The 56,634-nt window shown below is 41.7% G+C and carries 60 protein-coding genes and 1 other RNA gene (2 of these 61 only partly in view); 25 read left to right on the forward strand and 36 right to left on the reverse strand.

Features of this window, described 5'->3' with window-relative positions; all coding sequences use genetic code 11:
• The 3 genes from AC1F2U_RS04550 to AC1F2U_RS04560 all read left to right on the forward strand — a co-directional run.
• On the forward strand, positions 1-535 hold the 3' portion of the coding sequence (locus AC1F2U_RS04550) for a YihY/virulence factor BrkB family protein (protein WP_480260031.1). It extends 377 nt beyond the left edge of the window; 535 of the gene's 912 nt are visible here — the last part of the coding sequence; its start codon lies beyond the left edge, outside the window; the stop codon is at positions 533-535.
• 87 nt (positions 536-622) lie between these two features.
• Positions 623-1,129: a DUF4112 domain-containing protein gene (locus AC1F2U_RS04555; RefSeq protein ID WP_334720362.1), complete on the forward strand. Its 507-nt coding sequence runs from the start codon at positions 623-625 to the stop codon at positions 1,127-1,129.
• 19 nt (positions 1,130-1,148) lie between these two features.
• Positions 1,149-2,081 (forward strand): alpha/beta fold hydrolase, encoded by a 933-nt coding sequence (locus AC1F2U_RS04560; RefSeq protein ID WP_480260032.1) that lies wholly within the window; start codon positions 1,149-1,151, stop codon positions 2,079-2,081.
• Between the two features lie 115 nt (positions 2,082-2,196).
• Here the strand turns inward: AC1F2U_RS04560 and AC1F2U_RS04565 are convergent, their stop codons facing one another.
• From AC1F2U_RS04565 to AC1F2U_RS04585, 5 genes are all read right to left on the reverse strand, one after another.
• Entirely contained in the window at positions 2,197-5,508 is a 3,312-nt protein-coding gene (locus AC1F2U_RS04565) for a TIR domain-containing protein (RefSeq protein WP_480260033.1), read from the reverse strand.
• Between the two features lie 732 nt (positions 5,509-6,240).
• Positions 6,241-6,363, reverse strand: coding sequence for a hypothetical protein (locus tag AC1F2U_RS04570; protein WP_480260034.1), 123 nt, complete (start codon positions 6,361-6,363; stop codon positions 6,241-6,243).
• 151 nt (positions 6,364-6,514) lie between these two features.
• A complete protein-coding gene (locus tag AC1F2U_RS04575) occupies positions 6,515-7,015 on the reverse strand; it encodes a hypothetical protein (RefSeq protein ID WP_480260035.1) in 501 nt (166 codons plus the stop codon).
• A gap of 356 nt (positions 7,016-7,371) precedes the next feature.
• A complete protein-coding gene (locus AC1F2U_RS04580) occupies positions 7,372-8,472 on the reverse strand; it encodes a D-alanine--D-alanine ligase family protein (RefSeq protein ID WP_480260036.1) in 1,101 nt (366 codons plus the stop codon).
• Between the two features lie 145 nt (positions 8,473-8,617).
• Positions 8,618-9,109, reverse strand: a complete 492-nt coding sequence (locus AC1F2U_RS04585; RefSeq protein WP_480260037.1) for a hypothetical protein — start codon at positions 9,107-9,109, stop codon at positions 8,618-8,620.
• A 179-nt stretch (positions 9,110-9,288) separates the two neighbouring features.
• On the opposite strand from AC1F2U_RS04585, the gene AC1F2U_RS04590 reads away from it, so the two are divergent.
• On the forward strand, positions 9,289-10,980 hold the full coding sequence (locus AC1F2U_RS04590) for an NAD-binding protein (protein ID WP_480260038.1): 1,692 nt from the start codon (positions 9,289-9,291) through the stop codon (positions 10,978-10,980).
• Between the two features lie 216 nt (positions 10,981-11,196).
• On the opposite strand, the gene def is transcribed toward AC1F2U_RS04590, so the two are convergent.
• Together def and AC1F2U_RS04600 are read right to left on the reverse strand one after the other, a co-directional pair.
• Complete coding sequence (gene def, locus AC1F2U_RS04595; protein ID WP_480260039.1) at positions 11,197-11,727, reverse strand: peptide deformylase; 531 nt, start codon at positions 11,725-11,727, stop codon at positions 11,197-11,199.
• A 103-nt stretch (positions 11,728-11,830) separates the two neighbouring features.
• Complete coding sequence (locus AC1F2U_RS04600) at positions 11,831-13,072, reverse strand: HhoA/HhoB/HtrA family serine endopeptidase (RefSeq protein WP_480260040.1); 1,242 nt, start codon at positions 13,070-13,072, stop codon at positions 11,831-11,833.
• 165 nt (positions 13,073-13,237) lie between these two features.
• Between AC1F2U_RS04600 and dnaA the strand changes: the two genes are divergently transcribed.
• Complete coding sequence (gene dnaA, locus AC1F2U_RS04605; RefSeq protein WP_480260041.1) at positions 13,238-14,620, forward strand: chromosomal replication initiator protein DnaA; 1,383 nt, start codon at positions 13,238-13,240, stop codon at positions 14,618-14,620.
• A 329-nt stretch (positions 14,621-14,949) separates the two neighbouring features.
• Here the strand turns inward: dnaA and AC1F2U_RS04610 are convergent, their stop codons facing one another.
• Complete coding sequence (locus AC1F2U_RS04610; RefSeq protein ID WP_480260042.1) at positions 14,950-15,390, reverse strand: hypothetical protein; 441 nt, start codon at positions 15,388-15,390, stop codon at positions 14,950-14,952.
• Positions 15,391-15,611: 221 nt separating this feature from the next.
• Between AC1F2U_RS04610 and AC1F2U_RS04615 the strand changes: the two genes are divergently transcribed.
• From AC1F2U_RS04615 to dnaN, 4 genes are all read left to right on the forward strand, one after another.
• On the forward strand, positions 15,612-15,830 hold the full coding sequence (locus AC1F2U_RS04615) for a hypothetical protein (protein ID WP_480260043.1): 219 nt from the start codon (positions 15,612-15,614) through the stop codon (positions 15,828-15,830).
• 142 nt (positions 15,831-15,972) lie between these two features.
• On the forward strand, positions 15,973-16,248 hold the full coding sequence (locus tag AC1F2U_RS04620) for a hypothetical protein (RefSeq protein ID WP_480260044.1): 276 nt from the start codon (positions 15,973-15,975) through the stop codon (positions 16,246-16,248).
• Positions 16,249-16,415: 167 nt separating this feature from the next.
• On the forward strand, positions 16,416-16,838 hold the full coding sequence (locus AC1F2U_RS04625; protein WP_480260045.1) for a type II toxin-antitoxin system VapC family toxin: 423 nt from the start codon (positions 16,416-16,418) through the stop codon (positions 16,836-16,838).
• Positions 16,839-16,936: 98 nt separating this feature from the next.
• Positions 16,937-18,100, forward strand: a complete 1,164-nt coding sequence (gene dnaN / locus AC1F2U_RS04630; RefSeq protein WP_480260046.1) for a DNA polymerase III subunit beta — start codon at positions 16,937-16,939, stop codon at positions 18,098-18,100.
• A 70-nt stretch (positions 18,101-18,170) separates the two neighbouring features.
• Here the strand turns inward: dnaN and AC1F2U_RS04635 are convergent, their stop codons facing one another.
• The 5 genes from AC1F2U_RS04635 to AC1F2U_RS04655 all read right to left on the reverse strand — a co-directional run bounded on the left by AC1F2U_RS04635 (position 18,171) and on the right by AC1F2U_RS04655 (position 25,188).
• Entirely contained in the window at positions 18,171-18,494 is a 324-nt protein-coding gene (locus tag AC1F2U_RS04635) for a hypothetical protein (protein ID WP_334898867.1), read from the reverse strand.
• Between the two features lie 204 nt (positions 18,495-18,698).
• A complete protein-coding gene (locus tag AC1F2U_RS04640) occupies positions 18,699-22,001 on the reverse strand; it encodes a GAF domain-containing protein (protein ID WP_480260047.1) in 3,303 nt (1,100 codons plus the stop codon).
• Positions 22,002-22,256: 255 nt separating this feature from the next.
• Complete coding sequence (locus AC1F2U_RS04645) at positions 22,257-23,444, reverse strand: TRC40/GET3/ArsA family transport-energizing ATPase (protein ID WP_480260048.1); 1,188 nt, start codon at positions 23,442-23,444, stop codon at positions 22,257-22,259.
• A gap of 104 nt (positions 23,445-23,548) precedes the next feature.
• Positions 23,549-23,830, reverse strand: coding sequence for a hypothetical protein (locus AC1F2U_RS04650; protein WP_094350381.1), 282 nt, complete (start codon positions 23,828-23,830; stop codon positions 23,549-23,551).
• A gap of 356 nt (positions 23,831-24,186) precedes the next feature.
• On the reverse strand, positions 24,187-25,188 hold the full coding sequence (locus tag AC1F2U_RS04655; RefSeq protein ID WP_480260049.1) for a hypothetical protein: 1,002 nt from the start codon (positions 25,186-25,188) through the stop codon (positions 24,187-24,189).
• Between the two features lie 110 nt (positions 25,189-25,298).
• Between AC1F2U_RS04655 and AC1F2U_RS04660 the strand changes: the two genes are divergently transcribed.
• Positions 25,299-26,048, forward strand: a complete 750-nt coding sequence (locus AC1F2U_RS04660; RefSeq protein WP_480260050.1) for a hypothetical protein — start codon at positions 25,299-25,301, stop codon at positions 26,046-26,048.
• 135 nt (positions 26,049-26,183) lie between these two features.
• On the opposite strand, the gene AC1F2U_RS04665 is transcribed toward AC1F2U_RS04660, so the two are convergent.
• The 3 genes from AC1F2U_RS04665 to AC1F2U_RS04675 all read right to left on the reverse strand — a co-directional run bounded on the left by AC1F2U_RS04665 (position 26,184) and on the right by AC1F2U_RS04675 (position 28,431).
• Positions 26,184-26,903 (reverse strand): HhH-GPD family protein, encoded by a 720-nt coding sequence (locus tag AC1F2U_RS04665; RefSeq protein WP_480260051.1) that lies wholly within the window; start codon positions 26,901-26,903, stop codon positions 26,184-26,186.
• A 121-nt stretch (positions 26,904-27,024) separates the two neighbouring features.
• Positions 27,025-27,687: a DUF416 family protein gene (locus AC1F2U_RS04670; RefSeq protein WP_480260052.1), complete on the reverse strand. Its 663-nt coding sequence runs from the start codon at positions 27,685-27,687 to the stop codon at positions 27,025-27,027.
• A gap of 111 nt (positions 27,688-27,798) precedes the next feature.
• A complete protein-coding gene (locus tag AC1F2U_RS04675) occupies positions 27,799-28,431 on the reverse strand; it encodes a DUF416 family protein (RefSeq protein WP_480260053.1) in 633 nt (210 codons plus the stop codon).
• 231 nt (positions 28,432-28,662) lie between these two features.
• Here AC1F2U_RS04675 and AC1F2U_RS04680 point away from each other — a divergent pair, with 231 nt between their 5' ends.
• The 3 genes from AC1F2U_RS04680 (at position 28,663) to AC1F2U_RS04690 (ending at position 30,487) form a co-directional block, all read left to right on the forward strand.
• Positions 28,663-29,337, forward strand: a complete 675-nt coding sequence (locus tag AC1F2U_RS04680) for a HupE/UreJ family protein (protein ID WP_480260054.1) — start codon at positions 28,663-28,665, stop codon at positions 29,335-29,337.
• Between the two features lie 156 nt (positions 29,338-29,493).
• Positions 29,494-30,057 carry a hypothetical protein gene (locus AC1F2U_RS04685; RefSeq protein ID WP_480260055.1) on the forward strand — a complete coding sequence of 188 codons (564 nt, stop codon included), beginning with the start codon at positions 29,494-29,496 and terminating at the stop codon, positions 30,055-30,057.
• A gap of 52 nt (positions 30,058-30,109) precedes the next feature.
• The gene (locus AC1F2U_RS04690) at positions 30,110-30,487 is read left to right on the forward strand and encodes a C6orf136 family protein (RefSeq protein ID WP_334840698.1); all 378 of its coding nucleotides are present in this window, start codon (positions 30,110-30,112) and stop codon (positions 30,485-30,487) included.
• A 349-nt stretch (positions 30,488-30,836) separates the two neighbouring features.
• Here AC1F2U_RS04690 and AC1F2U_RS04695 read toward each other — a convergent pair whose 3' ends face one another.
• The 3 genes from AC1F2U_RS04695 to ssrA form a co-directional block, all read right to left on the reverse strand.
• Positions 30,837-31,268 (reverse strand): IS630 family transposase, encoded by a 432-nt coding sequence (locus tag AC1F2U_RS04695; protein WP_480260179.1) that lies wholly within the window; start codon positions 31,266-31,268, stop codon positions 30,837-30,839.
• The gene (locus AC1F2U_RS04700; RefSeq protein ID WP_480260056.1) at positions 31,208-31,336 is read right to left on the reverse strand and encodes a transposase DNA-binding-containing protein; all 129 of its coding nucleotides are present in this window, start codon (positions 31,334-31,336) and stop codon (positions 31,208-31,210) included. The genes AC1F2U_RS04695 and AC1F2U_RS04700 overlap by 61 nt, the downstream gene beginning before the upstream one ends.
• A gap of 321 nt (positions 31,337-31,657) precedes the next feature.
• Positions 31,658-32,048: a transfer-messenger RNA gene (gene ssrA / locus AC1F2U_RS04705) on the reverse strand.
• 347 nt (positions 32,049-32,395) lie between these two features.
• On the opposite strand from ssrA, the gene AC1F2U_RS04710 reads away from it, so the two are divergent.
• Both AC1F2U_RS04710 and AC1F2U_RS04715 read left to right on the forward strand, forming a co-directional pair.
• Positions 32,396-33,004, forward strand: coding sequence for a hypothetical protein (locus AC1F2U_RS04710; RefSeq protein ID WP_480260057.1), 609 nt, complete (start codon positions 32,396-32,398; stop codon positions 33,002-33,004).
• A 52-nt stretch (positions 33,005-33,056) separates the two neighbouring features.
• Positions 33,057-33,842 carry a hypothetical protein gene (locus AC1F2U_RS04715; RefSeq protein ID WP_480260058.1) on the forward strand — a complete coding sequence of 262 codons (786 nt, stop codon included), beginning with the start codon at positions 33,057-33,059 and terminating at the stop codon, positions 33,840-33,842.
• 139 nt (positions 33,843-33,981) lie between these two features.
• Here AC1F2U_RS04715 and AC1F2U_RS04720 read toward each other — a convergent pair whose 3' ends face one another.
• The 9 genes from AC1F2U_RS04720 to petL form a co-directional block, all read right to left on the reverse strand.
• Complete coding sequence (locus tag AC1F2U_RS04720; protein ID WP_480260059.1) at positions 33,982-34,929, reverse strand: F0F1 ATP synthase subunit gamma; 948 nt, start codon at positions 34,927-34,929, stop codon at positions 33,982-33,984.
• Positions 34,930-35,025: 96 nt separating this feature from the next.
• Positions 35,026-36,540: a F0F1 ATP synthase subunit alpha gene (gene atpA, locus AC1F2U_RS04725; protein ID WP_480260060.1), complete on the reverse strand. Its 1,515-nt coding sequence runs from the start codon at positions 36,538-36,540 to the stop codon at positions 35,026-35,028.
• Positions 36,541-36,724: 184 nt separating this feature from the next.
• Positions 36,725-37,279 carry an ATP synthase F1 subunit delta gene (gene atpH, locus AC1F2U_RS04730; RefSeq protein WP_480260061.1) on the reverse strand — a complete coding sequence of 185 codons (555 nt, stop codon included), beginning with the start codon at positions 37,277-37,279 and terminating at the stop codon, positions 36,725-36,727.
• Positions 37,276-37,848, reverse strand: a complete 573-nt coding sequence (locus AC1F2U_RS04735; RefSeq protein WP_480260062.1) for a F0F1 ATP synthase subunit B — start codon at positions 37,846-37,848, stop codon at positions 37,276-37,278. The genes atpH and AC1F2U_RS04735 overlap by 4 nt, the downstream gene beginning before the upstream one ends.
• Positions 37,849-38,015: 167 nt before the next feature.
• Complete coding sequence (locus tag AC1F2U_RS04740; RefSeq protein WP_480260063.1) at positions 38,016-38,447, reverse strand: F0F1 ATP synthase subunit B'; 432 nt, start codon at positions 38,445-38,447, stop codon at positions 38,016-38,018.
• A 181-nt stretch (positions 38,448-38,628) separates the two neighbouring features.
• Entirely contained in the window at positions 38,629-38,874 is a 246-nt protein-coding gene (atpE, locus tag AC1F2U_RS04745) for an ATP synthase F0 subunit C (RefSeq protein WP_012411162.1), read from the reverse strand.
• 153 nt (positions 38,875-39,027) lie between these two features.
• Positions 39,028-39,789, reverse strand: a complete 762-nt coding sequence (gene atpB / locus AC1F2U_RS04750) for a F0F1 ATP synthase subunit A (protein ID WP_229493374.1) — start codon at positions 39,787-39,789, stop codon at positions 39,028-39,030.
• Positions 39,790-39,849: 60 nt separating this feature from the next.
• Positions 39,850-40,290, reverse strand: coding sequence for an ATP synthase subunit I (locus AC1F2U_RS04755; protein ID WP_480260064.1), 441 nt, complete (start codon positions 40,288-40,290; stop codon positions 39,850-39,852).
• Between the two features lie 267 nt (positions 40,291-40,557).
• Entirely contained in the window at positions 40,558-40,653 is a 96-nt protein-coding gene (gene petL, locus AC1F2U_RS04760) for a cytochrome b6-f complex subunit PetL (protein WP_084227316.1), read from the reverse strand.
• Between the two features lie 182 nt (positions 40,654-40,835).
• Between petL and aroB the strand changes: the two genes are divergently transcribed.
• The 3 genes from aroB to AC1F2U_RS04775 all read left to right on the forward strand — a co-directional run bounded on the left by aroB (position 40,836) and on the right by AC1F2U_RS04775 (position 43,121).
• Complete coding sequence (gene aroB / locus AC1F2U_RS04765; RefSeq protein ID WP_480260065.1) at positions 40,836-41,927, forward strand: 3-dehydroquinate synthase; 1,092 nt, start codon at positions 40,836-40,838, stop codon at positions 41,925-41,927.
• A 73-nt stretch (positions 41,928-42,000) separates the two neighbouring features.
• Positions 42,001-42,579 carry a Uma2 family endonuclease gene (locus AC1F2U_RS04770; RefSeq protein WP_480260066.1) on the forward strand — a complete coding sequence of 193 codons (579 nt, stop codon included), beginning with the start codon at positions 42,001-42,003 and terminating at the stop codon, positions 42,577-42,579.
• Between the two features lie 221 nt (positions 42,580-42,800).
• On the forward strand, positions 42,801-43,121 hold the full coding sequence (locus AC1F2U_RS04775) for a hypothetical protein (protein WP_480260067.1): 321 nt from the start codon (positions 42,801-42,803) through the stop codon (positions 43,119-43,121).
• A gap of 157 nt (positions 43,122-43,278) precedes the next feature.
• Here AC1F2U_RS04775 and AC1F2U_RS04780 read toward each other — a convergent pair whose 3' ends face one another.
• On the reverse strand, positions 43,279-43,494 hold the full coding sequence (locus tag AC1F2U_RS04780; RefSeq protein ID WP_099101757.1) for a hypothetical protein: 216 nt from the start codon (positions 43,492-43,494) through the stop codon (positions 43,279-43,281).
• Between the two features lie 478 nt (positions 43,495-43,972).
• On the opposite strand from AC1F2U_RS04780, the gene AC1F2U_RS04785 reads away from it, so the two are divergent.
• Positions 43,973-44,284, forward strand: coding sequence for a hypothetical protein (locus AC1F2U_RS04785; RefSeq protein ID WP_480260180.1), 312 nt, complete (start codon positions 43,973-43,975; stop codon positions 44,282-44,284).
• Positions 44,285-44,521: 237 nt separating this feature from the next.
• Positions 44,522-44,860: a thioredoxin gene (trxA, locus tag AC1F2U_RS04790; protein WP_480260068.1), complete on the forward strand. Its 339-nt coding sequence runs from the start codon at positions 44,522-44,524 to the stop codon at positions 44,858-44,860.
• Between the two features lie 60 nt (positions 44,861-44,920).
• Here the strand turns inward: trxA and AC1F2U_RS04795 are convergent, their stop codons facing one another.
• The 4 genes from AC1F2U_RS04795 to AC1F2U_RS04810 form a co-directional block, all read right to left on the reverse strand.
• Complete coding sequence (locus AC1F2U_RS04795; protein ID WP_480260069.1) at positions 44,921-45,454, reverse strand: dihydrofolate reductase family protein; 534 nt, start codon at positions 45,452-45,454, stop codon at positions 44,921-44,923.
• A gap of 187 nt (positions 45,455-45,641) precedes the next feature.
• Complete coding sequence (locus tag AC1F2U_RS04800) at positions 45,642-45,896, reverse strand: TIGR03643 family protein (RefSeq protein WP_322715105.1); 255 nt, start codon at positions 45,894-45,896, stop codon at positions 45,642-45,644.
• Between the two features lie 46 nt (positions 45,897-45,942).
• Positions 45,943-47,742: an ABC transporter ATP-binding protein gene (locus tag AC1F2U_RS04805; protein WP_334839340.1), complete on the reverse strand. Its 1,800-nt coding sequence runs from the start codon at positions 47,740-47,742 to the stop codon at positions 45,943-45,945.
• A 79-nt stretch (positions 47,743-47,821) separates the two neighbouring features.
• Positions 47,822-49,600, reverse strand: coding sequence for an ABC transporter ATP-binding protein (locus AC1F2U_RS04810; RefSeq protein ID WP_334898548.1), 1,779 nt, complete (start codon positions 49,598-49,600; stop codon positions 47,822-47,824).
• A gap of 214 nt (positions 49,601-49,814) precedes the next feature.
• Between AC1F2U_RS04810 and AC1F2U_RS04815 the strand changes: the two genes are divergently transcribed.
• Positions 49,815-50,876: an L-histidine N(alpha)-methyltransferase gene (locus AC1F2U_RS04815; RefSeq protein ID WP_480260070.1), complete on the forward strand. Its 1,062-nt coding sequence runs from the start codon at positions 49,815-49,817 to the stop codon at positions 50,874-50,876.
• A 283-nt stretch (positions 50,877-51,159) separates the two neighbouring features.
• On the opposite strand, the gene AC1F2U_RS04820 is transcribed toward AC1F2U_RS04815, so the two are convergent.
• The gene (locus tag AC1F2U_RS04820) at positions 51,160-51,372 is read right to left on the reverse strand and encodes a type II toxin-antitoxin system HicB family antitoxin (protein ID WP_099103575.1); all 213 of its coding nucleotides are present in this window, start codon (positions 51,370-51,372) and stop codon (positions 51,160-51,162) included.
• Complete coding sequence (locus tag AC1F2U_RS04825; RefSeq protein ID WP_099103576.1) at positions 51,356-51,622, reverse strand: toxin HicA; 267 nt, start codon at positions 51,620-51,622, stop codon at positions 51,356-51,358. The genes AC1F2U_RS04820 and AC1F2U_RS04825 overlap by 17 nt, the downstream gene beginning before the upstream one ends.
• A gap of 102 nt (positions 51,623-51,724) precedes the next feature.
• Here AC1F2U_RS04825 and AC1F2U_RS04830 point away from each other — a divergent pair, with 102 nt between their 5' ends.
• From AC1F2U_RS04830 to AC1F2U_RS04840, 3 genes are all read left to right on the forward strand, one after another.
• Entirely contained in the window at positions 51,725-51,916 is a 192-nt protein-coding gene (locus AC1F2U_RS04830) for a hypothetical protein (protein WP_480260071.1), read from the forward strand.
• Positions 51,917-52,146: 230 nt separating this feature from the next.
• Positions 52,147-52,917 carry a pentapeptide repeat-containing protein gene (locus AC1F2U_RS04835; RefSeq protein ID WP_334879864.1) on the forward strand — a complete coding sequence of 257 codons (771 nt, stop codon included), beginning with the start codon at positions 52,147-52,149 and terminating at the stop codon, positions 52,915-52,917.
• Positions 52,918-53,069: 152 nt separating this feature from the next.
• Entirely contained in the window at positions 53,070-53,693 is a 624-nt protein-coding gene (locus AC1F2U_RS04840) for a TenA family protein (protein ID WP_480260072.1), read from the forward strand.
• Positions 53,694-53,854: 161 nt separating this feature from the next.
• Here the strand turns inward: AC1F2U_RS04840 and AC1F2U_RS04845 are convergent, their stop codons facing one another.
• Positions 53,855-55,459 (reverse strand): iron uptake porin, encoded by a 1,605-nt coding sequence (locus AC1F2U_RS04845; RefSeq protein WP_480260073.1) that lies wholly within the window; start codon positions 55,457-55,459, stop codon positions 53,855-53,857.
• Positions 55,460-55,864: 405 nt separating this feature from the next.
• Here AC1F2U_RS04845 and AC1F2U_RS04850 point away from each other — a divergent pair, with 405 nt between their 5' ends.
• A protein-coding gene (locus AC1F2U_RS04850; protein ID WP_480260181.1) for a metal ABC transporter substrate-binding protein crosses the window boundary here: on the forward strand, positions 55,865-56,634 show its 5' portion. It continues 172 nt past the right edge of the window; only the first 770 of its 942 coding nucleotides appear in the window; the start codon lies at positions 55,865-55,867; its stop codon lies beyond the right edge, outside the window.

Raw genomic sequence — 56,634 nt, forward strand, 5'->3', positions numbered from 1 at the left:
TCAAATCCATCAAATTCCCTCAGAAAACATCCGCCCCTTTTGGAAAGCCAAGCTTGTCTCTCTGGGATTAACAGTTGGTACTATGTTGCTTTTGATACTTGCTTCTTTCTCAGTGTTTACCAGCGATTGGCTATTGGGAATAGTAGCGCGCGAAAATAGTTCTTTAATCTTTTTGTTGCATCTTTGGCTGCTGTTACGCTGGCCTTTAACTTTAAGTATTGTCGCTGTCGCCTTTGGCTTTGTCTATCGCTATGGCCCAAGCGAGTGGAACTCAGGCACGCCAATGATGCCTGGAGCAATTTTAGCAGCTGTTTTTTGGGCAATGTTGTCTGCCCTATTTCGGCTGTATGTGGCGAATTTTGGCAATTATAATAAAGTATATGGTGCTGTAGGGGCTGTAATAGTTTTAATGCTCTGGCTGTCAATGAGCGCTGCTGTTCTGTTAATCGGCGATCAGTTGAACGTGACTGTCGGCGAAGATATGCGCTTAAAAGCCCAGTTAAAAGCCCAGCTGCAATCGCAAGTCAAATATTAATTCGTAAATCCTTGAGAAAATGATTGCAAAAGCTCAGTAGGGGAGTAAAATATCTAACGATTCAATACAAAGTTAGCGATCGCCTCCATGCCTGATTCTCCTCCTCGATTTTCAATGATTGAACCTGATGCCAAAGCACCCACCCTGAAACGTCTGCGTCAGTTAAGTCGGCTGCTGGATAATGTTATTACCATTCCTGGTACAAAGATTGGTTTTGGTTTAGATCCAATTTTAGGACTCATACCGATTGGTGGTGATTTTTTGGGAATAATGTTTTCTAGCTACATCATTCTAGAAGCAGCGCGGCTAGGCGTATCTAGAGCCACTCTAGGTAAAATGGTTTTGAACGTAATCATTGATGGTTTGGTAGGCGCTGTCCCAGTTTTGGGAGACTTTTTTGATTTTGCCTGGAGAGCTAATACTAATAATATCAAGCTCTTGGAAGAATACTTAAAGTTTCCCAGCGAGCAAAAGAGTGCAGACAGATGGTTTATCTTTGCCGTTTTGGTTGGATTGTTGTTAATCTCCATTGTCTTAGTAGCATTGCCCGTGATTCTAATTAGAATCCTGTGGAGCGCCTTTACAGGCGGTTAAATTGTTTATTGATAAAAGAATGAAAGATTGGTGGCAAGCTACTTTTCCTAAAGGTCGGCAAAGTCTAGTTATTACTGATGCTAAAGGGTATCCTATACAAATTGCTTATGGCGAAAAAGGTAGAGGTAAACCGCTAATTTTGTTACATGGAATGGGGAGTTGGAGCTACAATTGGCGCCACAGCGTAGCAGCATTATCTAAACATTACCGAGTAATTTGTTTTGATGCTAAAGGTTTTGGTTTTTCGGAAAAACCATTGTCTCGTAAAGAACACAACGGTCATCAAGTTATTGAGTTTCAAAGAATTATTCAGGCATTATGTGATGAACCCGCAGTGATTGTGGCCGAATCTCTAGGAGGATTAGTTGCCCTTGCTCTTGCTCAGGAAAATCCGCATTTAATTGGACGGCTTATAGTAGTAAACGTACCTGTTTTTGCCGAACAGCTACCCCATTGGTCTATGTGGTTGCTTGCCAAAACGCCCTTAGAAGTAATGCAAACAATTGACTCCTTACGTCTGACATATTTGTTTGCACCTCTATTTAGAGAAGTTATGGCAATAGAAAGACGTGGGGTATTATTCGATCCCTCAATTTTGACGCAGGAAGATATCTATTGGATAACTTACCCGTTTACTGAATTGCCTGGTACGATCGCAAAAGTTGCCGAAGAGTTACAAATAGCGGCGCGGGAAATTGAGAATTGGCAAGCAAATAAGCCAAATATGCTCACCAAAATTCAAAATAAACTGAGTGCGATTAAGTGCCCTACATTAGTTTTGTGGGGTGAGCAAGATAGTTGGTTTCCTGCTAGTCATGGTAAAAAACTACATCAACATATCCCCAATTCTAAATTACAGATTTTATCTAACTGCTGTCATGATGCCTCAACTGGGGCTTCTGAGGTGTTGAATAAAACGATTCTTGAGTTTTTACAAGAGACTAACTTCTAAAGAAGAATTCAGAATTCAGTAATATTTTAGTAGGGGTTTTAAATCCGGTGATTCAGACGCTTTCTACGTTCGCGCAGCGTGTTGCAGATACGAATACTTAAGTTAAAACAACAGCCTAAGCCAACAAACGATTACGTTGATTCACCAGATTCAAAGCCGTAAATGGTTCACCGTCAAATTCAATTTGCCTTTTTCGTTTGCCATGCTTTGCTAGATAGTCAGATATATTCATCCAACGGATTTGTTGGTCTGAAGTACGGATAACAAGCATCACCGGATAATTTTGGCTGTCAGGATGCCAGTATTCAGCGTGACGTGGTTTAATATTGAAAATCTCTTTACCGTCTCTTTTGCGCTTAGATAGATATGAGTCTCCAGACTTAAGCTGCAAATAAACTCGCTTGCCGCTGGCTTCTCCTTGGTCGTTTTTGAACTCGATCTCACCATCAATGCCCCAGTCAGAGTTTGAGATTTGGCGAAAGATTTGTCCTGCTTCCCCAGCGATCGCATAGGCATGTCCCACCAAAATCAGTTCTTTGCTTTCGTTATCAATCCCGGCTTGGGATTGAGCTTCTAGTTTACGGACTCGCTCTTGGAACTCCGGTGAGGCAAATTTTTGCTCAATTAAGTCCCACAGGGGAACTCGCTGCTCACAATTGACGCAGAGAATGTCTTCTTTGCCTGCTTCTAAGCGCTTCTGAACTATTTTAAGATTTTCGACAGGGGTGGCACAGTGGGGGCAAACATAGTGGCGATCGCGATGCACGTCCGTACCTTTTTGGAATAGGTGCTCATGGACGTATCGAATAAATGTGACTTTAGTATCGATGGGAATTTTAGGGTTACAGTAGACCATTAACTCTGCCGAGCCTTCCCGCTTCTTTGTCAACTTAAAGCCAATTTGCTGGCCTGCGGGAGTTTTGAAATCGGCGGCAAATTTCCAGAGACGGTCATTGTCAAAGGCTGACGTATGATGCAGGCGCACCACCAGGGTTGCATAAATCTCTTCGATCCCCCCCTTAAACCGATAGCTCACGATCGGGGCGGGATGATCTTCCAGGTCAGGACGTTCGCGTTTGAAGAATGACGGCAATACGAGTTGCCTTCCCTGTTCGGTTTCTTCTCTCAAGCAGATGCCATAATTCACCAAGGTTTGATGCATTGCCCGCAGTACAATGGCTTCGTCGTCAGGGGGTAGCCGCTTCATGTCTTGAAAATCCAAATTGGCATCGAGGATGTCTTGCTCCAGGATGCAGCCAATTTCTTCGGGGTGTTCGCGAACCTTACGCACCAAGGCTGAGGCATAAGCGTTGATGCGTTCGGGCTGAAGTAGCACAAAATCGCCAAACTCAAGCTTCCAAACTAATCCTGGCCCAGCCAGCAGACTGACAACGGCCCGTAGTTCTTGAATCGTGAAGGATTGATTCGGCAGACGGAGTTCAAACTGCTGCTTGAGTTCCGCCATGCGGAGCAGAACCTTATCTTCGTCCCTCAGCTTGATGATTTCCTCTTTTAGGGTTTTAAACGTTTGGGTAGTCGCTGTCCAGGGGATAGAATCCCAATCGATGTTTTCGATAATGGCCTGGAGCAGGTCGTTGCAACCAGCACCCGTTTGAGCACTGGTTTCCAGGTAAGTGGCAAAGCCTCGCTCTTTTTGAAATTCCTCAATGCCATTTTTGCTGACCATCAAGCCACCTCGGTCACAGCGCCCCGCAACCAGCAGCTTTTTGAAAGCGCGACGAGACGCTTTTTCTAAGTCGCTGTCCCACTGCCCTAGCCCTTCAAAGGGATTTTCTTGCTGGGGATTAAACACCAGTACCGCAAGCTGGGTTTCATCCATAAATAGCTGATGGATAAGGCGATAGTCGGGCTGTCCCGCAAAGTCCCATAGCCAAATCTCGCGGGCGGTATTTGAGGTGTTGGTGTTTTGGGATAGCTTGAACTGAGAAGCCCAGTGAGCATCAGTGGAGATTGTCGGTTCAAAGGTTTTACGAGTGAGGCGCAGAGCTAGCCCAGATTTGCCGACACCGGTATCTCCCGCCAAAATGACTTTGGCATTGGTGTAGCGCGTTCCGAGAGTAGCTTGGCTCGAACTATCAGGCTCAGGTAGTTGCCAAATCCTCAGCGTTCCTGCCGAACTCGATATAACGGTCTTGCCATCGGGAGCAATCGCAACTGCGTACACCGCATCCGTGTGGTCTGCCAACGTGGCTCGGTATTGTCCAGTAGCTAAATCCCAAACCTTGAGGGTAGCATCGTCAGACCCCGATACAACGGTCTTGCTATCGGGAGTAATAGCAACTACCTGCACACGATCCGTGTGGCCTTCAAACGTGGCTCGGCACTGTCCAGTAGCTAAATCCCAAACTTTGAGGGTATCATCCCCAGACCCCGATACAACCGTCTTGCCATCGGGAGTAATCGCAACTCCGATCACAATATCCGTGTGGCCTGCAAACGTGGCTCGGCACTGTCCAGTAGCTAAATCCCAAACTTTGAGGGTATCATCCCCAGACCCCGATACTACGGTCTTGCCATCGGGAGTAATAGCAACTACCTGCACAGTATCCGTGTGGCCTTCAAACGTGGCTCGGCATTGTCCAGTAGCTAAATCCCAAATTTTGAGGGTATCATCCGCAGACCCCGATACAACGGTTTTGCCATCGGGAGTAATCACAACTCCGAACACCGTATCCGTGTGGCCTGCAAACGTGGCTCGGCATTGTCCAGTAGCTAAATCCCAAACCTTGAGGGTATCATCCCCAGACCCCGATACAACGGTCTTGCCATCGGGAGTAATAGCAACTACCCACACGTCCAGTGTGTGGCCTGCAAACATGGCTCGGTATTGTCCAGTGGCTAAATCCCAAACCTTGAGGGTCTTATCCTCAGAACCCGATACAAAGGTCTTGCCATCGGGAGTAATAGCTATGAAATATATCTCACCGTCATGTCCTTCAATAACTATTGGCTCCTGGATAATAGAGTCCATTGACAGAGCAGATTCTGATGGCTCAACTTCTCGCCCTCGGCATGTAGCTAAAAGCTTGTGGTAAGCCTCATCCGATGTATTGCGCCAGTCGATGTAGAGAAACTGGGCAATAATGTTGGGCGGTTCACAATCAGCAATCAAAATGGGAATGAAGCGACGTTGGGTATTGGTAGGATCGCGAAATAAAAGTGATTGGTGTTCTAGCTTGCCCCACTCAGATTTAAAGTAGTTAGGTGACATACACATCAGCAGTGTGCGTGACTGCTCTACTCCCTGCTGAATCTTGAGTGGTATTGAGTCTCCCGGTTCAATCACCCAGGCATCAAGCCATACCCGGACAGCATCCTTCTTTAGCCTTTTCGCCAGGTTATGAACAACAGCCTTGTCTTTTGTGCTGTAGCTTAGGAAAACATCAAATGCAAACTGATTACTCATGACTCAACTGGGCAGCTTGATAGAACTATCATCATGATGTTTGTTCTTTTACCAATGATAAAGCTGGTTCAGCATTTCAACTCTTCAGTGCTGAAGCACGATTTTTACCAATCTAAAGATACGGCTCCTGCTTAAACTGCATAAATAAGACTCTATAGCAATAGCGAAGTTCTAAGAAAAGCTTGCTCAGTATTTAACAATAGCACGAGGAGTGTTATCTGGCCGAAATGGAACGTTTATGTTATCAACGCCTCCCAATTCCCCTATTAGCTACCTTACCTCGAAAGAGTCCTCCACTTGTCACTGCTTCACTAAAAAAACGAACGCAGATAGAGCAACAAATTGAGTTTTCCCGTGTTACTGTCTTCTCAATTTGAGACTCCGAAAACTTTTCTGCGCCACTAAGCTCCTGAATTCTAAATTCTAGCTCCTGACTCATGAATTCTGTTTCGATAAAAAGAGAGTGGGAGGAAGCATATCAGTCAGCTTTCAAACTCCCACTCTACCATTTGCTGCTGAAGTGAACAGGAATGTATACAGACGTTACCCGTTACTTGGGGGCTAATGCGTAGTTTAACAACAACGCCTGCACGCATTAAATATTCCTGTTGCAGCAAATGCCAAACCTGATTATTGAATTTATTTACTGAGATAAATACTCTGCAAATAATTGTTATAGATAGCTTTTTGTTTTTGTAAATCACTTAGTAAATAGGGTTTTACAAAAGAAATTTACTTTGGTGGTAGTCCCTGATAATCAAACCCTTGAAGTCGTTTATCTTCATACAATTTAACTTGAATCATCAAAAGCTGGTTGCCATTTTGGCAAGTTTTTAAATTTCCTAATTTGCTCATATCTAACTTTTTAAAAGCGGTTTAACCGCTATAGAGCAAATAAATTATTCGTACATAACAAGATTCCCGACTTCTTAGAGAAAGTCGGGAATCTAAGCCAAGCTAATTGGCAAAAAGTGTTAATTTAACGGGGTTTTACTTTACCGTAATATTAATACTGGCGTAAAATGGCAGACAATGAACTATTTTTACGAAGATCCATCAAGTCTGCTAAAGGTTCTGTGCGCGTATCCAGGTGGTGCTTGTGTTCTGCTGGGAGAACAGTTACCAGATGCTTTGTTTTAGGTTGCATCTGCATAAGGGGCATTAGTTGTGGTTGTGGCTGTGGCACAAAAATTGGCTGACTCTTAGGAAGATTTGGTTCCAATTTTTGGTGATGCTTCTGTGCCACGCGTACCTGATGGCGATTAACCTGTTTTTGAACTTTTTGTGGTTGCTTGGTGCGGTTAAACATTCGGAAAATCAGCAAGGAACCACCACCACAGCTGAGAACGATCGCAGCAATCATCCATAAAGGTGTAGGATTGCTATTCTCAGAGGGCAGACTGATTGGTTCTTCAACTATAACTGGGATTTTTTCTGGTTCTTCTTGTGGCACGGGGCCAGCATTACCTAAGCTATATAACGCAAAGGTGCCACCTCCCAGAAACATGGCTAAACACCCGGTTAACAATAGCCAAGGATGATGTGCAACCAGATATATCAGAACATTCGAGCTGTTTCTTAGTCTCGATTTCCTGTTTGTCAGCTCTGGAGTAGCCCTTTTTAATTGGGTTCGCTCGCGCTGTACACTCTGACTTTTTTCCATGATTACTTTCAGATTTGTACCCCTCTAGTCAATAAATTGTACTGGAGGAGTCAAGCATCAGGTATCCGTAACAAAGTTCAGATTTTTGTAGCTTTTTTGTAAAACATAAGCTACAAAATCTGGCTAAATTTTGCCAAAGTTCTGTATTTATTGTGACTTTTCGCCGTAATAATCTGAAATCAGTTCGCTTATTTATTCTGTCAGCTAGGAGAATGCCTTTCAAGAGCAAGTTGAATTAACCGATCGACTAATTCTGGAAAGGAGACTCCACTATGTGCCCAGAGTTGAGGATACATACTCGTTGCAGTAAAGCCTGGTAACGTATTTATTTCGTTAATAAATACTTCTTGTGTTGCTTCCACATAGAAAAAATCTACCCTTGCTAACCCAGCAGCGTCAACAGCGGCAAAAGCTTGCAAAGCCATGTCCTGAATTTGACGAGCGATCGCATCTGGAAGCTGGGCAGGAATCAGTAAATCTGCCCGACCCTCAGTATATTTAGTTTCATAATCATAAAAATCGCTGTCATAAGTAATCTCTCCAATGACAGAGGCTTGGGGTTGATCGTTACCTAAAACGGCACACTCAACTTCTCTAGCGACGACTCCCGCTTCTACAACTAGTCGGCGATCGTAACTGGCAGCACTATCTAAGGCGGCTTCTAATTCTTGGCGCGATCGCACTTTAGCAATACCCACCGATGAACCCAAATTAGCAGGCTTGACAAAAGCAGGATAACCTAATGCTGCTTCAATTTCATCACACAGTTTCGGAAATACGCACGGATTAGACCAAACCTGCGATCTAGTTACCGCCTTGTATTTTACCTGTGCTAGTCCCGCTTGCTCAAAAGCCATTTTCATGGCAATTTTATCCATTCCCATTGCCGAACCTAACACCCCAGAACCGACAAAGGGGACTTGCATCAAAGTCAGTAACCCTTGAATCGTTCCATCTTCACCGTTAGGGCCGTGGAGGATGGGAAACCAAACATCTACTTGGGCAACTTGAGAGGGAGATTGCCAATTGCTCAGGGTTTGGGCTTGAGGGTTGGATGTCAGATTTCCAACAGATGTTGATTCTGTCGATTCCAGTAGCGGAGTGCCAGTTTCTAAAACCTTTTCGGGTGCTTCTCCTGCCAGCCAGCGGCCATCTTTTTGGATGTAAAAAGGCAGTATTTCGTACTTATTAGCATTTTGATCTGCACTCAAGGCGTTAGCGATCGCCCGTGCTGATTTGATCGAAACTTCATGTTCTCCCGAACGACCGCCAAACAGTAACCCCACCCGCAGCTTAGTCATTTTCGGCTCCTCCACACTTCTCAAGCAGATAGCGTATCACAACCTACAAAAATTGCCATATTTTTCTAGATTATTTTATTCCCTGTTCAAACCCTGACTAGAGAAAAACTCTACTATTTGAGGTGTCAAACTAATCATTGAGGAGTTAGTCAGCGATCGCCCATCTGACATAAGGACGGGAAGCCACTACACTTTTGTAAGTGATTAGGCGAGCGGGCGCATCAATTTTTCGTAAATCTACACGAAAATAAGCTTTTTTATTCTTAAATTCTACATTGTAGAAAGTGTATTCCTGCCCACTAGTTCGACCTACGCAAGAAGCATAATTACTGCGTAAAGGCAAAACAAATTCCACAAACTGCTTATTATTAGATGAAACTAACTTAGTTTCATCTGCAAATTCCCTAGTATCTGCGACTACCGTGTGTTCAGCGCCGCCTTCATAAGGCAGAACAAACCACCACAGTCCAATTTTTTGAGGACATATACCACTACTACGTTGTACATTCAGTGTCACATGAGGGGCAGAAATCCCTCCTGGCTCTGGCTGTGCTTGTGCTGTAGTAGCTATGCTTCCTGCTACAACTAGAGGGAATAAAATAGTACCAAAAGCTGTCAACTGTACCAAGTTTTTCATAACTTAAATTTTTCCAAATTTTAGGTATCTAAATAACATCGACTTTCATCAATTTGTAAAAGTGCCATCTTATTTAAAATAATCGTGTTGTCAGCTACAGTAATATTCCAGGAAAACGGGCAACAATATCGATAACTAACTAGAAATGCAGCCCTACCTGTAAAAGATGCTGCCGTTTCATGAAACCCAGAATTATTGTTTGTGGCTTAGGACGTACCGGATATAAAACCTTTCGTCTGCTGAGACACCAGGGAGCCTTCGTTGTTGGCATTCATCACCAATCTATCCCTGGCGAAACAGCAGGAGATGTGATTGTTGGAGATTTACAAGCAGCTTCTACCCTGACAGCAGCAGGCATTCAACAGGCGCACACTTTAGTCATCGCTGGATCTAAAGATGCTCTGAATTTATCTATTATGATGCAAGCGCGGGTGCTGAATCCCCAGATTCGGATTATCAACCGTTTTTATAATACAAATTTAGGAGAGCGCCTAGATCAAAGTTTGCCAGACCATTTGAGTATGAGTGTTGTCGGATTAGCAGCACCCGTATTTACCTTTGCAGCGCTGGGAAACCGAGCGATCGGACAAATCAAATTATTTCAGCAAACTTGGCCAATTCACGAAGAATACATCGATGAAAACCACTTCTGGAGAGGTTTAAAGCTGAGTGAATTGTGGTCAGACCGATCGCGGATGCTAATTTATTACTTACCAGTCAATGGTGAGATGGATTTGGTATCAGCCGTCATATCTGGCCAAGAAATCCAAGTAGGCGATCGCATAATTATTGGGACACAACCCCGCATCCGTTCTCCCCGGAGATCGTTGATTAGAAAACTGCTGAAAGTTATGACTAATTTTAAGCAGTTTCAGGAACACGGGCGATCGGTAGTGGTGGGTGCTATTGCACTATTGACGGTTATTGCGATCGCTACATTCACCTATATGTCGGCTGAGTTGAGTTTGTCTCCTGTGGATGCTCTATATTTTTCTGTCGGCATGATTACAGGAGCCGGTGGTAATGACAAAGTAGTAGAAAATGCTCCTAACAGTATTAAGTTATTTACTGTTGTGATGATGCTGATTGGAGCAGTGGTGATTGGTATTTGGTATGCAATGCTCACCGATTTTGTCTTAGGAAGCCGCTTTAAGCAATTTTGGGATGCAGCCCGAATTCCCCAGCGATCGCACTACATTGTCTGTGGCTTAAGCGGTATTGGGGTGAGAATTGTCCAGCAACTGCACGCTAGCGGACATGAAGTCGTAGTTGTTGAACCCGACTCCAACAGTAAATATATCAACACCGCCCGCGAACTCGGTATCCCTGTGATTCAGGGCGATGCTAGCTTCCGTACAATACTCAAAGCTAGCAATATAGAATCTGCCGCCGCAGTGCTGGCTGTGACTAGCAATGATGCTACAAATCTCGAAATTGCCCTCAAAGCCAAAGGTTTAACACCCAGCATTCCAGTGATTGTTCATTATGCCGATCCTGATTTTGCTGGCATAGCGCAACAGTTATTTGGCTTCGAGGCCGTACTGAGTCCGGCTGAACTAGCAGCCCCAGCTTTTGCCGCCGCTGCACTAGGGGGACGTATCCTTGGTAATGGCATCACAGCCGATAGTCTTTGGGTAGCTTTTGCGACTGTAATTACAACTTCACACGTCTTTTGCGGTCAGTGGGTAAAAGATGTAGCAATGTCTGCTGACTGTGTACCTTTATACGTAGAAACAAATCACCAAACTCTTCATGGTTGGGATTTACTAGAAACAAACCTCCATGCTGGTGATGTTTTATATATGACCATGCCAGCAACGCGGCTGTATCAGTTATGGCGGGGCGAGCAAGTTTGCGAATCACACGCTTAAATAATTCGTAATTAATATACTACTTCCCACTCCCCACTCCCAATACTGTTCGGTTAAAGCAAGAGACGCGATAAATCGCCGTCTCTACAATAACCAGTCTTTTGTAGAGACGGCGATTTATCGCGTCTTTGTGATGATTTATCGTATCTTTAGCGATTTAAAATTTTTATCAAAAAACCTTAACCGAACCGTATTGTCCCTATTCCCCACTCCCATTTATTTGTTAACTACTCGTTGTTGATATTCTTGCTCAGTAATCATATCAAGAGTATTTTCTAGACGATCGACAAATACGATACCGTCGAGATGGTCATATTCGTGTTGAAAAATCCGAGCGATAAAATCGGTTAATTCTTGCTTTTGTAAGTTGCCTTGAGAGTCAGTGTATTCGACTTCAATAGATTTATAGCGAGGAACTAACCCCCTAATTCCAGGAACACTTAAACAACCTTCCCAATCTTTGACAACTTCAGTTGAATGAGCAATGATTTTGGGATTAATCATGGCAGTAGGTTCCATTTCTGGGGCGTTAGGATACCTGGCATTAGGACGGGAAGCCACAATAAATAAACGATAGGATTGCGCTACTTGAGGCGCAGCGATTCCCACACCGTTAGCCTTAGCAACAGTGGCGATTAAATCTTCAATCAATTTTTGGATCTGCTCATCTTGGATATTTTCAACCCAAGCAGCTTTTTTGCGCAATGTTGGATTGCCTAATTGAATTATTGGCGCTAATTCAGTCATGATAAAGCTCCTTTAGATAATGGGGAATGGGGAATGGGGAATGGGGAATGGGGAATTTTTATAACTCCTGCCTTCTGCCTCCTGCCTCCTGCCTTCTTCTAGATTATCCTTCACGTCTGACGGGCAAAGGAGCAGGTTGAACTCCTACTTGGACAATTTGCCCATTGCGTTCCACTTCTATGGGTAATTTCGTACCGATTTTGCTCTTTTCTACTAGCTTTTGTACTTCTTCAATTTTAGTAACAGGCTGGCTGTTAATGCTTTTAATCACATCCCCGACTCGTAGCCCAGCTTCAGATGCAGGCGATCGCGGCACAATCTCAACCAGCAAAACGCCTTCATCTGCTGTAAGATTTAAGCGATCGCCTGCTCCATTTTTTATTTTTTCTTTAATTTCTGGTGTCAGTGTCACCATCTGCACACCCAAATAAGGATGATCCACTTTACCTTTAGCGATTAATTCTTGGGCAATCCTTTGCACGGTATTAATGGGTATAGCAAATCCCAAGCCTTGAGCGCCTCGGATAATCGCTGTATTCATTGCAATCACTTGACCGCGAGCATTGAGCAATGGGCCACCGGAATTACCAGGGTTAATCGCAGCATCCGTTTGGATGTAATCAACCCGCTTGTCACTTGCACCGATATCGCTACTAGAACGCCCTGTAGCACTAATAATTCCAGATGTGACGGTATTATTCAAGCCTAATGGATTACCAATGGCAATTACAGCCTCTCCTGGTTGCAAAGTATCAGAATTACCCACAGCTAGAGTTGGCAGATTATTCGCATTAATTTTAATCGTTGCCACATCCGTTACCGGGTCTTCACCCAACACTTTACCGTCAAAAGTCCGGCCATCTTTGAGTGTGACAGTCACTCTATCAGCACCATCTACCACATGGGAATTGGTCACAATTTGACCGGAAGAATTAATAATAAATCCAGAGCCGCTACCGCGCTCTACCCTTTGTCTAGGCTGTGGGCTTCTCTCTCCAAAAAACCGCCGGAAAAATGGATCGTTAAATTCGTCTGGTACGCGAGAAGTGATTGTTCGGGAAGAATCAATCCGAACTACGGCAGGCCCCACTTGTTGCACTACTTTCACGACAAAATTAGGATCTCCAGACGAAGAGAAAATCGGCGGGGGGACAATTACCGGATTAGGTTGTGTTGTGTTTTGGGCTTGAGTATCGCTTTGCTGATTATCAACAGTCCTAGCAGGTAAAAGAGAGCAGCTCCCCAGGAACACCACTGCTACCCCGTATGAGAGCATCCACAACCTATGGGGTAAGCCCCTGGTTTCAATCTTTTTGGGCGCTGAGTGATGGTTTGTTATCTTCATGTGTCGTTGCTTCTCCCTTGTCAGTCAGTGGGTGTTAGGATCTTGCCTACTGGGTATGTCCCAAAATGGTTACAACTTAAAAGCTTATTTTAGGTCTAGCGTGTCTCAATGCTAAATTAGTGCTTTCTCTTCTATTGTGACGATTAGCAGCAAAGGTGGTGGATAATGGAAATTCCCATAGAAAGTCTGTGGAGTCAGGTACTAGAGCGCCTAAAGCTTGAACTATCCCGACCTACCTTTGAAACTTGGATCAAAACTGCTAGTGCAGAGCGATTAGAAAATAATTGTTTGGTTATCCGCACTCCTAACCCATTTGCTCGTAATTGGTTACAGAAGTATTACATCAATACTATTGCTCATGTAGTCCAAGATATTCTCGGTCATCCTGTCGGAATTTACATTACTGTTGCTCAAGGTGATGAAGTTTCTCATTTTAGTGAACGAGAGGTTGCTTGGGAATCACCAAATTCCAGCAGTATTTCTGAAGCTGTTCCCGATCGCAATCATAAAACTACTGACTTAAACTCTAAATATGTCTTTTCGCGGTTTGTAGTTGGTGCTAACAATCGCATGGCTCATGCTGCTTCTTTGGCAGTTGCGGAATCTCCAGGTAAAGAGTTTAATCCTTTGTTTTTATGCGGTGGCGTCGGCTTGGGTAAAACTCATCTGATGCAAGCTATTGGTCATTATCGCTATGCGATTTCTCCTAATTGTAAAATATTTTATGTTTCTACTGAGCAGTTTACTAATGATTTAATTACAGCCATCCGTAAGGATAGTATGCAAAGTTTTCGAGAGCATTACCGGGCGGCTGATGTTTTATTAGTGGATGATATTCAGTTTCTTGAAGGGAAGGAATATACCCAAGAGGAATTCTTTTATACTTTTAATACTTTGCATGAAGCTGGTAAACAAGTTGTCATTGCTTCCGACCGTCCACCTAACCAAATTCCTAGCTTGCAAGAACGTCTTTGTTCTCGGTTTTCTATGGGCTTAATTGCCGATATTCAAAAGCCGGATTTAGAAACGAGAATGGCAATTTTACAGAAAAAGGCTGAGGATGAAAATATTAGTCTTCCCCGCGATGTGATTGAGTATATAGCTTCTAACTATACTTCTAATATTCGAGAATTAGAAGGAGCTTTAATTCGGGCGGTGGCTTATATTTCTATTTGGGGTTTACCAATGACGGTGGAAAATATCACACCAGTTTTAGAACCGCCTAACGAAAAAATGGCAGCTACCCCAGAAGCAATTTTAAAGGTTGTGGCGGATAATTTTGATGTTTCAATAGATGACCTCAAAGGTAACTCACGACGAAGAGAGATTAGCTGGGCGCGCCAACTAGGAATGTATCTCATGCGCCAACACACCGCTTTGAGTTTGCCAAGAATTGGTGAGGAATTTGGTGGTAAAGACCATACAACGGTAATCTATAGTTGCGATAAAATTAATCAACTCCAGGAGAGCGATCGCACTTTAGCACAAACAATCCGCCAACTGAGCGATCGCATCAATATGACTAGCCGTTCTCAAAAACCATCTTGATGATAAATTCTAAGTTTTCCACAACCAGCAGTCTAATAATTAGCATTGATGGCTGAATAATTAGTCGATAATATTAAGTATCGTATAAAAATTGATTAAATTTCAGTTAATTTGTGGAGTAAATCTTACTTTTTGTCGATAAACCTGTGGAAAACTTGATATTTTGTTGGAAAAAGCTAATTAAGTATAATTACCTTGTGGAAAAAATCAGAGAGTTTTCCACAAGTTTTCCACAAGGTAAGCTTAATGGATTCCCAGCCTCCAGGCTGGGAACCAGTTATTTGGTGTCGGTTCAGCTTAACTTAGTACCATTCCCTATTGGATTTTAGCTAACTGACGATCGCACCCGACACCCCATTCATAGATCCATTTACAGAAGAAGGCTGAACAGAATCGGCTATTAAAGAATTAGTGACTTTGGAATTGCCTAATACGCTTCGCTTCTTCTTAGTATTACCTCGTCTAGCACCACCCGCCATCTCGTATTCCTGGCTGATTTTACCGTAACGGCTGGCAACTCCTAGTAACATTTTTTCTGACATAGCTATTACAACCTGTTCTGCGTTCTTCACGTCATCCGTGAGTTTGTCAATGGTAGATAACGCAGTGTTGTAGGCAGCAAGCTTAGACCGGAGATCGTTAATTGTCATATCATAAGCTTGTATTGTCAGTCCTTCGCCAAAGTCAAGTTCTACGCTGATAGATTGTAAACTTTCAATCCGGCGATCGGCTCGTTCTAAAACGCTAGAATTTCTTTTACGACGTGCCATAATGCATCTCTGCTACTAGGTTGATAGTACTGTTTTATACAAAAATATATTTAATGTCATGGGGAAATACTACAAATAAGTTGCGTAGGCGTAGCCATATTAGACATCGCATTTCCAAAACCTTAGTTAATTTCACTTAAATTATTTTTAGATTTCAGGTAGTAAATCAATTCATAAGTTCATTACAACAAATGCTGCAATGATTTAAGCCTTTCTTATACATGGAAGAGCATGTGTTGCAAAGTATTAAGCCTTTGCAGCAATTAATTATACATTTCTTGGAAATACTTAAGCCTTTCTTATACATGGAAGAGCATGTGTTGCAAAGTATTAAGCCTTTGCAGCAACTAATTATACATTTTTTGGAAATGCTTAAGCCTTTCTTATATATGGAAGAGCATGTGTTGCAAAGGTTTAAATTATTACAGCCTGAACCGTAGAAGCGATGCTTGTGGCGGACTACGCCTACGCGTTAATCAAACAAATAGCGATCGCCTTTGCCTTAACTCTTACGATAAAATAGCCTTTTAAAGCTTGTTAACGCGATCAATGAAGTCCTGTTGGTATTGAAACAGATAATTTATGACAGCCAGAGAGCAACTTATTCAGGAAATTGAACAAGTTTCAGATTCTTTAGTAGAAGAAGTACTAGACTTCTTGCTATTCATAAAAGATAGACAAGATCAAAAAAATTCCACATCTCATGATGAGCAAAGCCAGCCATCTGAGCAAAGCATTCTAGAGCGCATGGGAGGAATTCCCCAGCATTTGCTCTCAGTAGGTAATTTATCAGACCGAGATGTTCGGAGAGCGGTTATTGCATCACGGATAAAGCAGAGCCGCCAACAGGAATCATGACAGGGTGTAGGGTGTGGGGTGTGGGGTTAAGGGTTGGAAGAAGATGTTGTTCTATTTGATGCGCTAAAATTCAATTTTCTTAAACACACTCAGCCTACACCCAACACCCTATACCCAAAAGCCACTAATATCAGGGATTTACGCTTATCAAGCGTGCCATTCGAATCATGACCTATTATCCTACGATTTTAGTAGATACAGGTTTGTTGGTTGCTTTTTATGACTCAGCAGACTCACATCACGATCGGGTGGTTGAGTTTTTTGCTGGATGTACCAGTCGATTGCTAACGAGTGAAGGTTGTGTCACTGAAGTGATGTGGCTATTAGCCTCTGACTGGCAGGTGCAAAATGAGTTTCTGTCCCACCTAGCAAATTGCATCTACGAGTGCGAATCGCTTACGTCTCAAGATTTTGCTCGGATTGCTGAACTGAATGCCCAGTACGCTGATTTGCCAGGAGATTTTTCGGATTTATCGCTTGTGGTAATTTCTGAACGCCTGAATGTCGCTGCAATCGCCACACTCGATAAAGATTTTAATATTTATCGGCGTTATCGTAACCAACCGTTTAAACGAGTTTTTTACCCTTAAGCAACTTCATCAGCTATGCCTACGCGCTAATCAAACAAATAGCGATCGCCTATAAACATAAGGATGTTAGGATATCTTTCACAAGCTGCATCTGACTTATGAAATTAGTTTGCTCCCAAAGCGATCTCAGTACAAACCTCTCACTCGTTAGTCGTGCAGTACCTTCACGACCAACTCATCCGGTACTTGCCAATGTGCTGTTACAAGCGGATGCTGAAACTAACCAAGTAAGTTTAACAGCCTTCGATCTTAGTTTGGGAATTCGCACCAGCTTTAACGCAGAGGTATGGGAAAGTGGTGCGATCGCACTTCCTGCTAAGTTACTTGTAGACATCACCTCTCGTCTTCCAGAGGGCGAGATCACTCTCGATGATGAATCAGCCTTGACAGGTGCAACATCCGGTGGAGAAGGTTTAATCGTCACACTCACACCCAAGAGTGGACATTACCAAGTCCGAGCAATGGGGCCGGAAGAATTTCCCGAACTACCTATAATTGAAAATACAGAAGTAATCTATCTCACCACCGCCGCATTAATTGAAGGATTACGCGGTTCATTGTTTGCTACCAGTGCTGATGAAACCAAGCAAGTACTCACGGGCGTGCATTTAACAGTTAAACAAGACACCCTAGAATTTGCAGCTACAGACGGACATCGCCTCGCAGTCGTAGAAACTAGCAACGAGCGTCCTGTAGGCGGAACTAGTCAACTAGAAGTGACAGTACCAGCTAGAGCATTACGCGAACTTCAACGAATGTTAGCTCATAGCGCCTCATCAGATGAACCTGTAGCTTTATATTTCGATCGAGGTCAAGTTGTGTTTGCATGGCAAAATCAACGTTTGACTAGTCGCACATTAGAAGGGCAATATCCTGCTTATCGACAATTAATTCCCCGCCAATTTGAGCGACAAGTGACAATTGAACGGCGACAATTTGTCAGCACTTTGGAGCGGATTGCTGTGTTAGCCGATCAAAAAAATAATATTGTCAAGCTCAGTATTGATAGCGAAGCTCAAGAAATTACCTTATCTTGTGAAGCTCAAGATGTGGGCAGTGGTAGAGAGTCAATGCCTGCACAAATTTCTGGTGAAAATATTGAGATTGCCTTTAACATTAAATATTTGATGGAAGGCTTGAAAGAATTACCATCTTCAGAAATTCAAATGCATTTAAATCAAAGCTTAACTCCAGTGATTTTTACACCATTGAGTGGTTTGAAAATGACTTATTTAGCTATGCCGGTGCAACTTAGAAGTTAAAAAAATTGTAAGGTAGCACATCTTTGCTACCCTACAGCGTATTTTTTTCCACAGCAGATATGCATATATATTAAGTAATCCATATCAGATTAACTTTGTCCCCCTTCATCCCCACACGTACTATAAATTCATGTCCATCATCAGCAAAACTCAGCTTCCACAAATAGGTCTGAGTTTCTCCTTGTTTGAGATGACCGAAGTAAGTAGTTGTATAGCCCTCAGACATACGTGGAATTAGTGGGGAACTAACTTGGTCAAAATTTTCTTTGGTAATATCAGTTCTGTAGTCTGAATCACCTACTGTAAGAAAAAGATCGTAATTTCCCGTAGCCGTGGCATCCAAGATAGTCTGCAAACAACTAATGACGTTTTCAGAGGGATTTATCGAATTCATAATCATGTATCCTCCTAAGCGTTAAACCCTAGTCAAGTATAAATCCGGTCACTAGCTATCTATCACTTGTCAATCAAGCTACTATGCTTTCACCCCAAAACTCAAATTTTTTGCAGAAAATCAAAATTATTACATAACTTTGCATTCTTCATTTCCAAACCAGGAATAATCTGCACTACACAAGTTGATTTTTTGTTTCTATGATTAATTGATTTGTTTAATTGGAATTTCAATCCAAAATTCTGTACCTAACCCTGGCTGAGAATCACATCTAAACACACCACCGTGTTTATCTACGACAATCTGATAACTAATTGATAACCCCAAGCCAGTGCCTTTTCCCACTGGCTTAGTTGTAAAAAACGGATCGCAAATTCTAGCCTTCAGGGATTCAGGTATTCCTGGGCCATTGTCTGCAATGCGAACTACTACAGTCTTGATATTGCCTTCAAGTTCTCCAAAAGCAGTACGGATAGTAATTTGACTGCTATGACGTTTTGATTGAGATTCTGTGTAATCTTCTAAAGCATCGATCGCATTGCTTAAAACATTCATAAATACCTGATTTAGCGGCCCGGCATAGCACTCCACTAAAGGAAGGTTAGTATATTCTTTAACTAATTGAATCGCCGGACTTTCTGGTTTTGCTTTCAAGCGATGTTGCAAAATTAGCAAAGTGCTATCAATACCCTCATGAATATCAACTGGTTTTTTTTCTGCTTCATCAAGACGAGAGAAATTCCGTAAACCCAAGACAATCTGTCGGATGCGATCGACCCCAATTTTCATGGAAGATAGAGTTTTGGGCAAATCCTCCATGAGAAATTCTAAGTCGATTTCTAAGGCGCGATCGCTAATTTCAGGGCTAGGGTTGGGAGTATTTTGCAAATAAAGGTCTAGGATACTAAGCAAATCTTGGGTGTAATCGTTGACATGATTGATATTGCCATAAATGAAGTTCACGGGGTTATTAATTTCGTGAGCCACACCAGCTACCAATTGACCTAGTGAAGACATTTTTTCAGTTTGGATCAGTTGGGTTTGAGTTTGCTGTAAATCATGCAAAGCTTGAGCTAGCTTTTGCGTCTGCTCTTTGGTTTGATTATGTAATTGCGCTTGTTGAAGTGCAACCCCAAGCTGATTGGCAATTTGAGTAATAAATTTAATTTCTGAGGCTTCCCAATGGCGGGGTGCAGAATTCTGGTAAGCTGCTAATAAGCCCCATAGCTGTTGCCCAATAAATATAGGTGCGATCGCATAAGCTCTTGCTTGAATTTGCTCTAGAACTGCAACGTGGCATTGAGAGTGGCCAACTTCATAGATATCATCAACTGCAAAAGTTTCATTGTGACGATATCGCCCACCTTGGGTTTCCTGTAAATAGCTATCTTGCCAAACTGTCTTGGTATCTAAACCTACTAACTTTAACCAGTTATCGCCCACAAACTCGGCGATATATTCACCACTCCAATCAGCCTGGAAGCGGTAGACTGCAACTCGATCGGCTTGTAGTGATTTACAAATTTCTTGGGTTGTTGTCTGAAAAATCGCATTTAGATCGAGAGATTCTCTAACTTTCGCCACAACTTCAAACAATACCCGTTGTTGTTCTGCTGCTTGTTGCAAATCTAATGTCTGCTGTTGTGTCTGAGAGAGTAAATCAGCTTGCTGGAGTGCTACACCCATTTGGGCGGCAATTTGACTGAGGAAGTTAACTTCAGAAGTTTTCCATTGCCGGGGGCCAGTATGTTGATAAGTTGCCAACAAACCCCAAAGTTTTTGTCCAACAAAAATCGGCGCAAGCACAAAAGCGTGAATTTGGAACTGCTCTAAATTGTCGATATGACATTGAGCAAATCCCATTTTGTAGATGTCATCAACTGCAAATGTTTCATTGTGGCGGTAACGTCCTCCTTCTGTATCTTGTAAGTAGGTGTCATTCCAAATTGTATTAATACCTAGTTCCGACTCATTCGACCAGTATGGACTAGCAGCCTCGAAATCTCCGACAAATTCACCACCCCAATTAGCATCAAAACGATAAACAGAAACGCGATCGGCTTTGATTAATTGACAAACTTCTTTAGTTGTGGTTTGAAAAATCGTATTTGTGTCCAAAGATTCTCGAATCTCGGCAATAACTTTAAATACAGCCTGTTCTTGTTCAGCTGTCCGTTGTAACTCAGCGGTGCGTCTTCTAACTTGTTTTTCTAAATTTTCATTAAAAACTTGTACTTGTTGATGTAGTTCATACTGCTGAACTGCGGAAGCAAAGTGTTTACTGAGGTTTCTAGCCAGTTCAATCTCTTCAATTGTCCATTTTTGAGCTTGTGCTGTTTTAGATTCGCGCCAAACCTCAAAGGATCGCCGGGGGTACTGTTGCCTTCGATCGCTGTCATGCTGCCCCGCCCATAAAGTTTCTGTGTCTACTTCATTGCGGAAAATACTTAAGTAGCCAAGCAACTGCTGACGATACTGGAGTGGGATCATCAACACGCTGCGAATTTTAGTTGGTTGAAAAGCAACTTGCAAACTTCGCAAGCCAGGAGTGTTATATATATCCGAAATCGCCCAAACGTCGTAATTAGTAAATTTGTAGTGTTCCTGCCAGATACTATATTGCTCGATTAGTGGATATATAGTTTGTTCTGGCATTACAGGTTGCTCTCCACAGATATAAAGCTTGATACAGGTATTTCCTGGTATTAAGCATTCTGTTAAGCTGGTGACGTTGCCATTGTGGAAATCAAAAGCTTCATTTCTAATGCAAAGCCTGCCACCAACGCCATTAAAGGCAGCAACAGCCGCTTCTAGGGCTGGCTGTAAAACAATTGTCGGCAGTGAATGTAATAGGGTAGCAATGCGGTTAACGATCGCTTCTCGTTCGGCTGTTTTGCGAACTTGAGTGTGAAGGGTACTTTGAGCGATCGCCATTGACAGCTGCTCGACTACCATTTGTATTGCTTCTAGCTCATATTCTGAAATCAAACGCGCTTCAGAATTATGAGACACCAGCAGCCCCCAAAGTCGATCTTGATAGAGAATAGGCGCTACTACAGAAGATTTTACCCCCATTGCCGTCAAATATTCAATATGGCAGGGGTCTACAGGGCGGTAATGGATCTCCTCTGAGATATCTCCATTATCCAAGTCACGCAGGTGAATTTGACCAATCTCTTTAGTGTCAACATTCACAACAGAACGCACCCGTGATTTGATAAATAGTTCGCGGGCATAAGGTGGGATGTCATCGGAGGGAAAATTTAACCCCAGTAGCGACGGCAAATAATTTTTATTAATTGATTCAGCAATCACTTGACCACTACCATCGGGATGAAATTTGTAAATCATCACTCGATCGGTTTTTAATAGCGATCGCACTTCTGTCGTTGTCACTGTGATAATTTCTTCTAACTCTAAGCTTCGTCGGATACGGTTTGTAATGCGGCGTAGTAAGCTTTCTTCATGGCGATATAAGGGCAAATCTTGTTCAAAATTGGAGGACATTGTGATAGTAAAATAAATTAATAATTTGAAAACTGGCATAATTAAATCTAAAGACATTGTGAAATTTATTTCATCATTTTGTCTTCAGTAAAACTACGGTCAAATCATTAATAAAAATATTTTTTTAGCTTTGATTAAAATTCACCAAAACATCATAAAAACAGACGCTAAAAAGATTGCGTCTGTACTAGCTATAAGAGAAAATTCTTGCTTTTTAGTTTTAAGTTTTTGTTGACAGAGTAACGTTCAACAAAATTAAACTTTTGTGTTGTCAGAAAAGCGGATTTTTAGATAGTCATTTTCCATCTTTGCTCCGCCTGGTTGTAGTGCTGCTAAGGCTTGTGGCAAAACTAAGTTACGACGATGGTTGCCAATAGTGATGTTTAATTCGTCTCCAGTTTTACTGAGTTGAACTTGGTCTTTAGGAATACCTGGTAAGTAAAGTTCTAAGCTGTATTGGTTTTCCTCTTGCACTACTCTAAGAGTTGTTTCTTTGTAATAAACCTGAGTGGGATCTTCATCTTTATAAAGAGTTTCTTTCAGGCGTTCTAATGAAGCCAATCCACACATTTCCTCAGAAAATAGAGGAACTTCTTTCACAGGCAGAGGGTGAAAATCATCATGAATTTCTCGGCGATATTGCTCCTGACTTTCTTTCCAACGTTGGAAAAATGGGTCTTGGACTTCGCTTGGAATAATCCGATTCGCCACGACTAAATCTGTTGCAACATTATACAAACTCAGATAAGCATGGGCACGGAGAGACTCTTTAATCACCATTTTTTCGGGATTTGTTACTAGACGCACTGAGGTTTGAGTATTATCTGTTAATACTTTTTCCAGAGCTTCAATTTGTTCATAAAACTCAAAAGGTGCATCCATTACTTCTTTATCAGGTAGCGAAAAACCAGCAATTGGTCTAAACAAAGGTTCAACCAGAGGTCGAAGTGCCACCGAGATGTTTTGAAATGGTTTGTAAAAACGGCGCATATACCAGCCACCAACTTCAGGTAAACTCAGCAAACGCAGTGCTGTGCCGGTGGGGGCTGAGTCGATAATTAAGACATCAAACTCACCTTCATCGTAATGGCGTTTCATCCTTACCAAGCCAAAAATCTCATCCATCCCTGGTAAAATTGCCAATTCTTCCGCCTGTATGCCGTCTAAACCCCTTGCCTGTAAAACTTGGGTAATATAACGTTTCACAGCACCCCAGTTTCCCTCCAGTTCTTGCAACGCATCCAGTTCAGCACCCCAGAGATTTGGGCGAATTTTTTGAGGTGCGTGTCCCAGTTCCATATCAAAACTGTCTGCAAGGGAGTGGGCGGGATCTGTACTTAAAACCAATGTCTGATAGCCTAGTTCTGCGCAACGGAGTCCAGTTGCAGCAGCAACGGAAGTTTTGCCCACGCCGCCTTTACCAGTCATTAAAATTACACGCATATATGTTTTTACCCTGCCTGAGAATTTTTTACATTTATTTACATTATCGACTGTTTAAGGAAAATAAATGTTGTTTCAACACGTCTAGGCATTATTATGAGTATTTAACCTAACTCATCCGTTGGGTTTTGCTGCAATAACTGGTCAAGCTTAGTTTCCAGTGCTGAGAGTTTTTTAAGAATTGTGGGGCGATCGCCATCAATAGAAATTAGTAAATTGGTTATTCTCTCTTGTATATTGGTTAATTGTGCTACCGCATTCTGAATTTGGAGCATTCCTTCTCGGAGTTCTTGGCGTTCTTGTCGTGCTTCCGCCATTTCATCTAACATAGCTTGGACTGTTTTAGCATTACTCTCAATTAGATGTTTGAGTTCTTTATCAGTCATTGCGATCGCGCTTTGAAGTTGAGTTTATTATTAACTCTAAAGTATTGAGGGATTTTGTTTCAATCCCCAGTAGGGCAGCACAGTTTTGCTACCATGCACTGTGGTTTAATTACTTAAAAATTGCGATCGGGGCTGTTTACTGGCAATTAGATTTTTTACTCTCATGGCAAATACCTATACCTCTAGACACCAGTCATTACAAGGCTTAAGGGTTGCTCTTTGTAGTGCTAACTTTGGGTAATTTTTAGCGCTATAAAAAGTGAAGTGTTCTTGTTGCACTTGAGATAACCGACTGCTGCGGTTATCAAGCCCTCATCCCACTCCACAAAATTGGATAATTTATTTGTTGGAAATTCCTAATTCACTGTCCCAAGGACATTTTGCTGTAGAGGAACGCCACTAAAGGCAATTTCCTCAACATTCAAGACATTCAAGGTGAATTGATCCCGCTTAATGGTGTAATTGTTGGGGCTGCCTGTACCCGTAATAATATAATCACTTTTGAAATTAGACAGAATTAGCTTATCCGATCCCGATCCACCATCAATCGTGGCATTACCGTAACCAACATCAAATATGTCGTCGCCACCTCCACCCTTAATCAAGACATCGGCAATAGCACCCCCTTGGGCGGAAACAGTATTACCGTTAGCATCAATTCGACGGGCTTTGAATTTATCGTTACCGTTTCCACCATCAATCGTGCCGCCTTGAATGCCAATGCTAGTGCCATAGCCAGTAAGGATATCAGCTCCTGCCCCTTGATAAATAATGCCATCAGTATTAAGAATACCTGTGCCTTGACTAATGCCAGTGCCAATGAGGGTATCGTTGCCATCGCCTAAATTGATTGTGCCATTGTTAACAATGCCTATACCTATACCAGGTGCAAGCTCCTCTGGGCCGTTCCCAAAAGGGTTATCAGCGTAGTACCCTTTACCGCCTGTGCCTGTGCCAGAGAGATAGTCGTTTCCCTGCCCAAGAGCGATCGTGCTACCCTTGCTGTTGGAGATGCCTATACCCCTACCCGCATCGTAGGATCTAAAAGGTTCTAAATCTGCATCACTGCCATTGCCGATACCAACAATAGAATCGTTTCCTTTCTCTCCATTAATGTTGCTACCACCACTGTTGAAGATACCTGTACTTTCTTTTCCAGTACTACTAATTACACCACTTCCAGTTCCCTTGATGGAATCGTTCCCTTCTCCTCCATTAATGTTGCTGCCCTCAGTGTTAGAGATTCCTATAGCATTCCCCTCAAATACTCCAATTCCAGTTCCAAAGATAGAGTCAAAAATTTGCAATCTCTTGGGAAAAACTTTCATATACTCATCAATAACCAGAACTATTCCCAAAAAAATCCTGTCCAAGAATAAGTTATACTTCAAAGATTTCAGGGAAGATGAGCAATACCAAGATAGTATATGTATGTTTATTCCTCTTTATGATAATTGTCTTGTTTAATATGCTAGCAAGGCAGATTCAGACAAATTCTTTCCCCGTAGCTAAACAACAGGGAATCAGAGTTTTATTTATTGGCAACAGCTATACATATTTCAACGATCTTCCTTGGTTGACACAACAGTTGGCTGCTTCGGCAAAAGAACCTAAAAAGTTAGAAACTGAAATGGTTGTGATAGGTGGAGCGACACTTCAAAACCACTGGAAACGTGGTAAAGCACTCAGACTTTTGAAAGCAAAACGCTGGGATTATGTAGTACTGCAAGAGCAAAGTACTTTACCAATTACCAATCCCCAGGAAATGTACAAATACGCTACTCTGTTTGATGCTGAGATTAAGCGAGTGAATTCCCAAACAGTGTTTTACTTGACTTGGGCAAAGCAAAATCAACCAGAAACGCAACAGATATTGACTGATGCTTATATGAACATTGCTCAAGAACTGAAAGCTAAAGTTGCACCTGTGGGAATAGCTTGGCAAAAAATTCAGGAAGCGAATCTGAAATTAAACCTTTACAGTTCCGATAAAAGCCACCCTAGTCCGATTGGCTCGTATGTAGCAGCGTGTGTATTCTATACAACATTTTATGAGAATAGTCCTGTAGGCTTGAGTCGTCGTATATATAGTAGTAATGCTAGTACGCCACAAGAAAACAACAGAATTGAGTTGGAAAGTTTAAGTGAAACGGATGCCGAAATGATTCAAAAATTAGTTGAGTATATCGTGAAAAAGAATTCAGAAGTCAGTATTTAGGAGTCAGAATAAATTAACGAAAATTAAAAAGTAAAAACAGTGCTACACATAAATAAATTTAGAATAATAGGTTGGGTTGAGCGACATAAAAAACCAAAAAAGCTTTGATAATTTTGGGTTCTGATAAACTTGATGCTATGTTTTATTAAGATTCTCTAAGTTACGTTGTGTTTGGGCATAATTGCACTTTACTGAAAGAGGACAATGATTACAAAGAGGATTTTTTGCCTTACAAACCATCGCTCCAAAATCTAGCAATGTTAAATTCCACTTGCCAACTTCCTTGTTAGGAGCAATTATTTCTGCTGCACCCCAAAGAATTTTACAGCGCGATTTGACTCTTTCTCCTTGCAAGCCAAAGAAGCGTTCGAGGATGCGAGCTACGTTAGTATCGAGTACGGCTAGCGGTTGGCTGAAGGCTTGAGAACAAATAGCACGAGCTGTATATTTACCAATTCCAGGTAATTCAAGCAACTGCTTTTCTGAATCGGGGATTTTTCCTCCATACTGCTCTAAGATGATGCAAGCGCACTTTTGTAATCTTTCAGCGCGGAAGAAAAGACCCAAAGGCTCAAGCAATTCGCTCAATTCATTAATGCTTGCTTTTACTAGTTTCTCAAGCGTTGGATATTTAAAGAAAAATGTATTGTAGATAGGAACAACCGAAACTGCATCTGTTTTTTGCAGCAGATATTCTGCAACAAGAATTGCGTAAGAATCGCAAGTCTGTCGCCAAGGAAAATCGCGTAACTTTTGGGTTCCCCATGTAGAAAGATGGTGGCGAAACCATTTAATTTTTACAGCATCCAAATTTGATACTGCGTTTTCTTGAGGTTCTTTAGCCGCATCCTTCACAATTTTTTTCTCAACTTAAATCTAGCAGACTTTTACCACCATTTTGAGAAGAAGTACGCAGCCATTGTAAAAACTCAGGAGTTAAAGTGGGAGTTTCTCGCAGGCGCCGTAAGTCTTCGCTTTATTTTGCCATTTCCCGTACTGTAAAGGGATGGTTGGCAACTATTTCTACTAGTTCTTCGTGGGAAATGTCTGCCGAGTATTCGTCTTCAGACTGCCATAAATAATCTATATACTCAAAAAGAGTTTCATGTATTTCTTTTGCTACTGAAATAGTCTGTTGTACACTTGGATCTAAACGAATTTCTAACTGTAATAGTTGTTCATCTGAAATATCTTGCGAATTTTTTTCTTCAGATTCGCATGTTAAATAATCTATATACATAAAAAGAGTTTCGTCTATTTCTTTTGCTACTAAAATAATTTGTTGTGGAATTTGTTCTAGACAAAGTTCTATAGCTTCACAGACAATCCACGCACCTCTCTGTCCTTCTGGAGTTTCTTCGTTTTCATAGTCATAGGGATATTCTTCACAATTAGACAATAACTCACGAAATCTTGCCGCATTGATTTTTTTACCTGCCAAAAATTCCCAAATTTCGTCAAGTGCTTCTCTTATAGGATCTTTATCATTCCAGCCTTGTTCTTTTATTTCTCGTAAGAAAATGCCATAGTTCGGAAACAATCTCTCACAACAAGCTGCCGCAAACGCAACTCGATACATAGGTGAAATAGCTTCTAGTTCTAGCTCCAATATATCAAATTTACCGTACTTAAGATGCACTTTTATACTTGAGTTATGTTGTCAAAGGTTGTTGTAACACTTGTTCATTGAAATGACAACTTTCTACTACTTTCATTAATTTCTATAATTGTACCCTTCACAATTGTTTTCTCAACTTAAATCTAACAGACTTTTACCACCATTTTCAGAAGAAGTACGCAGCCATTGTAAAAACTCAGGAGTTAAAGTGGGAGTTTCTCGCAAGCGCCGCAAATCTTCGCTTTGTTTTGCCATTTCTCGTACTGTAAACGGATGGTTGGTAACTATTTCTAGTAGCGCTTCGTGGGAAATGTCTTCTGAGTATTCGTCTTCAGACTCGCATCTTAAATAATCTATATACATGAAAAGAGTTTCGTCTATTTCTTTTGCTACTGAAATAGTCTGTTGTGTAGTTCGATCTATACAAAGTTCCAAAGTATTGAGAATTGCATCTGCGGCTCTCTGTGCTTCTGGAGTGTCTACGTTTTCATACTCGCTGGGGTAGCTTTGGTCGGAATCAGAATACAGTTGACGAAATCTTGCCACATCAATCTTTTTTCCTGCCAAAAAGTGCCAGATTTCATCAAGTCCTACTCTAAATAAATCTTCTCCATTCCAGTCATCTTCTCTAATTGTTCGCAAGAAAATATCATAATGGGGATACAATCTCTCGCAACAAGCCGCAGCAAAGGCAACTCGATGCATAGGTGGAAGAGCTTCTAGTTCTCGCTCCAATATATCGAATTCACCGTACTTTAGATTCATTTTTATAGTTTAGTTGTATTGTCAGCAGTTTTGGGTCGATTCTTGATTAGCGATCGCATCTTGAATCTCAATATTAATAACCCGCTCCTACTTGCTTATGAAAGAACTTTTTCTACCACTGCGGGTTTACATCACTTTCTGAAGCTAGTACGATTTAGGGTAATTACCACGTTAGTTTTTTGGGGTAGGTGGGTAGTATAAATTACCTAAAAACTAATTTGGTATATAGCGATGTTCAAGACTCAATTATCAGAATCTCATGCTTGGGGGGAACTTAAGACCTCAAAGTTCATGGATCGCCATGTTGGGGCGATCGCAGCTTTAATTTTAATTAGCTTACTGAGTTCACTGAGTGGTACACCAGTTGACCATAATATCTCTAACGGCTGGGAAGCCTTTGTTTGGGGATTGGCAGATCCAGTAATTAGTTTAAATTGTTTAGTTGGTATTGTTGCGATTGGCTTACTCTCATCTGTGTTTATTCGTGGCGCTGCGATCGCTGGATGTTTTGTATTCGCAACAGTTTTGGGTATTGTAATTCATATATTTCAGTTAGATTTACCAGGTACAGAGATAGCGATCGCTATCTCTACCATCGTTTTTGGTACTATGCTGATGATGCCAAATCAACTAAACTTTCTGGTGCTAGCTCTGGTGGGCATCAGTGCTGGTTTATTTCAGGGTTACGCTAATGCTGAATCTATTGTTAGTGCAGGAACAATATCAGTAGTTGCCTATATAGTAGGTATTGCCTTAACTCTGTTTGCCGTTGCCATGAGTGCTAGAGAAATTGGTGTTGGGATGGGTATGGGAGAAATAAACCGAATTTTACCCTGGAAAATCAGCCTTGCTGGTTTTGCCTTGTGTGCGATCGGTATCGTGTTTTTGAGCAATTCGCTTATTTAAATCAGATATTTCAATTCAGTGGAATACATTCATTCGTGGGGGCGTACACCTAGCTGTGCGCCCCCACTGCGTTTTCAAACTGGACAAGCAAGCGTTCTAGTGAATAAGTTGATGCACCTCTGCGCTAATCTAGAAGCTAGATATAAATAAGAAGTTATGACACCTGAAGAAATTGCGGGTACGCTTACAGAATTATTTGACACATCGGCTGTTGCTACCACTGCTCCTGGATCGTGGCAAGTAGACACTCCTACTTTTCGGCTGTTGGTGCTGCTTTCCGAAGATAATACTTGGCTGCGAGTTTTACTGCCTATTCTGCCCATCCAAGAAGCCCAACCATTTTTAGAACAGTTCTTAGAAGCCAACTTCGATGACACTCAAGAAGTACGTTACGCTTTATATGAAAGAGTAATTTGGGGGGTATTTCAACATCACAGTGAAACTTTAGTGAGTGCAGATTTATCCAATGCAATCAACCGACTTTTATCTCTCCATCAGGCTAGATTAGATAATGTCTTTAATCAACTAGTTGAAAGCCGCATCCGGCAAATTATTCAGGCAGCAAAACAGCAAGGACAATCTCTGCAAGCTACCATGCAAAGCTTAGAACGCTTTTACGCCGAAGGAATGATGGGCGAAATAAATCAAACTTCACAAGGGCGAGAAGAAGTCTTAATTGCTTGGCGGCGTCAGTTAGAACGTTTATGGAATGAGGGTTAATTTCAGTTTTTCAGTTCTCATATTCAACCAATTTACAGATTATTTATCTATCATGGATCTCGTTGAAATCCTCAAAGAAGACTATCAAAGATTCCCAGTCAATCAAACTTACAGCATTTATGCCCCAGAGGTTTATTTTCAAGACCCGATGAATAAATTCCGTGGTGTTAAACGTTACAAAGCAATGATTAATTTTATCGAAACTTGGTTTTTAAATCCCAAGATGGACTTACATAATATTCAACGTTTAGGAGACACAATAAAAACTGAGTGGACACTCAGTTGGAATACTCCTCTCCCCTGGAAGCCACGGATCTCTATTCCTGGTTGGAGTGAATTAGGTCTTAACTCTGATGGTTTAATTATTTCCCATATTGATTATTGGAACTGTTCGCGCTTAGATGTGGTGAAGCAGCATTTTTTCTCTTGAAAAAGTGGATGATTAAAATAATATAATTACCGTCAAAATCGTCATGGTTTGTAGTGAGGACTTTAGTCCTCTCTGACGAGATGCTACGCAAACAAAATCAGGACTGAAGTATTGCTATTATACTAGATGTAACAACGAAAGCCATCAATTATTATGACGGCTGCCAAAAATCCTAAAATATCTGCTGAATTAACTATACATACTACAGAATTTATATAAGATATTTTCCCTATTTAGAAAGGGTTAATCACTACCCAATTTCAGGATAAAATCCCCATGTTCAGCAGACTGCAAACCTGCTTGTAAAACCTTCAACACACCCTGCATATTATAGTAAGCGCCATAACAGTTAGGACGCTAGATGTAAGATATACTCCATTGCATCCCGTAGACACTCATATTGGTCAAGTTGCTTGCGAATGCGGCTTTTGAGCCAAGACCAGCATCGCTCAATCTTGTTGAGATCCGGTGAAACAGGTTGTAAGTACAGAAGTTTACAACCTGCTTGCTGAATCAATTGCTCAATACGACCGCCTTTATGGAACGTAGCATTATCGATGACTACCACCTGTCCTGGTTCCAGCAAAGGGATTAAGCAGGTTTCTAACCAAATCTCAAATACAATTCGGTTGAAAGAACCTTCAACTGTGAAAGGAGCCATCAGTTGTTGATTACACAAGGCCGCAATCATATTTACTCGACCTTGCCGCCGTCCTGACTTCAGTGCATGAAACCGTTGTCCTTTCTCATTCCAGCCAAGTCTTCTACAATTCTTATCAATTGTTTTTTCCGTCGGGAGTCTCCCAACTGTGCGTGTTGTAATTCCTCTTGCGCCCACTTGGACATCATCCACCCCTTTTGTAATTAACGATCGCCTGTGCTAATAATCTCCTCCTATCCATTTTTTCTTCCCCCTGTCAACCCCCAAAACTACCCTTGTCGTCACTATTCTTACCCTACCTGTCTTACAGCAATGTTGTTAAGAAAGATCCGGGTAATGGATAGCCTACAAGGGAAGGGGCTGGGGGTGGGGTGCAATGATTGTGGAAATCATAACTAATGACTCGGACTTGATATTAACTGTGCATTATAGAAAATTCTGATGGGAGTTTTGCATAAAACAAAGTCCACTTACACATCAAAGTGTTAAGTGGACTTGTTAACTATTTTTAGTGGATCCGAGCAGAGTCGAACTGCTGTCCAAATTGGGTATTAACCCCCCGCTCATTCACAGGTTTAGCCTTTCTAATCCTCAAGGCGGGAATCGTTCATTATCCCGAACGTAGGATGCTCTGATTTAATCTTAGCTAGCAAGCCAACCAGAGAACGCTTACTAGAGCATCCGTTGGGGGTTGGTCTTCAGTCCTTAACGGAGTCAAACCGAAGACGCTCGAACCTATAAGAGGTGTTTTAGGCTGCTACTAGAGCATCCTTACGAGCAAAGCTAACGATGTTATTCGCATTTACTTTTTGTTTGAGCCTTTGATTTCCGAGAGGAGACTCACTCTCGACCTGAATCACAGAGCAGCGTTCGCCAACCTGTCGAAACCGTGACGGACCCATGCGCTTCATACTTCGATTATAATACGCAATTCTGGAAATGTGTTAATAGACAAAAATTTTTGCTTTATGCAAGTGATGCTGAGAAACACATGGTATCTTTATAGGAATTTGGCTGTGGAGCGTCAGTGTATTTTACATATAGAGTGATGTCTTGTAAACGTTATCTATATGTATGAGTGTTACAGAAGTATCTCTATGAGTAAGATGTGGAAATCCATACATATTGTATGTATTGTGTGAAACATAATGTAGTATAGCTATTAATATACATATCTCTGCTTGATAGCTAAAATTGGCAAAGCACTATTTAAGAGTTTGTAAAAAACTATTTTTAAGGAGGTTGAGATGGCTAACAAGTTCAAAATTAAACTGAAATTAACAGGTTTTGAATTGGAAATTGAAGGTAGCCGTGAGGATGTACCCTTTATGGCTCAAGCGGTGGGACAGCAAGTGTCTGGTTTATTGATCCCAGCATCTAATATTGTTGAAGGTGAAATTATTGAAAATAAAGATTTACCTCAACTGGCATCTGAGGCTAAACCCAAAAATCGTAAAAAACGCTCTAGTAGACAGTATTCCCAAACATCTACGAATTCAACGTTGAATGGAAAGGGTAAAGCATCAGCAGTAGATTGGAAGCATGATCCATCAAAATGGGGACATCCTCAACAAGATTGGTCTACAACTGATAAGTCTATGTGGCTTCTTTATGTAGTTCAGACAGAAGCAGAAGTTTTGGAGTTAACAGGGAGTGAAATTTCTACAACCTTCAATAAACACTTTCGACAATCAGGGCAAATTTCGACTGGCCAAATTAATCGCGACCTTGGGAGAGCAAAAGGCAAGAAGCCTGCTTTAGTTTCTGAAAATACCACTAAAAGCCCTTCAGCTTGGTTCTTGACAACTGAAGGAGAAAAATGTGTTCAACAATTAATAGCTCAAGCACGCGGTTAAATACAAAACGATTGAGCATTGTAAGATTATCGAGAACTGGACAATTTAGTCTATGGGGTTAGCTGAAATAAATTTTATCGTTCACCAAATCTCTCCTCCAATTGACAATCTACTAGCCAACCAGCTAGTAGATGAGTTCGTTTCGATGGAACGTCGTTACATTCAACGTGATTGGGAACCTGCTGAGTTAGATGGAGGTCAATTCTGCGAAATCCTGGCAAGGATTTTGTATCACTTTGATTCAGGAAACCTCAACCAGGCTAAGTCCTTAGATGATTGCCTGAAATACATTGAAAACGAGCATGTTACTCACACAATGAAACCTAGACATGATGCGTTACATCTAGCGCGTGTTCTACGCACAGTCTACAAATTCAGAAGTCAACGAGGTGCTGTACATATAAGTCCTGATTACACACCAAATCACATGGACTCAAAATTTGTGACTGAATCAATACGTTGGTGTATGAATGAAGTTCTTCGTATCTTCTGGCAAGGCGATAAAGAAAAAGTAGCAAAGACAATACGTGAATTGCTTCAGTTCGACGTTCCTAGTATTGGTCAATTCGAGGACATTTTGCTTGTACAGAGAACAGATTTAACTTCCGAAGAAGAAATTCTTGTTCTTCTACACTATGCTGGAGAAATTGGTTTCAGTCGTTATAAACTTGGTTGTTATGCTCAGTGTTCTGCTCCGTCTGTAACGAAAGCACTTAAAAAATTATCGTCTCCACAATTTCGGCAAATTATACTATTATCGAACGCTCAGTATAGACTAACTGATCTTGGGTCTAAACGTTTAAGGGAAGAATTAGTCGATAAACTGTTGCTTCAATAACTATATTGAGAGGATCTGTATGCCATCAATGTCATCTAATTAAAAGTCCCAAATACTAAAATAGCCAATTGCTAATCTTAAAATAATTAGCAATTGGCTATATATTACAACGCACTACAAATAAATAATTAGCTATACCCTAAGTTAGTGCTTCAGCACCACCTACAACCTCAAGGAGTTCTTGGGTAATTGCAGCTTGTCGAGCTTTGTTGTAAGACAGCGTGAGGGTGTTAATTAGTTCACCCGCATTTTCACTGGCATTACTCATGGCTGTCATCCGCGCTGCTAGTTCACTAGCCGCAGATTCTTGCAGCGCCCGCAATAGCTGGTTACTCAGATACAGGGGCAATAGAGAATCGAGGATCTGTACTGGATCTTGCTCGAAAATCATGTCAGGAGCCAACGCACGGGCTTGGCTAGCCACTTTCTCCCGTTCGACTTCAAATTTACCACCACGGGTTGTTAAGCGGAAGATTTCATCATCGCCTGCTTCTAGACCTTGTGGATCGAGGGGCAGTAAGGTTTGGATCACAGGACGGGAGCTAACCAAGGAAAGGAATCTGGTATAGATTAATTCGATGCGGTCAACTTCTTCCGAAAGGAACAAGGAAAGTAGTTGATCGGCAATCTGATTGGCTTCTGCTGCGGTGGGAATTTGCTCTAGTCCACTGTAGGTGGCATCAATTGGTTGATTGCGGCGTTGAAAGTATTGCGTAGCTTTTCGTCCGACGAGTACAAATTGATAGTCTAAACCTTCTGCCTGGATTTCTTTGGCGCGGTTTTCTGCACGACGGATAACGTTATTATTGTAGCCGCCGCATAGACCGCGATCGCCTGAAATAACCAACAACCCGACTGATTTAACTTGGCGTTTTCTCAGCAGTGGTAGGTTTGCTTCTTCAAAGCGCAGACGGCTTTGCAAACCATACAATACTTGTGCCAAGCGATCGGCAAAGGGGCGAGTTGCTAGCACTTGTTCCTGCGCCCGACGCACTCTAGCCGCAGCTACGAGACGCATGGCTTCTGTGATTTTTTTGGTGTTTTTGACCGACTGAATGCGATCGCGTATTGCTTTTAGATTGGCCATATTCTTGAGTTAGGAGTTAGGAGCTAGGAGTTAGGAGTTAAGAGCTAGGAGTATTTCATTAACTTTTAACTCTTAACTCTTCACTCCTCACTTTAATTACGCTGCTGCTTTGAAGGTCTTCTTGTATTCGGTAAGTGCTTCTTTCAAGGCAGCTTCTTCTGCATCACCTAGTGCTTTGGAGGCTTTTACTCCTTCGGCATACTTACCAGTCTTTAAGGACTCCCGCAGACCTTGGGTAAAGGTTGTGACTTTATCTACAGGAACGTCATCCAAGTAACCGTTAATACCAGCGTAAAGAATTGCCACTTGCTCGTATACTGAGAGTGGCGAATTTTGTGGCTGCTTGAGAAGTTCGCGCAACCGTTGACCCCGTGCCAACTGGTCTTGAGTGGCTTTATCTAAGTCAGAAGCAAATTGAGCGAAGGCTTGCAAGTCGTCAAATTGGGCTAGTTCCAATTTAATCTTACCGGCAACTTTTTTCATTGCCTTGGTTTGCGCCGCAGAACCCACGCGGGATACAGAAATACCGGGGTTCACAGCCGGACGGATACCAGCGTTGAACAAGTCAGAAGATAGGAATATCTGACCATCGGTAATAGAAATTACGTTGGTGGGGATGTATGCTGAAACGTCACCAGCTTGGGTTTCGATGATTGGTAGGGCGGTCATACTGCCTTTACCTAATTCGTCACTCAGCTTTGCTGCTCTTTCTAGCAAGCGGGAGTGAATGTAGAATACATCTCCAGGGTAAGCTTCGCGTCCGGGTGGACGACGCAGCAACAGGGACATTTGGCGATAAGCTTGGGCTTGCTTGGAGAGATCGTCATAAATTACCAGGGTAGCTTTGCCTTTGTACATAAAGTACTCAGCAATAGTTGCGCCTGTGTAAGGAGCTAGGTATTGTAGTGTTGCTGGTTCACTCGCACTAGCTGCAACGACGATGGTGTAATCCATTGCGCCTTTTTCTTGCAATGTCTGCACCACGTTAGCTACGGTGGAAGCCTTTTGACCGATCGCAACGTATACACAAATTACATCTTCTTCTTTTTGGTTGATGATTGTGTCGATCGCGATCGCAGTTTTACCTGTTTGACGGTCGCCAATAATCAATTCCCGTTGACCACGACCGATGGGAATCATTGAGTCAATAGCTGTGATACCCGTTTGCATGGGTTCGTGTACTGACCGACGAGCAATGATACCTGGTGCTGGAGATTCAATCAAACGGCTGTCTGAGGATTTGATGTCTCCCTTGCCATCGATGGGGCGACCCAAAGCATCTACAACTCGTCCAATTAAGGCTTCTCCTACTGGAATCTGAGCAATTCTACCAGTAGCGGTTACAGAGCTACCTTCTTGAATTTCTAGCCCTTCACCCATAAGCACCGCGCCCACGTTGTCTTCTTCTAAGTTCTGGGCGATGCCAATTGTGCCATCTTCAAATTCTAAGAGTTCCCCAGCCATAGCCTTTTCCAGACCATAAATCCGGGCAATACCGTCACCTACTTGTAGGACGGTACCAACGTTAGCAACTTTGACCTCTTGATCGTATTGCTCGATTTGTTGTTGGATAATGCTGCTAATTTCGTCAGGTCTAATTGATATGCTCATGTGTCTATCTTGTTTGCTTTCGAGACGGGAAAATTAATTTAGTTAGGAGTTAAGAGTTAGGAGTGATGAGTTAAAAATGCAAAAATTACAAGTTAAAAGTCAAAATAAATTACTATTTACTTAACTCCTAACTTTTAACTCTTGTACAGACGCGATTAATCGCGTCTCTCTAACTCCTAACTTTCTAGCTATTAGTTAAGCGCAATGAAAGGCGACGCAATTGACCCCGGATACTGGCATCAATTACCTGCGAACCTACTTTAATGATTACACCACCAATTAACTCGCTGTCTACCTTGGTTTCTAGTTCTACCTGGCGAGCATTACTGATGGCAATGACCTTTTGGATAATTGCCTGCTGTTGAGCTTCTGTGAGGGGAACGGCTGAAATTACTTCCGCTAATACGGTTTGATTCAGCTGCCGCAACAGCGCCAGATATTGTTGAAAAATAGGTTCCAAGAATGCAATGCGGCGTTTGTCTACTAGTATCAACAAAAAGTTGCGTAAGTAGGGGTTAGAGCCTTCACCGAGTATTTGTTTGATGAGAGCTTTTTTGTTCTCAGCCTGAATAAACGGGTTGCTGAAGAAGTTGTGTAGCTGTTTGTCTGCTCTGAGCAGTCCCAGGAAAGTACGCGCATCTTCCCCGAACTCTTCTGTCAAATTTTTCGATTGCGCTATTGACAAAAGTGCCTGTGCGTAAGGTTGGGCTACTTCGGCTGCCGCTACCTGACTTGTCATACATTGCCTCCCAGTTGTGCGATGCTACGGTCAATTAAACTTTGTTGAGCATCGTCGGCAATCCCGCCTTTGAGTTGCGATTCAACTTTTTGCAATGCTAGTGTAGCAACTCGTTGCCGTAGTTGAGCGATCGCTCGCTCTGTTTCGCTGTTTAAATCTGCTGCTGCTGTTTGTTTCAAGCGTTCTACGTCTTGCGCTGCCTTCGCTAACAAGGCTTCTTTCGTCTTTTGGGCGTTTTCTACAGCCGATTGGCGGATGCGTTCTGCCTCTGCTTGAGATTGCTTCAACTGCTCTTGCGCTTGGGAAAGGGCTGTTTTTGCCTCTTTTAAGCGCCCTTCTGCTTCCTGAATTGCGGTGGCAATATTGGATTGTCGCTCGTTCAGGATATTGCTTAAAACTTTACGTCCGAAGTAGAATAGTATGCCAACCAGAATCGCTAGATTGATCAGATTGGTTTCAAAAATGTCTAGGTTTAGACCGAAACCACCTTCTGCTGCGCCTTCTGCCAATTCAGAGTGAACAGCGTTCGCTTCTGCGGCAAGTAATAAGAATGTCCCCATGATACCCATTTACAAGTGCGCTGCTCGCTTGCTAATACGTTGTATTTTCCGAAGGAAAGGAAATTTAAGTATCTTTTCCCCAGAAGGGAAAAAGTGCCTTGTTTTGACACTTAATTAAGCGCTCTGGACTAGGAACCAGTTGCGCGTATGCTTTACACAGAACCAATCTCGTTAGCTTATCTAACTGGAGTTGGCCCCAATAGTTTTTCTAGAATCTGCCTACTTAGTGCATCAACTTGTTGCTCTAAGGTGCTAAAAGCTTGTTGTTTTTGTTGCTCTATTTCAACAGAAGCTTGTTCTCGTTGAGACTGAGCTTCCTTTTGGGCTTCAGCAATTTTTTCAGCAGTAATTTTCTTAGCTTCAAGTTGAGCGGCTTCTACAGTAGCTTGCGATTGTCTGCGAGCGTCTGCGAGTTGTTGCTCATATTCGGTAGCCAAGCGCTCGGCTTTAGCCAAGCTCTCTTTCGCCTCAAGGGTATTCGTTCGGATATAATTATCGCGATCGTCTAGTACCTTGGTCAGTGGCTTATAGAAAATTGCATTCAACAAAGCTGCCAATAGCAGGAATTGCAATGCCATGAAGGGCAAGGTAGCATCGAAATCAAACATTTGTCTCCTCTTTGGCTGGAGTAGCAGTTTTCATGGCTAGCAACATCATCCAACCTTTCATTTTTTAGAGACCCATAGCCAACAAGGGTCAACTGAACATTATAACTATTGAAATACCCGAAACGTTTTGATTGTAGAGGCGTGATGGTTCACGTCTCCACACTCGCAAAAATTTCAGGTATTAGCCGAAAGGATTAGCAAACAGCAATACCAGGGCAATTACTAGACCATAGATAGTCAAGGATTCCATGAATGCCAAGGTTAATAGCAGAGTACCGCGAATTTTTCCTTCTGCTTCAGGTTGACGAGCAATACCTTCTACTGCTTGTCCAGCAGCGTTTCCTTGACCAATACCGGGGCCAATTGCAGCTAAACCAATCGCTAAAGCAGCAGCGAGAACTGAAGCAGCCTGAACTAATGGATCCATGTTGATTTTCCTTGCTTTGATTACAAAACTAACAGACATTACGTTAACGATTAGAAACGTGGTTTTCACGCTGCACATGAGTTCTTTGATCGATCGCGCTTTGCGATGTTTTGAGCGAATATGCTCTTGGAACTGTGCTATCAACTGAGAAGTTTAATGCTCCTCATGTTCATCTCCGCCATGTCCCTCCATTGCCTCATGAATGTATGCTCCGGCTAGGGTGGCGAAAACCAGAGCTTGAATGGCGCTGGTAAATAAACCCAAGGCCATTACAGGCAGAGGTACAAATAGAGGAACTAGCAGCACCAACACCGCGACTACCAATTCATCCGCCAAAATATTACCAAATAGCCGGAAGCTTAGGGAGAGGGGCTTGGTGAAATCTTCAAGAATTGCGATCGGCAACAAAACAGGTGTTGGCTCTATATATTTCTTAAAGTAGCCTAAACCCCGTTTGCTAAAACCTGCGTAAAAGTACGCTAAAGAGGTCAGCAATGCCAATGCAACAGTCGTATTGATGTCATTGGTGGGAGCTGCCAATTCGCCCGAAGGTAGCTTGATGAGCTTCCAGGGAATTAGTGCGCCTGACCAGTTCGATACGAAAATAAACAAGAACAATGTGCCAATAAATGGCACCCAAGGGCGGTACTCTTTCTCACCAAGTTGGTTTTTTGCCAGATCGCGAATAAATTCTAGGGCATATTCCATCAAATTCTGGATGCCCTTGGGAATTCTTTGTGCGTTTCGAGTAGCTGCGATTGAAGCCACTACTAAAATACTAATCACAAACCATGAGGTGAGAAAAACTTGCCCATGAATTTTAAGATTGCCCAACTGCCAGTAGAAATGATGACCTACTTCTAATGCGGCGAGGGGAAAAGAATTAAAGGCGTTTAAGACACTAAGCATTTGCATTCTTCAAGCATTTTCCCCAACGAGCGAGGATGGGATTACTATCTTTGTGAGCCTGACTTTTTAAGAATCAGAAATGAACGCAATTTGCACCATATAGACGAGGAGCGTGGCTTTGTAAGTTAGAAACCCCAAAAAAATGGGCAGAATCTGTAGCTCACGCCATTGAGTTGCTACGATCATGACTCCAATAAATAGAGCAAAACGAGTTTTGCTCAAACTGGTTTTCTCACTACCAAGCTGCTCAACATCTCTAGCCAACATTTTTAAGTAAACCACACCTGTACACGCCCCAATTAAATAATTTAGGGCAATGCTTAAGGAATAAAAAATCCACACAGAGATAAAAATAACCCCCGTCAAGACAAGCGTGATTACCAACAATCGCTGGAAGAGTTCATGGAACTCTTGCATGGAGTTACCTGATTCTGTCTCTCCAGAACCAGTTTTAGCATCTTGTTGCGTTGTCGGAGTGGGCGCAATTGATTCGTCAGACAAGCTCACGGGACTTGAAACCAGTACAGTTAAATATGATGACTGCACATTCAGTCAGCTGAATCATATCACGATGCGGTAACAATACTTTAGGAAAAAACAATTAACTTCTTGTCAACATCAGAGAGTAAGTACCGACAGACTAAAGCCTACAGCACTTTTACTAAGTCCGCTGACGTAGACTTAGTGAAAAAGTAAAGGTTTTATAGGATATTGATAAATCGAGGACAGGTAAGATACCTGCCCCACAAGAGTCTTGGGTTGAATATACCTCGATTAAATTATTTTGGCAGTCCGCAGACCGAACAGCAAACCTACAGATAAGCCAAAGAATAAACCCAAGAAGACGACATAAGATACAATTGCAAACATTTATTGCTCTCCAGAATACTTCCTAAATCTATTGAATCATTAGTTGTTGGGTATTGGGCATAGGGTAAAACAGTTCCGTTAGCGGAAGCGGGGCGTTTAGCCTGTGCTGAGTGAGATTCCCTACTCCCGATTTCCTAGATTGCGGTACAATACAGCCCACGAGCGCTTGTTGGGGTTGGGCAATGACTTCTGTAATTAATGTAAATTTACCAGAGCAGTCTTATGAGATTGCGATCGCACCTTCGAGTTTAGATCAACTGGGTCAACAGATGGCCAGTCTCAAGCTGGGCAAGAAGGTAATGCTAGTTTCTAATCCGACGATTTTTAAGCATTTTGGCGAAAGAGCAATCACATCTCTAAAATCTGCTGGTTTTGAAGTTGCTAGCTGCACTCTACCACCTGGTGAACGCTACAAAACCCTCAATTCCATCCAAAAACTCTACGATGTAGCCTTGGAAAACCGCCTAGAACGTTCTTCTACGATGGTGGCTTTGGGCGGAGGTGTAATTGGCGATATGACAGGCTTTGCAGCCGCAACTTGGCTACGTGGTATTAATGTTATCCAAGTACCTACCTCTTTGTTGGCGATGGTAGATTCGGCAATTGGTGGCAAAACTGGCGTGAATCATCCCCACGGTAAAAACTTAATTGGGGCATTCCATCAACCGCGTTTGGTTTTGATTGACCCAGATGTGTTAAAAACTTTACCTATGCGTGAGTTTCGGGCAGGAATGGCAGAAGTTATTAAGTACGGTGTGATTTGGGATGCCGAATTGTTTGCCCAGTTAGAAGCAAGTAAACGCCTCGACCAACTCCGCTATGTAAAACCTGACTTAATAACATCTATATTAACGCGCTCATGTCAAGCAAAAGCTGATGTTGTTGGCAAAGATGAGAAAGAAGGCGGATTACGCGCAATTCTCAACTATGGACACACCATCGGTCATACAGTGGAAAGCTTGACTGGTTATCGTCTAGTAAATCATGGTGAAGCGGTGGCTATTGGTATGGTAGCAGCCGGTCAAATTGCTATGGATTTAGGATTGTGGCAAAAGGAAGACACAGAACGTCAAAATGCTTTAATTCAAAAAGCGGGTTTACCGACTCAGTTACCAGATGGGGTAGATATTGAAGCAATTATTGAGGCGTTGCAATTAGATAAGAAAGTCCGAGCCGGGAAAGTTCGGTTTGTTTTACCAACAGAGATTGGTGTAGTAACAATTACCGATGAAGTGCCATCAGATATTATTCGGCAAGTGTTGCGGGGAATGTGAACAATTTGAAGAAGAATTCAGGAGTCAGAATAAAAGTTAGTTGCTCTGTCCTTCAATTACGAATTAATGAGCCATGATACTCCAAGCCAAAAATCAATTAACTTTGCAAGAGTTCTTGAATCTTCCACCAGGCGAGGGAGATATCACCTACGAACTTGTTGATGGTCAAGCAATTCCTAAGATGTCACCAAAATTTTTTCACGCGAAACTTACCCGCGTTCTTCTCAATTTGATTGAAAAATCGTGTGAGGGGAAAGGAGAAGTTTGCCCGGAATGGGCTGTTGCATTAACGCGTCGGGGACGAGATTGGATGCCAATTCCAGATATTTTATACATTTCTTATGAGCGTTTACCCGCTAACTGGGATGAAAACGAAGCTTGTCCTGTTCCTCCTGATTTGGTGATTGAGATTATTTCACCAGGGCAAACCTTTGGACAAATGGCGGCTAAAGCCAAAGACTATTTGGATGCTAACGTGCTGCGGGTGTGGGTATTAGATAGTAAAGCCAGAAGCATTACTGTTTTTTATCCAGATGCAGCACCACAAACTTATATGGGAGAAGAACTACTCACAGATTCTTTGTTTGAAGGACTGCAATTTACTGTTGAGCAGGTGTTTCAAAAGGCGAAAATACCATTAGCGACTGAATAGTACAATTCTCTTGCTTTCAACATCCATCAAAATTTCAAGTAGCGGAAGGGTTGTCTAACTTTAACCAGTTCCTGTATTTTCGCTGTACTGTACTAATACTTTAGCTGATTAATTCATCCATTTGTAGGAGGTAATTAGCAAGGGAATAAGTGTACTTTATTTATAATCAGACCAACACTAATATGGTTGGAAACTGTCTTCACGCAACCGATCTATCAACTATGTTAAACCTAATATTTACCGGATGTATAAAAATAAAACCTTTGGTGCTTTCAACAGCTTTTTTACTGGCTGTACAGACTTCTGCCAATGCTGAACTAGCTATTCCTAGTTTGACTCCAAGACAAGCTCAACATTTATCCCGTGACTTGGTTCCATATAATTCTCAAGAATTTTTTAGACAAGGAAAAAATTCAATTGAGAGAGAAATTCAAATTCTTAATCAAAGACAACAGCGTCCAATTAAACCTATTCTTAAGATTGATTCAGTACCGCAAAGCAAAAAACCCCATACTCAACAAAAACCCCAATTTCTTATCTAAGTAAGAATCATCACTCTTCTATGGCTCCTGCTTGTGCTGTTAATTCTTGAACTGTAGCACATAAGCTATATACCCAGGCATCACAATCATTATGCTTTGATTTTGGGCAACCGAGGTTTTGTATTTTTAATAAATTATGTTGCAAAATTTTACAATCTTATTCGTCTAGCAAACTCATCAACGCTTGAATTTCAACGTCTTGCTCTTGCGGCTCTGATAATTGAGACTGTAGCTTTAATAATTGACTTTGTAATTCTTCTGCTACATGAAGCATCTCAGACTCTTGGGCAATTTTTAGCTGATTTTCTTTAATTTTGATTTGTTTAAGCAAGTCATTTTCAACATGAATTGAGTTGTAATGTTGAGCAATCATAGCTTTACATTTATTATCAATCTATGGAGTGCAATTAAATTTTCCACTTATGTATTATTCCACACTTTTGTCATTTTTTAAATATCTGGTGATTTAATCTCGATCGTTCATAGTTTTTAGCCTGTTCTCTTCTCAAAATTTTGGGAAGATTGACTTCAGGTACTTCCAGTTAAAAAATATCTCATCTTAGGGATGCCCAGATGTGCGCCCCTAATACAAATGTACAAATAATTTGGGATAATTTATTTTTGGTAAGTTCCTAATATAGAGGTTTCTATACAAGATACTCATGAGGGCGTGTAGCTAGCCGTGCTAATTTAACTCTGTACCATATCTATAATTTTGTAGGCTTTTACAACAATGGGAATCATGAGATAAAATTGGTTGACTTAGGGAAAATTTTTAGATAACACACATTAACTTGTCTGTTAATTTTGTAAGTTTTGTAGATATGTTAAATATTATTGTTGTGAACAGTATGGACTCAAAGTTTATCAAGAAAAAGATTTATATCTTTGTAAAAATTATATCTACACTGCTTATAACAAGCGCAATTGGATTGGAATCGTGCAATATTTATGCAGTAATAAGTAACATTCACGTACCAAGCAGCCTTAATCCAATTTTTTGGATTGAGCGTTTTGCCATGATCAGCCATTTTATTGAGAGCATTATAGCAGCTTTTTATGCACCTTCCAGACAAAAGATGCCAATAAAATATGCGACTTATACTTTTTTTGTCGGCACAATTGGGTTGTTAGAACTGTTTGGCCAGCAGGATGACTATTGACGCTTCTACGCCTTGAAGGTATGGGTTTTTGAATTAGGTTGGTTGGTAGGGTGTGTTATGCGATCGCACCCTACGTACAAAAATTTTAAGTAGTTAAATATACTCTGTCAGCAAAAATCATCTGCGGGAGTTTTCCAATGAATGTAGGTAACTAATGAATCTGACACTCAGAAGGGAGTATAGTTTGTATAGTTAGCTTTTTGCTGAAATTTTAGTTTGACACTAAGGAATTAAAAAATGTCTACTGATACTGACATAGTTACTTACGTTGAAGAAAGTGAATTTGATGTTGTTTTAAATGGAAGTGAAGAGAAAGTTGTTGTTGTTGATTTTACTGCTACTTGGTGTGGTCCCTGTCGCCTAGTCAGTCCGTTAATGGAGCAACTTGCCGAAGAATATAAAGGTCGCGCTAAAGTTGTTAAGGTAGATGTTGACAGGAATAAGCCCATTTTCAAAAAATTCGGTCTTCGCAGTATTCCAGCAGTTTTAATTTTCAAAGATGGTATTTTAGCAGAAACCATTGTAGGAGTTTCTCCTTACGAAGACTTTAGCAACGCTGTTCAGAAGCTTCTTTAGATAATTCGTAATTCGTAATTCGTAATTCGTAGATAGCATCATTAAGGATTACGAATTATTTTAACCATTTACTTTTCGCCTATAATGTGCTTGAAGTAAACCACTTGGATATTGTTGTGAGTTAATCAGCTCCAATTTTTCTTCATGGTTAGATGGTGGGAAAAGATATATACCGCTACCTAAGATAGTTGGAATAGTTGAAATGATATATTCGTCAATCAAGCTGTTCTGAAGAAACGAATTGATTAATTTTCCGCCACCAACTAGCCAAATATTTTTAAAACCTTGAGCCTCTATATTAGCTAACGCCTGTTTTACTGGGTCAGAAACAAACACAACGTCCTCACGATCGGATTGGAGATGACGTTGGGTGAATACGAAGGATTTTTTTTCTGGGTAAGGCCATCGATCAAAACCCAGCCCTACTTCATACGTCTTGCTACCTAAGACGATCGCATCAATTGATTCGTAAAAATCAGTGTAACCGTAGTCTTCACCTTCTGCATCAAGGATTGATAGCCACTCAATTCCGCCATCGCTGCGAGCAATGTAGCCATCCAAACTAGCTGCAATGTAGAGTGTAACTTTCGTCATTGTGTTTGTAAATTTGGTAGTTTTCACTCAACGAGTGCAAGCAAACGCAGGCTTATTCTTTCTACAGCATTTTAGCCTTTGTTGGTTTATATCACAAAAGAGCTATGTCTACGATGGGTGGTTCCTGAGCGCAGCCGTTGGCGCAGCCTCTCGTAGAGAAGGGCTACGCCTACGTTTACCCAATTATTTACGTTTTTTGATTATGCGATTTAAACCGACCTGCAATAAATTCTCGCTGAGATAAATGCTTTGTATTGCGTTTGGTAACTCGCTCTCGCCACATCTTGAAACTAGATTCCTTCATTTCGCGCCTCATTAGGGCGATTACCTCTTTTTCCAGTAGCCCAAACTGAGCCTCAATGGCATCAAAAGATGTTCTATCTTCCCATGCCATTTCAATGATGCGATCGATGGTTTGTGAATCGAGGTTAGGTAGCTTCATTTTTTTTGCTGGCAATTAGTAAATTTGAGCTATGTATCTATATATTTTACTTTTCGTTTTGAAGAACCATTGTGTCTGCTGCACCCAGTTGGAGAGCATAAAGGTTGGCATAAACACCCCGCTGATTGACGAGTTCGGCGTGAGTACCCTGTTCTACAATTTCTCCCTGCTGAATTACTAAAACCCGATCTGCTTGAGTAACTGTACTGAGACGATGGGCAATTACGAAACTAGTACGACCTTGGAGTAATCGGGCGATCGCACTTTGCACTAGCGCTTCTGTGCGGGTATCGATGCTACTGGTGGCTTCATCCAGAATCAGAATTCGGGGATTAATTAATATCGCACGAGCAATACTGATTAGTTGTCGCTGTCCTTGACTCAAAGGCGCTCCCCGTTCGCCTAATTGAGTTGTATAGCCCTGTGGTAGTGAGGTAATGAACTCATGCACATTTGCTAGTTGTGCAGCCGCTTCGATATCAGCTTGGGTGGTGTAAGGAGCGCCAAAAGCAATGTTTTCGGCGACGGTGCCGCTAAACAAAATATTGTCTTGCAGGACGATGCCTATTTGACGGCGCAGACTTGCTTGAGTCACGCTACGCACATCAATATCATCAATTTTCACTGCACCGCCAGATACATCATAGAAGCGCAAAATCAAGTTAATAATTGTACTTTTTCCCGAACCGGTCGGCCCTACTAACGCAACCATCTGCCCTGGATAGGCGTGCAAATTCACTCCTTTGAGAACTAGTCGATCTGGGTTATAGCCAAACTTCACATTCTCGAATGTCACTTCACCTTGAATAGGCGGCATTTCTGTGGCATCGGGTGCATCTTTGAGTTCTGATGGTTCATCTAATAATAGAAAGATTCGCTCTAATCCGGCGAAGGCAGATTGAGCTTGGGTGTAAAACTGGCTGAGAATTTGGATCGGGCGGAAGAATTGCTGGACGTAAAGTAAAAAGGATGTCACCACACCCACTGTTGCAGCTCCTGTTACGGCCAGATAGCCGCCGTATGCCAGCACACCTGCGGTTGCTAGTGTGTTGAGAAAATCGATGGAGGGCAAAAAGGCTGAAGTAATTGCCACAGCTTCAACGTTGGCATCTCTATTGGCGGCGTTAAGAACATCGAATTCTGCGATATTCATCTGTACGCGATTAAATGCCTGCGCTTCTCGCACGCTGCCAATATCTTCTTCTAACTTGGCGGAAAGTTCCCCAATGGTTTGTCGCGTAACGCGAAATCTGACTCTTGCCCAACGTGCAAATAAGCTTGTGGTAAAAATCATCAGTGGTACAACTAGATTGCTCAACAAACCAAGTTGCAGGTTGATTGAGAGCATCGCAATCACGATGCCAATTAAACTGAAAGTGTTGCCCAGCATTTGAGCGACCGTCAGTCCAAATGCTTGATTCACAGTATTGACATCATTCAGTAAGCGACTCATTAAATCGCCTGCTTCGCTGCGATCGAAAAAGCTGAGTGGTAAACTTTGGATTTTAATGAAAATGTCTTGCCTTAATTGAGCCAGCAATCGCTGCATAATCCAGCCGACTCGAATAATTTGACCTCGAATTGCTAAGACACCAAGTCCATAGTTCAGCCCTAGTAGCCCTAACAACATCAGCAGTCCTTGCAAATTCCCTTGTGCAATCAGACGATCGATTGACCAGCCGAGAAAGAATGGCCCAACTGCCTGAGTTATGGCACCAATTAATACTAATGTCAGGGCGATGGGAATTTCTTTGCGATAGAGTAGCACGTATTGCAAAAAGCGCCGCAGGGTGGAAGGTTGCTGACTCGTTTGCTCAGATGCAACAACGGGAATAGTGCCTCTCATAAAAATTTGGGATTTTAGATTTGGGATTAAAAGTCTTTATTACAAGGCTGTGAGCAAAATTAATTATGCTAATTGGAGATCATTTTTTCTCTTTTGGTTTTACCTGAGATTCCAAAATCACACCGTAGAGGGGGCTGGTTTGCATCAATTCCTCGTGAGTCCCTTGTGCTACCAATCGTCCTTTATCCATGAGAAAAATGCGATCGGCATTTTGGACGGTGCTAATGCGTTGAGCTACTACAAAGGTTGTACAAGCTTTCTGGCGCATTAAGCCATCTAGTTCGGCTTGAATTTGGGCAGCAGTTTTGGCATCCACAGCCGAGGTACTATCGTCCAAAATCAGAATGCTGTAATCGGTTAGTAAAGTACGAGCGATCGCAATTCGTTGTTTTTGTCCACCAGATAAGCCCACGCCTCGTTCACCCACAATCGTCTCGTAACCATCGGGCAGACTGATAATAAAATCGTGCATTTGGGCAGTTTTTGCAACCTCAATCACCTGCTCTAAGGTGGCATCGGGTTTGGCGTAGGCAATATTTTCGCGGATTGTGCCAGAGAAGAGGGTGGTTTCTTGAAATACAATCCCAATACGCGATCTGAGGCTTTTGAGTGTGAAACTTGTGACATCTCGTCCGTCAATCCGAACTGCCCCATTTGTGGCATCGTAAAAGCGGGGAATCAGGTTCATAATTGTGCTTTTTCCCGAACCAGTCATGCCGAGAACGGCGATTAGCTCGTTGGGCTTGGTTTCAAAGGAAACTTCTTTGAGAGTTTCGGTTGTCGCTCCTGGATAGCGAAAGGAAACATTTTCAAAGGTAATTCTACCTCCACAGGTGTCAAAGGGGACAGCACCGGGGCGATCGCGAATTTCTACTTCTGCATCTACAACTTCATAGACACGTTCGGCGGAAGCCGCAGCTTGAGAGATGGCGGGTGCGGCAAATCCAATTAACAAAATCGGTTGGAGAATCAACGCTAGGTAGGAGTTAAACGCCACCAGTTCGCCAATGGAAAATCTGCGCCCAATCACCTGCGCTCCCCCATAGGCGAAAACTGCCAGTGTTACCAAATTACTCACCAAAAAAATGAATGGGAAGGTATTGTGGATGGCGCTAATGGTCTTCATGTTTGCCCTGACTAGACCATCATTTAGAGTCGTGTAACGCGACCTTTCGGTTGACTCCCGCACAAACGCTTTCACCACCCGTATTCCTAGCAAATTCTCTTGCAATACAGCATTGAGGTCGCTTAGTTGCTCTTGTACTTGCCGAAAAAGTTTGTTATTGCGAGTAACGAATTGTGCCATCAACCATGCGGCTATGGGCACTGCCGTTAGCGTAATCAATGCTAGTTGCCAGTTCATCACTAGCAAAACTACCGAAATACTCACCAATGTCACAAGTGAACCGACGACTTGAATTAAGCTAGTGCCAACAAAGGTACGAATCTGCTCAATATCGCTGGTGACACGGGTTAATAGTTGGGAAGTCTGCGCCTGGTCATGAAAGCTGAAACTGAGATTTTGAATTTTGCTGAAAATTTTGTTTCGCAGGTCATAAGCAACACCCTGAGACGCTGCTTCTGCTAGATAGCTTTGTCCAAAATTAAATACACCACGAGCGATCGCTGCGACTACCATCCAGGCGGCGCTATATAGCACAACTTGGAGGTTTTTTTGCATGATGCCTCGATCAATTCCCCACCGAAATAGTTGTGGGGTTACAGCGTTAGCGATCGTCAACAGCAACAGGCTGACCAATGCTCCAAGCGAAGTCCATCGGTAAGTACTTAAACTCTTAAGCACACGCTGGGTTGACTTGATCGACGAAGTTTCCTGGAGTTCTGGTTGCTGAACCACTGCAATTCATCCCTGTATCATTGGAAAATTATCTCGTATTTTGATTGTAAAAAACCAATTTATTCTTTGAGAGTGGGGAATGTGATATAGAAAACAGCCCTGTTCTTTGTGATGAAGATTCCAGGTTTTGGGACAGTGGCATGGGAGAATACATTTCTAGCAAGCATTGCGGCTAATCAATTTCAATACCGAAGAAAACCAAAAAACAAGAATAATGGCTCAAAACTTTCATAGCAATTCCCAACTTCCCTTAGATATTTCACCTGCTATCAGTCGCACAGCAAAGCCAAGTTCTGAGTTCTACTCTCTTTTTTCTGAAGAAGAAGTTTTAGGGATAATTCATGCATTAGAAGTCAGACGAGAAATTCCTCTAAAGTATTCTTATAAAGGAAGAGGTGCAAAAATTTGGAACGATTTTTATTTGAAATATGCTATTCCTAGATGGTATGGAAGAGCAAATGTAGAAATTGACCTTTTAAAAGATAATTTCAAATACCTGAACGCTCGTATAAAATTTGGTGAAGGAGTAAATATTATAGACGTTGGTGCTGGTAATTCCTATCCAGTTAAAAACTTTATTCACAGACTAAACAAATTAGAAAAAATTAATAAATATATTGCTTTAGACATTAGTGAAGAATTGCTTCATGTCTCCAAAAGCAATTTTAGAAAATGGTTTCCACTAGTCGAGTTTATCAGTTCCACAATTGACATAGAAAGTAGTTGTGTACCTAAAATTTTATTCCAAAATCAAGCTAGCCTTGAAATTGACGACACAGCAAAAATATTTTTACACTTAGGAGTTACCATTGGAAATCATCAAAATAGAGATGAGGTGTTCAAAAACTTTAGAGATAGCATGGGAAAACACGATCTTTTAGTATTTACGAACGAAACTGGTTCTAACTCTACATGGGATGGAATAGTTAGAGGTGGCTGCAAGTATCATGTAGAAGAAGTATATGGATGGATTAAAAAGAAGATTGGAATTAAATCTGAAGATTGCGAACTAGTGAGAAAATACGATTTAAAAACAGATAGTATTGTTGCTAATTTGAAACTACGTCATGATTACACTATAAATTTTAGTTGGATGGGTATAGATAAAAATATTGAATTCTCTAAAGGTGAAGAGATTACTATTTGGCGGCATCACAAGTATGAAATACCTAAACTATTGCAAGAACTAGAACGTTCTGGACTACAACTTATTCACTATACTACTAACAAATACAAATCACATATTATGGTGATTTGTAAGGTTGCCAGTAACTAAGCTTTTCAATTAGACTTGCTCTGCGATCTCCAAAACAGTGAGTCTACAGCAAATTGGATATTACTCAATACGCTTGAGTTAGTGTCACAAACCTTAAACTGCATAGCTTGGAGAGTTAAGATTCAAAGCCTCTCTCCTAAAAGGAGAGAGGAATGGAAGTGAGATCAGGTATATTGCATACAAATGAGAAGCGCTATAAGGAAAATTTTTCTGATTCGTATCAAGAGGATATCAAATATTTTTGATGAGCTAAAAAATCAGCTTTAATTAGCTTGTGTATCAATTAAATATACATCAAACGCGGTCTAGGTTCAGGAACTGGACGCCCCAAATCTTTAGCAGTTTCTATCCATTCCTGCACAACTAATTCTACATTATGCAGGGCTTCTTGATAAGTATCGCCGTCAGCAGCACAGCCTGATAACTCTGGGACTTCAGCAATAAAGGCTCGATCTAATTCACTCCAGTAAAGAATAATTTCATACCGAAACATCATTTTTACTTCCTAGCTTATATTTGAGAATCACTGCCCGAACTTGTTTAATTTGATAGCTTTTGGCTTTTCCTCTTTTATGTTGCAGGTTCAATATCTCCTCAACATCGGCTTTGACAAAAATACGATGATCGCCACGAATCCGTTCTTCAAAGCCTAGTGTATATAAAAGTTGCCACAGTTGGGCGAAGGGGATATCTGTATCAGAAGTCCCAGAGAGAATTTTGTCTAAGAGTTTGTCTTGCTGACTCACGTTTTTCTGACTGCCTTAATGTTTCTATAGTCTCATATTTATTTAAAATCAGGGTATCCAAAAGCAAATCTATCATTTTGCTCCTGAGTTAGAGCATCCCTGATGGCAATCACTAGTGCAGTTATAGGGCAAACTTTAGGCTTGGATACTGCTCTAATAATTGACTTGATTTTAAAAAATACTAATTATTTCGATGTTACAGATGCTTTCTTTGAAGCGATATTTTGCAGTGAGTTTAATTTTGTAACATCAGTTTCGCCTCTAGTGGAGTGTATCATTTATCTTGACGAATGATGCTCATTGACCCTTGTTACTGGGGTTAGTAGTCTTAATATCGGCTCGATTTATACTTTCCCGACTTTTCTAGAACTTTTAGCGTCAGGTTCCACAGGAAAGGTATCGCCAATTTATCAGTGATGTAGGCAACTACAGAGGACAAATTATTGAGATTGCTCATATCATAATGTTGAGGTATAAATCCATCCCAGTTAATACTGCTATTTAGTAAAAAATATTACACAGACATGAAAAACCAACTTCTGGGTGCAGTTGCATTTTTAACTACGATTAGTTTGACAACAACCGTACAAGCAGCAAATTCTGAACATATTAAACAGTTATTGGCAACCAAACAATGTCAAAACTGTGATTTGACGAGTGCAGGTTTAGTGATGGCTGACTTATCTGGAGCCAATTTGAGCGGTGCTAATCTCACAGGTGCTAACCTCAGCCGCGCAAACTTGAGCGGTGCAGATTTGCGGGGTGCAAACTTAAGTGGCGCGAGTTTATTTGGCGTTAACCTGAGCGAAGCTAAATTTAATGGGGCAAATTTGACGGGTGCTGATTTGAGAAATACTTATTTAGCAAATGCAGAACTAACTGGTGCTTACTTGAATGGGACTAACTTTCAAGGTGCAGTTGCCATACCATCACAAATTGCTTCACCAGCAGAATTTTATGCTTTGGGTGTAGCAGAAGGGCAAAAAGGCAACCAACAGCAAGCAATTAGTTATTTTAATCAAGCGATCGCAATTAAACCAGAATATGCAGATGCTTATCTAGCTCGTGGTGTCGCTCGTTACCAAATACTAGATAGACAAGGTGCATTCCAAGATGCTCAAGTTGCGGAAAAATTGTTTACATCCCAAAACAACAGCACTGGAACCTTAACAGCCCAAACTTTTATAAAAGAACTACAAACACCCGTCAATGAGAAGGTAAGTACTGGTAAACCCAGCTTCGTTGACTTTTTAGGAAGTATTGGCTCAGTCTTGCTCCAGTTCTTCCCTTTTTAAAGGGGATAATAACAAATGACAAATACTTCTCTACGAGAGGCTGCGCCAACGGCTTCTCTACGAGACGCTGCGCGAACGCGGTTTTTGAGCGTAGTCGTTCGCGTAGCGTCCCGCAGGGAAGGGCAGTACAAGTGACAAGTGACAAATGACAAATGACTTTATCTAACGAATTATGGGCAGCAAATCAAGACTTAGCCCAAGCTTGCCTAGAGCATCCTTTCGTTCAAGGTATTGGCGATGGTACTCTTGAGCGAGCTAAATTTGCTTACTACGTAGGGCAAGATGCTTTTTTCTTAGAAGCTTTTGCCCGTGCTTACAGTATCGCCGCAGCTAAAGCACCAGACTGGTTAGGTTTCACCACATTTCATAATTTAGCTAGTGGAGTTTTAGAAGAACTACGGCTGCATAGTAGTTATGCTTCTGAGTGGGGAGTCAATTTGTATGCTGTAGAACCCGCATCTGCCACCCGCCGCTATACTGATTTTTTGTTAGCAACTGCTTGGAGCAAAGATGTGGGTTTAACTGCGGCGGCGATGTCTCCCTGTATGCGTTTGTATGCCTTTTTAGGAGAAAAATTGGCTTGTAACGGTATTCCCGATCATCAATATGCAGACTGGATTCGTACTTATAGCAGCGCAGATTTTCAACCACTAACACAACAATTAGAAAATTTAGTTGACAATTATGCCGCTACCAACTCTGTTGTGCATTCAACTTATCGTTATGCGATGTTTTGTGAACGCGACTTTTTTCAGGCTGCGTGGATGTTCTGTTAAACAAATTCATATTTAGCAAACTTTTTGACCTTTCCTAACTGTCGAACGCGCGTTGTTTTAAGATATCAATCTGAGCAAAAATGCTGAGTTCTGTTTTTAAACCTATACACAAAAAGAAGACGCAAATTTATCCTTTGCGTCTTCTTTTAAGATTTAAAAAATTAGAAACTGAATGTGGTTCTCAATGCACCAATAACAACATCATCATTAGTGTCGTTGTGATCTGGAGATGTTAACCAGATGACTCCAGGAGTAATGGTGATATTGTCACTCAGCTTATACTGGTAGAATGCCTCAAGATGATAGGATGTATCAGGATCGCTATCCAAACCTGCGATGTCAGAGCTTGTAACTTTTGGCTCCATACCAGCGATAATACCTGCTAAGTTACCTTTTTTACCGAGGTCAGGAAAGCCGAGGGTGACAGCATAGTTCCAAATATCAACGTCTCCACGGGTTCCTCTCAAGCTTTGGCTGTTAGTGTATCCAGCCCAACCACCCAAGACGATATTATCAGTAATGCCAATGGATGCTTGGACGCCGTAAGAATTACTGGAAAATCCTACTTGATCTTCTGGTAAACCCTGGATAGCTGCTATATCCTGGAAAGTGGCGGCATTGCTACCTGTGAGTAGTGGTTGATTGTAGGAATTGATGTAAGTTAAACCGATAGAAATGCGATCGCTTGGTTTAACTGTCAGCTGTGCTAACGCACCATAAGAACCATTGAACAAACCATTATTGAGTGTAGGGTTATTAGCTGTACCACTCAAATACCCTAGACTTAATGCCAATTTTTCGCTGAACTCGTATGTTACTCCCAACCCCGCACCATTTATTTGGTTATAAATTGGGTTACGCGTACCAAAGGTAGACAAAGCACCAAAAGCGCCATCACCATCAAAGAGATTGACAGTAGTGGTAAGGTCGTCTGCTGCACCTGCATTAGCAATAGCGACAACCTCTGTTTTTTCGCCCAAGGGAAATCTGTAAAACAGTGCATCTATCGCAGCATCAGTAGTACCATCTTCGCCAGTAAAAAATAAGTTCCCCTCTGGCGTACCAATATTAGGGCTGAGAATATTATTAGCTTGGATTCTGGTAAACAGCGTATCTTTCCCTGTGAAACTGGTCACTAATTCTAGCCGTGCCCGTACCCCTAAAGTTGTATTCTCGTCTGTAATTTCTGCACCGTTGACTGTATTTCCTGACAACACATCGCTAACAACTGCAACAACTTGTCCTTGCAATTTAGTTGTAGTTGAGAACTGATTCGCCTCCAATTCAGCAGTTCGCGCTTCTACTGCATCCACACGACCTCGGAGTGTCGCCAGTTCTGCGGAAAAATCTTCTTGCAGCTTTTGTAATGTGGCTAAATCTTGTTTGTTAACTAAATCGCCAGTGGCTGTAGCAATAAGTTCGTTAACGCGATCGAGACAAGCATTCAAACCAGCAGCAAATTCATATCGCGTTAATGCCCGATTACCGCGATAAGTGCTATTTGGGTATCCTGCAATACAGCCATACCGCTCAACCAAGGATTGCAATGCTTGAAATGCCCAGTCGGTGGGTTGTACATCAGAAAATTGGGACACGGAGGTAACTTGTCCCATTTTCTGATCTTTCGTGTCTGGATTAGCTAAAACTTGCGGTTGATTGATTTCAGACTTACTCGATGTTTCACCTGCAAATGTAGCAGTATTAACAAATAGCATGACACCGCAGACTGCTGGACTAACTAGCAGATATTTCCAGAATTTTTGCATTTTTCTCCTCACACTGATCTCCAACTCACACCCAAACCACGTTTTTTTTAACGGGTATTTTATGACAATATTTGTCAGCAATCTTATCAGAAGTAAGCAACCTTTTTAACAAAAAAAGTCAAGAAATCCTAATTATTTAGGGAAAACTAAATTGCAGAGGGCTGTACCGTCTGAAAAAGTTTTGTTGTTACTCATTACACAGCAAACCCAGAATGATATTATGTACTTAAAATGAGAATGAGAATTATTATAATATAAAATTTAGAATACTTCCCATTGTCAATAGCGATGATGACAGAGGTAGAGCAAGCATCCGTTTTGAGGAGAAATATCGTGATTGTGAATTGCAGAGAAATTAGAACAGGTAGGCAAAGAAGCGGCATCTTGCCCATAATTGCTCTGCTAATGTTGTCGATGGCTACTGGGTGTAGCCAATCGAATCCAAATCAGGGAACAACTTCCGAACAGTCGCCGCAAGCACAGGAAGTTGCTTCTACCCCACAGGCACAGTTGGGAAAAACTAAAATAGTAGCGACATTTTTGCCGATATATTTGTTTACTAAGGCAGTAGCTGGGGATGTGGCAGATGTAGAAATTCTAGTGCCACCTGGTACGGAGGTACATGAATACCAAGCGACACCAGGAAATGTCAAAGCGATCGCTACTGCTAAGGTGTTAGTAAAAAATGGTTTAGGCTTGGAGCAATTTCTGGAAGGTACCGTCAAAAATGCCCAAAATCCCAAATTAACTGAAATTGATGCAAGTATTGGTATTAAACCCTTAAATGAAATTTCACCTGTTGTGAAAACGACTCAAGATGAAAAAGACCACGAACATAGTCAGGGTAATCCGCACGTTTGGTTAGATCCAGTTTTGGCAAAACAACAGGTAACAAATATTCGAGATGGATTAATTGCAGCCGACCCGGCGAACAAAGCTACTTACGAAGCAAATGCTACAGCTTATATTAAAGAATTAGAAAGTTTAAACAGTGAATTTCAGCAGACTTTGCAGAAAAATCCCACTTGCACCTTTATTACCTTTCATGATGCGTTTCCATATTTAGCTAAACGCTATAACCTCAAGCAAGTTGCTGTGGTGCAAATTCCCGAAGATCAACTTTCACCAACAGATGTCAAAAATGCCGTCAGCGCTGTGAAAAAATACAAAGTTAA

The organism is Nostoc sp. LEGE 12454 (assembly GCF_056620565.1).

Excerpts from the sequence above, each read along its gene's own strand:
- AC1F2U_RS04560 (WP_480260032.1), top strand. The coding sequence starts at position 1,149 with ATGAAAGATTGGTGGCAAGCTACTTTTCCTAAAGGTCGGCAAAGTCTA.
- AC1F2U_RS04800 (WP_322715105.1), bottom strand. The coding sequence starts at position 45,896 with ATGAAGCTACCTAACCTCGATTCACAAACCATCGATCGCATCATTGAA.
- AC1F2U_RS04565 (WP_480260033.1), bottom strand. The coding sequence starts at position 5,508 with ATGAGTAATCAGTTTGCATTTGATGTTTTCCTAAGCTACAGCACAAAA.
- AC1F2U_RS04600 (WP_480260040.1), bottom strand. The coding sequence starts at position 13,072 with ATGAAGATAACAAACCATCACTCAGCGCCCAAAAAGATTGAAACCAGG.
- AC1F2U_RS04715 (WP_480260058.1), top strand. The coding sequence starts at position 33,057 with ATGGGGTTAGCTGAAATAAATTTTATCGTTCACCAAATCTCTCCTCCA.
- AC1F2U_RS04785 (WP_480260180.1), top strand. The coding sequence starts at position 43,973 with ATGGACTCAAAGTTTATCAAGAAAAAGATTTATATCTTTGTAAAAATT.
- AC1F2U_RS04845 (WP_480260073.1), bottom strand. The coding sequence starts at position 55,459 with ATGCAAAAATTCTGGAAATATCTGCTAGTTAGTCCAGCAGTCTGCGGT.
- AC1F2U_RS04815 (WP_480260070.1), top strand. The coding sequence starts at position 49,815 with ATGGCTCAAAACTTTCATAGCAATTCCCAACTTCCCTTAGATATTTCA.
- def (WP_480260039.1), bottom strand. The coding sequence starts at position 11,727 with ATGACTGAATTAGCGCCAATAATTCAATTAGGCAATCCAACATTGCGC.
- AC1F2U_RS04620 (WP_480260044.1), top strand. The coding sequence starts at position 15,973 with ATGACAGCCAGAGAGCAACTTATTCAGGAAATTGAACAAGTTTCAGAT.
- atpE (WP_012411162.1), bottom strand. The coding sequence starts at position 38,874 with ATGGATCCATTAGTTCAGGCTGCTTCAGTTCTCGCTGCTGCTTTAGCG.
- atpH (WP_480260061.1), bottom strand. The coding sequence starts at position 37,279 with ATGACAAGTCAGGTAGCGGCAGCCGAAGTAGCCCAACCTTACGCACAG.
- AC1F2U_RS04735 (WP_480260062.1), bottom strand. The coding sequence starts at position 37,848 with ATGGGTATCATGGGGACATTCTTATTACTTGCCGCAGAAGCGAACGCT.
- AC1F2U_RS04830 (WP_480260071.1), top strand. The coding sequence starts at position 51,725 with ATGGCAATCACTAGTGCAGTTATAGGGCAAACTTTAGGCTTGGATACT.
- atpA (WP_480260060.1), bottom strand. The coding sequence starts at position 36,540 with ATGAGCATATCAATTAGACCTGACGAAATTAGCAGCATTATCCAACAA.
- AC1F2U_RS04555 (WP_334720362.1), top strand. The coding sequence starts at position 623 with ATGCCTGATTCTCCTCCTCGATTTTCAATGATTGAACCTGATGCCAAA.
- AC1F2U_RS04720 (WP_480260059.1), bottom strand. The coding sequence starts at position 34,929 with ATGGCCAATCTAAAAGCAATACGCGATCGCATTCAGTCGGTCAAAAAC.
- AC1F2U_RS04610 (WP_480260042.1), bottom strand. The coding sequence starts at position 15,390 with ATGGCACGTCGTAAAAGAAATTCTAGCGTTTTAGAACGAGCCGATCGC.
- AC1F2U_RS04740 (WP_480260063.1), bottom strand. The coding sequence starts at position 38,447 with ATGTTTGATTTCGATGCTACCTTGCCCTTCATGGCATTGCAATTCCTG.
- AC1F2U_RS04700 (WP_480260056.1), bottom strand. The coding sequence starts at position 31,336 with ATGATGTCCAAGTGGGCGCAAGAGGAATTACAACACGCACAGTTGGGA.
- AC1F2U_RS04645 (WP_480260048.1), bottom strand. The coding sequence starts at position 23,444 with ATGCGTGTAATTTTAATGACTGGTAAAGGCGGCGTGGGCAAAACTTCC.
- AC1F2U_RS04640 (WP_480260047.1), bottom strand. The coding sequence starts at position 22,001 with ATGTCCTCCAATTTTGAACAAGATTTGCCCTTATATCGCCATGAAGAA.
- AC1F2U_RS04575 (WP_480260035.1), bottom strand. The coding sequence starts at position 7,015 with ATGTTTCTGGGAGGTGGCACCTTTGCGTTATATAGCTTAGGTAATGCT.
- aroB (WP_480260065.1), top strand. The coding sequence starts at position 40,836 with ATGACTTCTGTAATTAATGTAAATTTACCAGAGCAGTCTTATGAGATT.
- AC1F2U_RS04780 (WP_099101757.1), bottom strand. The coding sequence starts at position 43,494 with ATGATTGCTCAACATTACAACTCAATTCATGTTGAAAATGACTTGCTT.
- petL (WP_084227316.1), bottom strand. The coding sequence starts at position 40,653 with ATGTTTGCAATTGTATCTTATGTCGTCTTCTTGGGTTTATTCTTTGGC.
- AC1F2U_RS04615 (WP_480260043.1), top strand. The coding sequence starts at position 15,612 with ATGGAAGAGCATGTGTTGCAAAGTATTAAGCCTTTGCAGCAATTAATT.
- AC1F2U_RS04775 (WP_480260067.1), top strand. The coding sequence starts at position 42,801 with ATGTTAAACCTAATATTTACCGGATGTATAAAAATAAAACCTTTGGTG.
- trxA (WP_480260068.1), top strand. The coding sequence starts at position 44,522 with ATGTCTACTGATACTGACATAGTTACTTACGTTGAAGAAAGTGAATTT.
- AC1F2U_RS04660 (WP_480260050.1), top strand. The coding sequence starts at position 25,299 with ATGCTAGCAAGGCAGATTCAGACAAATTCTTTCCCCGTAGCTAAACAA.
- AC1F2U_RS04590 (WP_480260038.1), top strand. The coding sequence starts at position 9,289 with ATGAAACCCAGAATTATTGTTTGTGGCTTAGGACGTACCGGATATAAA.
- AC1F2U_RS04840 (WP_480260072.1), top strand. The coding sequence starts at position 53,070 with ATGACTTTATCTAACGAATTATGGGCAGCAAATCAAGACTTAGCCCAA.
- dnaA (WP_480260041.1), top strand. The coding sequence starts at position 13,238 with ATGGAAATTCCCATAGAAAGTCTGTGGAGTCAGGTACTAGAGCGCCTA.
- AC1F2U_RS04820 (WP_099103575.1), bottom strand. The coding sequence starts at position 51,372 with ATGATGTTTCGGTATGAAATTATTCTTTACTGGAGTGAATTAGATCGA.
- AC1F2U_RS04805 (WP_334839340.1), bottom strand. The coding sequence starts at position 47,742 with ATGAGAGGCACTATTCCCGTTGTTGCATCTGAGCAAACGAGTCAGCAA.
- AC1F2U_RS04685 (WP_480260055.1), top strand. The coding sequence starts at position 29,494 with ATGACACCTGAAGAAATTGCGGGTACGCTTACAGAATTATTTGACACA.
- AC1F2U_RS04835 (WP_334879864.1), top strand. The coding sequence starts at position 52,147 with ATGAAAAACCAACTTCTGGGTGCAGTTGCATTTTTAACTACGATTAGT.
- AC1F2U_RS04675 (WP_480260053.1), bottom strand. The coding sequence starts at position 28,431 with ATGAATCTAAAGTACGGTGAATTCGATATATTGGAGCGAGAACTAGAA.
- AC1F2U_RS04585 (WP_480260037.1), bottom strand. The coding sequence starts at position 9,109 with ATGAAAAACTTGGTACAGTTGACAGCTTTTGGTACTATTTTATTCCCT.
- AC1F2U_RS04795 (WP_480260069.1), bottom strand. The coding sequence starts at position 45,454 with ATGACGAAAGTTACACTCTACATTGCAGCTAGTTTGGATGGCTACATT.
- AC1F2U_RS04690 (WP_334840698.1), top strand. The coding sequence starts at position 30,110 with ATGGATCTCGTTGAAATCCTCAAAGAAGACTATCAAAGATTCCCAGTC.
- AC1F2U_RS04625 (WP_480260045.1), top strand. The coding sequence starts at position 16,416 with ATGACCTATTATCCTACGATTTTAGTAGATACAGGTTTGTTGGTTGCT.
- dnaN (WP_480260046.1), top strand. The coding sequence starts at position 16,937 with ATGAAATTAGTTTGCTCCCAAAGCGATCTCAGTACAAACCTCTCACTC.
- atpB (WP_229493374.1), bottom strand. The coding sequence starts at position 39,789 with ATGCAAATGCTTAGTGTCTTAAACGCCTTTAATTCTTTTCCCCTCGCC.
- AC1F2U_RS04710 (WP_480260057.1), top strand. The coding sequence starts at position 32,396 with ATGGCTAACAAGTTCAAAATTAAACTGAAATTAACAGGTTTTGAATTG.
- AC1F2U_RS04580 (WP_480260036.1), bottom strand. The coding sequence starts at position 8,472 with ATGACTAAGCTGCGGGTGGGGTTACTGTTTGGCGGTCGTTCGGGAGAA.
- AC1F2U_RS04680 (WP_480260054.1), top strand. The coding sequence starts at position 28,663 with ATGTTCAAGACTCAATTATCAGAATCTCATGCTTGGGGGGAACTTAAG.
- AC1F2U_RS04570 (WP_480260034.1), bottom strand. The coding sequence starts at position 6,363 with ATGAGCAAATTAGGAAATTTAAAAACTTGCCAAAATGGCAACCAGCTT.
- AC1F2U_RS04650 (WP_094350381.1), bottom strand. The coding sequence starts at position 23,830 with ATGACTGATAAAGAACTCAAACATCTAATTGAGAGTAATGCTAAAACA.
- AC1F2U_RS04770 (WP_480260066.1), top strand. The coding sequence starts at position 42,001 with ATGATACTCCAAGCCAAAAATCAATTAACTTTGCAAGAGTTCTTGAAT.
- AC1F2U_RS04635 (WP_334898867.1), bottom strand. The coding sequence starts at position 18,494 with ATGAATTCGATAAATCCCTCTGAAAACGTCATTAGTTGTTTGCAGACT.